50 protein-coding genes and 4 pseudogenes (2 of these 54 cut by a window edge) are annotated in these 56,533 nt (G+C 70.1%); 28 read left to right on the plus strand and 26 right to left on the minus strand.

All coding sequences use genetic code 11. The features are described 5' to 3' along the window. On the plus strand, positions 1-310 hold the end of the coding sequence (locus tag OO70_RS09710; protein ID WP_043667060.1) for a right-handed parallel beta-helix repeat-containing protein. It extends 2,195 nt beyond the left edge of the window; only the last 310 of its 2,505 coding nucleotides appear in the window; its start codon lies off the left edge, out of view; its stop codon occupies positions 308-310. Positions 311-376: 66 nt separating this feature from the next. Here the strand turns inward: OO70_RS09710 and OO70_RS09715 are convergent, their stop codons facing one another. Continuing rightward, positions 377-814, minus strand: a complete 438-nt coding sequence (locus OO70_RS09715) for a winged helix-turn-helix transcriptional regulator (RefSeq protein ID WP_234336804.1) — start codon at positions 812-814, stop codon at positions 377-379. A gap of 234 nt (positions 815-1,048) precedes the next feature. Between OO70_RS09715 and OO70_RS09720 the strand changes: the two genes are divergently transcribed. The 3 genes from OO70_RS09720 to OO70_RS09730 all read left to right on the plus strand — a co-directional run bounded on the left by OO70_RS09720 (position 1,049) and on the right by OO70_RS09730 (position 3,725). After that, a complete protein-coding gene (locus OO70_RS09720; protein WP_043667062.1) occupies positions 1,049-1,993 on the plus strand; it encodes an aldo/keto reductase in 945 nt (314 codons plus the stop codon). Between the two features lie 34 nt (positions 1,994-2,027). Beyond that, complete coding sequence (locus OO70_RS09725; protein ID WP_043667068.1) at positions 2,028-3,020, plus strand: aldo/keto reductase; 993 nt, start codon at positions 2,028-2,030, stop codon at positions 3,018-3,020. Positions 3,021-3,242: 222 nt separating this feature from the next. Further along, a complete protein-coding gene (locus OO70_RS09730; protein ID WP_234336805.1) occupies positions 3,243-3,725 on the plus strand; it encodes a VOC family protein in 483 nt (160 codons plus the stop codon). A 131-nt stretch (positions 3,726-3,856) separates the two neighbouring features. Here OO70_RS09730 and OO70_RS51155 read toward each other — a convergent pair whose 3' ends face one another. Continuing rightward, entirely contained in the window at positions 3,857-4,648 is a 792-nt protein-coding gene (locus tag OO70_RS51155) for a hypothetical protein (RefSeq protein ID WP_051741014.1), read from the minus strand. Between the two features lie 909 nt (positions 4,649-5,557). Here OO70_RS51155 and OO70_RS55895 point away from each other — a divergent pair. The 5 genes from OO70_RS55895 to OO70_RS54450 all read left to right on the plus strand — a co-directional run bounded on the left by OO70_RS55895 (position 5,558) and on the right by OO70_RS54450 (position 9,196). Beyond that, positions 5,558-5,731, plus strand: coding sequence for a hypothetical protein (locus OO70_RS55895; RefSeq protein ID WP_234336806.1), 174 nt, complete (start codon positions 5,558-5,560; stop codon positions 5,729-5,731). A 310-nt stretch (positions 5,732-6,041) separates the two neighbouring features. Continuing rightward, positions 6,042-6,512 (plus strand): hypothetical protein, encoded by a 471-nt coding sequence (locus OO70_RS09745; protein ID WP_043667069.1) that lies wholly within the window; start codon positions 6,042-6,044, stop codon positions 6,510-6,512. 658 nt (positions 6,513-7,170) lie between these two features. Further along, positions 7,171-7,407 carry a type II toxin-antitoxin system Phd/YefM family antitoxin gene (locus OO70_RS09750; protein ID WP_051741017.1) on the plus strand — a complete coding sequence of 79 codons (237 nt, stop codon included), beginning with the start codon at positions 7,171-7,173 and terminating at the stop codon, positions 7,405-7,407. Between the two features lie 2 nt (positions 7,408-7,409). Further along, entirely contained in the window at positions 7,410-7,655 is a 246-nt protein-coding gene (locus tag OO70_RS57010; RefSeq protein ID WP_158711430.1) for a type II toxin-antitoxin system RelE family toxin, read from the plus strand. 983 nt (positions 7,656-8,638) lie between these two features. After that, positions 8,639-9,196 carry a tetratricopeptide repeat protein gene (locus OO70_RS54450; protein WP_158711431.1) on the plus strand — a complete coding sequence of 186 codons (558 nt, stop codon included), beginning with the start codon at positions 8,639-8,641 and terminating at the stop codon, positions 9,194-9,196. 314 nt (positions 9,197-9,510) lie between these two features. Here OO70_RS54450 and OO70_RS09755 read toward each other — a convergent pair whose 3' ends face one another. The 3 genes from OO70_RS09755 to OO70_RS09765 form a co-directional block, all read right to left on the minus strand. Then, on the minus strand, positions 9,511-9,888 hold the full coding sequence (locus OO70_RS09755; RefSeq protein ID WP_043667071.1) for a nuclear transport factor 2 family protein: 378 nt from the start codon (positions 9,886-9,888) through the stop codon (positions 9,511-9,513). Positions 9,889-10,073: 185 nt separating this feature from the next. Next, complete coding sequence (locus OO70_RS09760) at positions 10,074-10,361, minus strand: hypothetical protein (RefSeq protein WP_324604843.1); 288 nt, start codon at positions 10,359-10,361, stop codon at positions 10,074-10,076. Continuing rightward, positions 10,355-10,738 (minus strand): ATP-binding protein, encoded by a 384-nt coding sequence (locus OO70_RS09765; RefSeq protein ID WP_051741101.1) that lies wholly within the window; start codon positions 10,736-10,738, stop codon positions 10,355-10,357. Before OO70_RS09765 ends, OO70_RS09760 begins: the two co-directional genes overlap by 7 nt. A gap of 84 nt (positions 10,739-10,822) precedes the next feature. Here OO70_RS09765 and OO70_RS09770 point away from each other — a divergent pair, with 84 nt between their 5' ends. Continuing rightward, the gene (locus OO70_RS09770; RefSeq protein WP_051741019.1) at positions 10,823-11,131 is read left to right on the plus strand and encodes a hypothetical protein; all 309 of its coding nucleotides are present in this window, start codon (positions 10,823-10,825) and stop codon (positions 11,129-11,131) included. A gap of 134 nt (positions 11,132-11,265) precedes the next feature. Here OO70_RS09770 and OO70_RS56825 read toward each other — a convergent pair whose 3' ends face one another. The 4 genes and pseudogenes from OO70_RS56825 to OO70_RS09785 all read right to left on the minus strand — a co-directional run bounded on the left by OO70_RS56825 (position 11,266) and on the right by OO70_RS09785 (position 14,245). Beyond that, positions 11,266-11,790 (minus strand): hypothetical protein, encoded by a 525-nt coding sequence (locus tag OO70_RS56825; RefSeq protein ID WP_324604850.1) that lies wholly within the window; start codon positions 11,788-11,790, stop codon positions 11,266-11,268. 26 nt (positions 11,791-11,816) lie between these two features. Beyond that, a pseudogene (locus OO70_RS56830) lies at positions 11,817-12,248 on the minus strand (NAD-dependent epimerase); the annotation flags it as partial. A 221-nt stretch (positions 12,249-12,469) separates the two neighbouring features. Further along, on the minus strand, positions 12,470-13,015 hold the full coding sequence (locus OO70_RS09780; RefSeq protein ID WP_043667073.1) for a hypothetical protein: 546 nt from the start codon (positions 13,013-13,015) through the stop codon (positions 12,470-12,472). A 381-nt stretch (positions 13,016-13,396) separates the two neighbouring features. Further along, on the minus strand, positions 13,397-14,245 hold the full coding sequence (locus tag OO70_RS09785; protein WP_051741022.1) for an alpha/beta fold hydrolase: 849 nt from the start codon (positions 14,243-14,245) through the stop codon (positions 13,397-13,399). Positions 14,246-14,447: 202 nt separating this feature from the next. Here OO70_RS09785 and OO70_RS09790 point away from each other — a divergent pair, with 202 nt between their 5' ends. Then, complete coding sequence (locus tag OO70_RS09790; protein WP_234336807.1) at positions 14,448-15,065, plus strand: RNA polymerase sigma factor; 618 nt, start codon at positions 14,448-14,450, stop codon at positions 15,063-15,065. Beyond that, entirely contained in the window at positions 15,062-16,033 is a 972-nt protein-coding gene (locus OO70_RS09795) for a hypothetical protein (protein ID WP_043667076.1), read from the plus strand. Before OO70_RS09790 ends, OO70_RS09795 begins: the two co-directional genes overlap by 4 nt. 41 nt (positions 16,034-16,074) lie before the next feature. Here OO70_RS09795 and OO70_RS09800 read toward each other — a convergent pair whose 3' ends face one another. The 3 genes from OO70_RS09800 to OO70_RS09810 form a co-directional block, all read right to left on the minus strand. Then, positions 16,075-16,911: a hypothetical protein gene (locus OO70_RS09800; protein ID WP_043667078.1), complete on the minus strand. Its 837-nt coding sequence runs from the start codon at positions 16,909-16,911 to the stop codon at positions 16,075-16,077. An 83-nt stretch (positions 16,912-16,994) separates the two neighbouring features. Continuing rightward, complete coding sequence (locus OO70_RS09805) at positions 16,995-18,731, minus strand: diflavin oxidoreductase (RefSeq protein ID WP_043667714.1); 1,737 nt, start codon at positions 18,729-18,731, stop codon at positions 16,995-16,997. 5 nt (positions 18,732-18,736) lie between these two features. Continuing rightward, positions 18,737-24,256, minus strand: coding sequence for a glutamate synthase-related protein (locus tag OO70_RS09810; protein ID WP_043667079.1), 5,520 nt, complete (start codon positions 24,254-24,256; stop codon positions 18,737-18,739). 312 nt (positions 24,257-24,568) lie between these two features. Between OO70_RS09810 and OO70_RS09815 the strand changes: the two genes are divergently transcribed. Next, positions 24,569-27,430, plus strand: a complete 2,862-nt coding sequence (locus OO70_RS09815) for a PKD domain-containing protein (RefSeq protein WP_043667080.1) — start codon at positions 24,569-24,571, stop codon at positions 27,428-27,430. A 32-nt stretch (positions 27,431-27,462) separates the two neighbouring features. Here OO70_RS09815 and OO70_RS09820 read toward each other — a convergent pair whose 3' ends face one another. After that, positions 27,463-27,888, minus strand: a complete 426-nt coding sequence (locus OO70_RS09820) for an organic hydroperoxide resistance protein (RefSeq protein WP_043667082.1) — start codon at positions 27,886-27,888, stop codon at positions 27,463-27,465. A gap of 121 nt (positions 27,889-28,009) precedes the next feature. Between OO70_RS09820 and OO70_RS09825 the strand changes: the two genes are divergently transcribed. Continuing rightward, positions 28,010-28,909, plus strand: coding sequence for a helix-turn-helix transcriptional regulator (locus OO70_RS09825; RefSeq protein WP_043667083.1), 900 nt, complete (start codon positions 28,010-28,012; stop codon positions 28,907-28,909). 8 nt (positions 28,910-28,917) lie between these two features. On the opposite strand, the gene OO70_RS09830 is transcribed toward OO70_RS09825, so the two are convergent. The 3 genes from OO70_RS09830 to OO70_RS09840 form a co-directional block, all read right to left on the minus strand. After that, complete coding sequence (locus OO70_RS09830; protein ID WP_078651327.1) at positions 28,918-30,081, minus strand: serine hydrolase domain-containing protein; 1,164 nt, start codon at positions 30,079-30,081, stop codon at positions 28,918-28,920. Between the two features lie 135 nt (positions 30,082-30,216). Then, on the minus strand, positions 30,217-30,876 hold the full coding sequence (locus tag OO70_RS09835; RefSeq protein ID WP_043667084.1) for a response regulator transcription factor: 660 nt from the start codon (positions 30,874-30,876) through the stop codon (positions 30,217-30,219). A 79-nt stretch (positions 30,877-30,955) separates the two neighbouring features. After that, entirely contained in the window at positions 30,956-32,230 is a 1,275-nt protein-coding gene (locus OO70_RS09840; protein WP_043667085.1) for a sensor histidine kinase, read from the minus strand. A gap of 195 nt (positions 32,231-32,425) precedes the next feature. Here OO70_RS09840 and OO70_RS09845 point away from each other — a divergent pair, with 195 nt between their 5' ends. The 3 genes from OO70_RS09845 to OO70_RS09855 are packed head-to-tail and all read left to right on the plus strand — an operon-like array spanning position 32,426 to position 35,907. Continuing rightward, positions 32,426-32,638 carry a hypothetical protein gene (locus OO70_RS09845; protein WP_043667086.1) on the plus strand — a complete coding sequence of 71 codons (213 nt, stop codon included), beginning with the start codon at positions 32,426-32,428 and terminating at the stop codon, positions 32,636-32,638. Next, complete coding sequence (locus OO70_RS09850) at positions 32,635-33,378, plus strand: ABC transporter ATP-binding protein (RefSeq protein ID WP_043667087.1); 744 nt, start codon at positions 32,635-32,637, stop codon at positions 33,376-33,378. Before OO70_RS09845 ends, OO70_RS09850 begins: the two co-directional genes overlap by 4 nt. A 3-nt stretch (positions 33,379-33,381) precedes the next feature. Then, positions 33,382-35,907, plus strand: coding sequence for an ABC transporter permease (locus OO70_RS09855; protein ID WP_043667088.1), 2,526 nt, complete (start codon positions 33,382-33,384; stop codon positions 35,905-35,907). Positions 35,908-35,981: 74 nt separating this feature from the next. Here the strand turns inward: OO70_RS09855 and OO70_RS09860 are convergent, their stop codons facing one another. After that, positions 35,982-39,212: an FG-GAP-like repeat-containing protein gene (locus OO70_RS09860; protein WP_234336808.1), complete on the minus strand. Its 3,231-nt coding sequence runs from the start codon at positions 39,210-39,212 to the stop codon at positions 35,982-35,984. 286 nt (positions 39,213-39,498) lie between these two features. Between OO70_RS09860 and OO70_RS09865 the strand changes: the two genes are divergently transcribed. Further along, on the plus strand, positions 39,499-40,722 hold the full coding sequence (locus OO70_RS09865; RefSeq protein ID WP_043667090.1) for a serine hydrolase domain-containing protein: 1,224 nt from the start codon (positions 39,499-39,501) through the stop codon (positions 40,720-40,722). On the opposite strand, the gene OO70_RS09870 is transcribed toward OO70_RS09865, so the two are convergent. Beyond that, positions 40,719-41,036 (minus strand): hypothetical protein, encoded by a 318-nt coding sequence (locus OO70_RS09870; protein WP_106971647.1) that lies wholly within the window; start codon positions 41,034-41,036, stop codon positions 40,719-40,721. The two genes, OO70_RS09865 and OO70_RS09870, sit on opposite strands and share 4 nt — an antisense overlap. Before the next feature lie 126 nt (positions 41,037-41,162). Here OO70_RS09870 and OO70_RS55310 point away from each other — a divergent pair, with 126 nt between their 5' ends. Both OO70_RS55310 and OO70_RS09875 read left to right on the plus strand, forming a co-directional pair. After that, complete coding sequence (locus OO70_RS55310) at positions 41,163-41,345, plus strand: hypothetical protein (protein ID WP_199827297.1); 183 nt, start codon at positions 41,163-41,165, stop codon at positions 41,343-41,345. Next, positions 41,330-42,001 carry a response regulator gene (locus OO70_RS09875; RefSeq protein ID WP_043667729.1) on the plus strand — a complete coding sequence of 224 codons (672 nt, stop codon included), beginning with the start codon at positions 41,330-41,332 and terminating at the stop codon, positions 41,999-42,001. Before OO70_RS55310 ends, OO70_RS09875 begins: the two co-directional genes overlap by 16 nt. Before the next feature lie 8 nt (positions 42,002-42,009). On the opposite strand, the gene OO70_RS09880 is transcribed toward OO70_RS09875, so the two are convergent. Beyond that, the gene (locus tag OO70_RS09880) at positions 42,010-42,927 is read right to left on the minus strand and encodes a peptidoglycan-binding protein (RefSeq protein ID WP_043667091.1); all 918 of its coding nucleotides are present in this window, start codon (positions 42,925-42,927) and stop codon (positions 42,010-42,012) included. Positions 42,928-43,074: 147 nt separating this feature from the next. Beyond that, positions 43,075-43,677 carry a TetR/AcrR family transcriptional regulator gene (locus OO70_RS09885; protein WP_234336809.1) on the minus strand — a complete coding sequence of 201 codons (603 nt, stop codon included), beginning with the start codon at positions 43,675-43,677 and terminating at the stop codon, positions 43,075-43,077. 145 nt (positions 43,678-43,822) lie between these two features. On the opposite strand from OO70_RS09885, the gene OO70_RS09890 reads away from it, so the two are divergent. Next, entirely contained in the window at positions 43,823-46,069 is a 2,247-nt protein-coding gene (locus OO70_RS09890; protein WP_043667094.1) for an MMPL family transporter, read from the plus strand. A gap of 77 nt (positions 46,070-46,146) precedes the next feature. Here OO70_RS09890 and OO70_RS09895 read toward each other — a convergent pair whose 3' ends face one another. Beyond that, positions 46,147-46,701, minus strand: coding sequence for a cupin domain-containing protein (locus OO70_RS09895; protein ID WP_043667096.1), 555 nt, complete (start codon positions 46,699-46,701; stop codon positions 46,147-46,149). A 61-nt stretch (positions 46,702-46,762) separates the two neighbouring features. Then, a complete protein-coding gene (locus tag OO70_RS09900) occupies positions 46,763-47,530 on the minus strand; it encodes an MBL fold metallo-hydrolase (protein WP_043667097.1) in 768 nt (255 codons plus the stop codon). Positions 47,531-47,596: 66 nt separating this feature from the next. Between OO70_RS09900 and OO70_RS09905 the strand changes: the two genes are divergently transcribed. Further along, positions 47,597-48,235 carry a TetR/AcrR family transcriptional regulator gene (locus tag OO70_RS09905; protein WP_043667099.1) on the plus strand — a complete coding sequence of 213 codons (639 nt, stop codon included), beginning with the start codon at positions 47,597-47,599 and terminating at the stop codon, positions 48,233-48,235. Positions 48,236-48,246: 11 nt separating this feature from the next. Here the strand turns inward: OO70_RS09905 and OO70_RS09910 are convergent, their stop codons facing one another. Continuing rightward, complete coding sequence (locus OO70_RS09910; RefSeq protein ID WP_043667102.1) at positions 48,247-49,101, minus strand: LysR family transcriptional regulator; 855 nt, start codon at positions 49,099-49,101, stop codon at positions 48,247-48,249. A 96-nt stretch (positions 49,102-49,197) separates the two neighbouring features. Here OO70_RS09910 and OO70_RS09915 point away from each other — a divergent pair, with 96 nt between their 5' ends. Beyond that, the gene (locus tag OO70_RS09915; protein ID WP_043667106.1) at positions 49,198-49,935 is read left to right on the plus strand and encodes an SDR family oxidoreductase; all 738 of its coding nucleotides are present in this window, start codon (positions 49,198-49,200) and stop codon (positions 49,933-49,935) included. Positions 49,936-49,953: 18 nt separating this feature from the next. Here the strand turns inward: OO70_RS09915 and OO70_RS09920 are convergent, their stop codons facing one another. Then, positions 49,954-50,649: an alpha/beta fold hydrolase gene (locus OO70_RS09920; RefSeq protein ID WP_043667108.1), complete on the minus strand. Its 696-nt coding sequence runs from the start codon at positions 50,647-50,649 to the stop codon at positions 49,954-49,956. Positions 50,650-50,730: 81 nt separating this feature from the next. Between OO70_RS09920 and OO70_RS09925 the strand changes: the two genes are divergently transcribed. The 3 genes and pseudogenes from OO70_RS09925 to OO70_RS09935 all read left to right on the plus strand — a co-directional run bounded on the left by OO70_RS09925 (position 50,731) and on the right by OO70_RS09935 (position 52,532). Beyond that, positions 50,731-51,303: a TetR/AcrR family transcriptional regulator gene (locus OO70_RS09925; protein ID WP_043667110.1), complete on the plus strand. Its 573-nt coding sequence runs from the start codon at positions 50,731-50,733 to the stop codon at positions 51,301-51,303. A 69-nt stretch (positions 51,304-51,372) separates the two neighbouring features. Further along, a pseudogene (locus OO70_RS09930) lies at positions 51,373-51,747 on the plus strand (DUF1295 domain-containing protein); the annotation flags it as partial. 119 nt (positions 51,748-51,866) lie between these two features. Then, positions 51,867-52,532, plus strand: coding sequence for an alpha/beta hydrolase (locus OO70_RS09935; protein WP_043667735.1), 666 nt, complete (start codon positions 51,867-51,869; stop codon positions 52,530-52,532). 91 nt (positions 52,533-52,623) lie between these two features. On the opposite strand, the pseudogene OO70_RS52220 reads toward OO70_RS09935, so the two are convergent. After that, positions 52,624-52,827, minus strand: a pseudogene (locus OO70_RS52220) (YhjD/YihY/BrkB family envelope integrity protein); the annotation flags it as partial. A gap of 582 nt (positions 52,828-53,409) precedes the next feature. On the opposite strand from OO70_RS52220, the gene OO70_RS09945 reads away from it, so the two are divergent. Further along, on the plus strand, positions 53,410-55,320 hold the full coding sequence (locus OO70_RS09945; RefSeq protein ID WP_043667116.1) for a serine/threonine protein kinase: 1,911 nt from the start codon (positions 53,410-53,412) through the stop codon (positions 55,318-55,320). An 87-nt stretch (positions 55,321-55,407) separates the two neighbouring features. After that, on the plus strand, positions 55,408-56,262 hold the full coding sequence (locus OO70_RS09950) for a helix-turn-helix domain-containing protein (RefSeq protein WP_043667119.1): 855 nt from the start codon (positions 55,408-55,410) through the stop codon (positions 56,260-56,262). Here the strand turns inward: OO70_RS09950 and OO70_RS57015 are convergent. After that, a pseudogene (locus tag OO70_RS57015) lies at positions 56,242-56,533 on the minus strand (hypothetical protein) (its annotated part continues 182 nt past the right edge of the window); the annotation flags it as partial. The gene OO70_RS09950 and the pseudogene OO70_RS57015 sit on opposite strands and share 21 nt — an antisense overlap.

Raw genomic sequence — 56,533 nt, forward strand, 5'->3', positions numbered from 1 at the left:
CACGTACGCGTTGCAGACGGGCGTGAGCGCGAGCGGTGCCATCCAGACGGTGAGCGGCCTTGCGTCCGGCGGCAGTTACCTGCTGGCGGCATGGGCGAAGGTGGCCACCGCCGGTGAGGAGGTGGCCGTAGGAGTGAAGAGCTTCGGCGGCACGGAGACGTACCTGCGGGGCTCGACGACGACGTACGCGCAGCAGCCGATCTTCTTCACGACGGGCGTCTCCAACACGGCGGCGTCGGTGTACTGCTACAAGAACTCCGGCTCGGCGGCGGGGTATTGCGACGACTACACGGTGGTGAAGCTGCCCTGATCGTCGCTTCGGACAGCTGACAACCCCCGGGTCCTCGGCCCGGGGGTTGCCTGCTTCGGGGCCGGCCTATCCGCGGGCGGTGTTCCTGTCGTACGCGTCCTGGTGGCGGCGGATCTCGGTGTGATGCTCGGCGCTCCAGCCGGCCAGGTGCTGGATGGCGGAGAGCAGGGAGGCGCCGAGGTCGGTGAGGGAGTACTCGACGCGGGGCGGCACCTCCGCGTAGGCGGCGCGGTCGACGAGGCCGTCGCGCTGAAGGCGCTTGAGGGTGAGGGTGAGCATGCGACGCGAGATGGCGGGGATCAAGGTGTCGAGGTCGGAGTAGCGGGCGTCTCCGGCGGCCAGGGCGCCGATGACCAGGATGCTCCACTTGTCGCCCACCAGGTCGAGGATCTCGCGGATGAAGTCCGCGTCCTGCTCGTCCCAGCGCTCGCAGGGGCCTGAGAGGCGCAGTACGTTCGCCCGCGCCCGACCTGCGGCGGGTGTCCGGCTCTCGTCGCTGTTCACGGATGACGCCCTTCCGATGTTCCCAGGGAACATAGACATACCTTTTGTAACGCTAAATCCGTTCCGGCACAGTGGTCTGTGTACCAGGCATCGACGTCCTGGTCGAAGCGGTCGTGCTGCGCACAGGGCGGCAACCGCCGGGCCCGTCGGGCGTATTCCCACCCCGTCGTCCCGGCCCTGTTCCCCCTGCCGTGCGGACACCGCACCCACCCACAGTGAAGGGACAACTCCGCCGTGGCCACGCTCCGCACACTCGGCACGTCCGACCTCGCCGTCTTCCCCCTCGCCCTCGGCGGCAACGTCTTCGGCTGGACGGCCGACGAGAAGCAGTCCTTCGCCGTCCTCGACGCCTACACCGAGGCCGGCGGCAACCACCTCGACACCGCCGACGTCTACGCGGCCTGGATAGACGGCCTCAAGGGCGGCGAGTCCGAGACCGTCCTCGGCAAGTGGCTGGCCGCACGCGGCAACCGCGACAAGGTCATCCTGTCCACCAAGGTCGGCATGCACCCGGACTACCAGGGCCTGTCCGCGTCCACCATCAAGGCGGCGGCCGAGCAGTCGCTGCGCCGCCTCGGCATCGACCACATCGACCTCTACTACTCCCACTACGACGACCCGTCCGTGCCCGTGGAGGAGATCGTCACCGCCCTGGACGACCTGGTGAAGGTCGGCAAGGTGCGGGCCGTGGCCGCCTCGAACCTCTCCGCGCAGCGGCTCCAGGCGTCCCTCGACTTCGCCGAGCGCGAGAACCTCGCCCGGTACGTGGCGATCCAGCCGGAGTACAACCTGGTCTCCCGCGACACCTACGAGGGCGCGCTCCAGGACACCGCCGAGCAGGCCGGCATCTCCGCACTGCCCTACTTCGCGCTCGCCGCCGGCTTCCTGACCGGCAAATACCGTCCCGGCGTCACCGTCGACAGCGCACGCGCCGATCTGGCGGCCGGGCACGCGTCGACGGCGCGAGGCGTCGCGGTACTCGAGGCGCTGGACACGGTCGCCGACGCGCACGGCGCCGAACTCGCCACCGTCGCCCTCGCATGGCTCCTCACCCGCCCCACCGTCGCCGCCCCGATCGCCAGCGCCCGCAACCTGGAACAGCTCCCGGCGCTCCTGGCGGTCCAGGACCTCGCGCTCACCGACGAGGACGTCCGCCTCCTCACGAAGGCCTCGGCCTGACACACCGCTCTCACCGTTCGAAAGGGGTATCCGCATGAAGAAGATCGCACTGGGAGGAGAGGGGCTCAAGGTCTCGCGGCTGGGCCTCGGCTGCATGGGCATGTCCGGGGGCTACACCGGCGCCGGCACCGACGACCCCGGGTCGATCGCCACGATCCACCGCGCCATGGAGCTGGGCGTCACCTACTTCGACACCGCCGAGATCTACGGTCCGTACACGAACGAGGAACTGCTGGCCAAGGCGTTCGCCGGCCACCGCGACGAGGTGGTCATCGCCACCAAGTTCGGTCAGATCGACCACCTCGTCCCCGAGCAGAACGGGCTGCCGGTCCTGGGACTGAACGGCACCCCCGAGAATGTGCGGCGCGCGGTCGAGGGCTCGCTGCGCCGCCTGAACACCGACTACATCGACCTCTACTACCAGCACCGGATAGACCCCGGGACGCCGATCGAGGACACGGTCGGGACGCTCTCCGAGCTGATCGACGAAGGCAAGATCCGCCACTACGGCCTGTCGGAGGCGGCGCCCGCCACCATCCGACGCGCACATGCCGTGCACCCGGTGACCGCCGTCCAGAGCGAGTACTCGCTCTGGACGCGCGACCCCGAGGCCGAGGTACTCCCCACCCTGCGCGAGCTCGGCATCGGCTTCGTGCCGTACTCGCCGCTCGGCCGTGGCTTCCTCACCGGCACGATCCGCTCGCTCGACCAGCTCGACGCCGACGACTGGCGCCGGTCCAACCCCCGCTTCGAGGGCGACAACCTGGAGGCGAACATCCGGATCGTGGAGCAGGTGGACGCCGTAGCCGAACAGCTCGGCGCGACGCCCGCTCAGGTCGCCCTCGCGTGGCTGCTCGCGCAGGGCGACGACATCGCGCCCATTCCCGGCACGCGCCGGGTCGCCAACCTCGAACAGAACGTGGCGGCGGACGAGTTGGTGCTCTCCGCCGGGCAACTGGAGCAGCTGTCCGAGGTGGCAGCGCCGATCGGCGACCGGTATGCCGACATGAGCCGCATCGACCAGTAGTCCACAGTCCACGGCCACACCCGTGCGGAGGGTCCCGGCGGGTTCCGGCTCGCGTGAGCGCATGGGCGGACAGTCCGCAGACGTCCGTACCGGGTAGCCGGCGGCGAGCCACCGATGAGTTCTGCCGGCCGGCCCGGTCTACCAGGACGTACGCACGCCATACGTCATCGAGATACGCCATCGAGATACGACGTCGAGCCACTGACTGACCGGAGACCCGCCATGACCACTTCCGCGACCACTCCCGCACACCCCGGCCGCATGCTGTTCGTGAACATCCCCGTCGCGGACCTCGAGCGCAGCAAGGCGTTCTTCGCGAAGCTCGGGTTCGGCTTCAACCCGAAGTTCACCGACGAGACCGCCGCCTGCATGCTGGTCGGCGAGCACGCCTTCGTCATGTTGCTCACCCGCGAGAAGTTCGCGGAGTTCGCGAAACTGCCGATGGCCGATCCCACCACGCACACGCTGGCGCTGTACTGCTTCAGCGTGTCCTCCCGCGAGGAGGTCGACGCGGTCAGCGCCACTGCACTCGCGGCGGGCGGCACCGAGGTGGACGGCGCCGAGGACTACGGCTTCATGTACTCACGCAGCTTCTACGACCTCGACGGCCACGGCTGGCAGGTCATGTGGATGGACCCGGCGGCGGCGGAGCAGGGCCCCGAGGCGTTCGCGGCCTCGGCGCAGGACGCCGACGCCCCGGCTTGACCCACCACGGTGGCGTTGGGTTGTGGGGCGCTGCTGGAGCCGTCAGTCCCCTGCTCGCCGCCGCCGGCGCGGGCAGGGGACGGGTCACGTCAACGGCCAACGGCCAACGGTCAACCGTCAACCGTCGGCGCTCACTTCACATCGACGAAGTCGGTCCAACCGGTGGTGGCCGTGGTGAGGCTCGTGGCCGCGAAGTCGTAGCGGTACGAGCCGTCCGCCGTGGCCTTCACGGTGGCCGTGGCCCAGCCGTTCCGGTCGGTCTTGAGCTTCTTCAGCGTGACGAAGGGGCCGCTCGTGCCCTTGCGGTACTGGAGCAGCACCTGGTGCCCGATGAGCGGCACGTTCTTGTTCTTCTCCCAACTGGCCACGGTCATCTGGGCCTTGACCGTGAGGTTCTTGCCCTTCTGCACCGTCTGCGGGGTGACGACGGTCTGGGACAGGTAGGTCTGGCGCTTGATGCGGGCGAAGTAGGGGCCTTCGGCGCGGGTGACGTTGCCGTCGCCGTCGACGGCAACGGGGGTCATGTACCAGAGACCGGCGAGGGCGTTGCTGCGGAGGTTGACCTTCGGGTCGGCGGTCAGGAGGGCCTCGCAGTAGGAGGTGAGATCGTTGATCCTGTGGCACTGGGCGGACCCGACCATGACCCCGTCGGCCGTCGCCCGGTCCTCTCCGTGCCACAGCTCGAACGACACACTCTTGACGCCGGACGGATCGCTGACCGTCGCGGAGACCGAGAACACTCTCTTCTGTGCGGCCGTGACGCCGACGGTGTAGTCGAGGTCGTGGTTGACGCCGATATTCACGAACTGCGTCGCCGAGTCGTCCTGTGCGGCCCCGGCGGCCGGAACGGCAAAAGCGGCGACGGCCAGGGCGGCGCTGAGAGCGGCGGCGGTCGCGGTGGCGACGGTGGTGCGTCTGCGCATGGTGTGGTTTCCCCCCACGTTTGATGCCCGAGTGATGCCCGAGTGGTGACTTCACCCGCATCAGACAGAGGGGGTGTGGGGGAGGTTGTGCATGATCGCCGACCCGGCCCACGATTTCACCCTGGCTTCGCCACGGGTTGGTGGAATCACCGACTGCCGGCCAACTTCGTTACGAGGCCGGCAGCGGACGCATCGCTCGCTGCATCCCCCACTTGCCTCAGCCATGCTGCCGGCACGTCGACCGGAGCAAGCCGCGGCGGCCTGCCCGTGACGAGGTGCCGGAGTTCTCAGCTTGGGAAGCTGCGGGTATTTGTGACTGGCTCCGAGGCTGACCTACGCGAACGGCTGAGGCGCGGCATCGTCGGACACGGCTGCATTCACCGTGATTCCCCGTTGTACTCCGCTTGATCTGGTGCGCTTGTTCTACAACCGATGTCCGGCGCGGTGCTGGGGGACGCCTGTGACTCAGTCGCCAGCCGGCCTCGGCGTTGGCGCCAGCGCTCCGACAGCTCCCCGGTCGCGATGGAGGCGGCGGCCATTCCGGCACACGTTGTCCAGCTCTTGAGGTCGCTGATGACCAGGCCGAAGAGACGGAACGCGACCGTTGCCAGACCCCACCAGACGGCAAACCAGGCTGCCGCGCCGATCCATCTGCCTCTGTCGTTCACGGGCCAAAGGTAGCTGGCATGTACTGGACCAATCGATGCGTGTCCGGGTTGGGCGCTGCCGGTTGGTGGGGTTGCTGTACTTCGTTGCTGTACAGCAGGATCGAACGATGTCCCGATCAGCAGGCGCGCACACTGCTGACCCGTGCCCTCGGTGCCGCGTTGAGGCTGTTCGCCCAGGCAACCCGATGACTGTTGGGGGATGCGATGTGGTCGGCTACCTCTGCGATCACTGTGCGCACGTGTGGACTCGGCCGTTGAGGAAGACCTGGACGTCTACGACACCGTCAAGGTGGACCTCTCTAACGCCACGCTCTACGGCACGGTCTGGCAGGTGGACGCCGATCGCGTCCAGGTGCGTGGTGCGGGCGGTGATTGGCTGCGGTGGGTCGAGCACTGGAGAGTGATCGTCTACTGAAGCCCCTTCCCGCGTGTGCTCAATGGGTCGCCGGGACGCGGGAATCACTGGGCTTGCCGACGCCGGCTGCGTACCGAATGGCTGGCGTACTCCGGGGGTACGTCGTGCACTCTTTCCAACTGTGGTGGTGGGATGGCGGGTTGGGTGCAGAGGCGTTCACCTGCGTTCAGGGGCGGTCCAGCCCTGGGGCAGGTTCGACGCGCGGTCTCACATGAACGGCCGTGAACCAGGCTGAATGAGACGGAAACTGAGACGGGCTGTGTTGTTCTGACCTGGCCCCTTCGGGCCAAGGAAGCTCTACGGTGCGTCCATGTTGACGACACTCGGGGCGACCCTCCTGGGAGCCTTCATAGCCACTGGCACTTCCCTGCTCGTCGAATCTCGCCGCGACAGGCGTACTGCTGTTGCCGAGTGGCGGCAAGCCCGCCGTGAACTGTACGGAGCGTTCCTCAGCGCCCTCACTAAAGCGCGAGGTGAGCTATGGACGATCAGCCGAGACGATCAACTGCCGAGCGAGGAACGTGCCACGGCTGCTCGGGCGATCTTTGCCGGATGCTACGAGCAGCGCTATCAACTTGAGGTCTTCGCGCCCAGTGGCGTCGTCACGCCGGCACTGGACTACTTTCGCAGCGTGCGGCGACTCCGTGACGCTGTCGGTCAAGGGCTCCGTTGGGACGATGCGGCACGCCCTGCGCATGACGATGACGTGGTCCAGGGCCTTCATGCGACTCGGGATGCGATGCGTGTGGACATGAGGACCGATGTGATGCGTACGGAGTGAGCTCCTACGCCCGCGACCCGCTGGCGGGTAGAGCGCGCGGCTTCCTGCCTGTCGGTTGACGAGTCCGGTTTCCGGAAGACCTGAGCTTGGGAAGCTGAGGTGATCTAGGGATCACTGTGGTGCTGGCCTGCGGCGGAGCGGTGTCAGGCACTTGGTTGGCACTTGACTGGTTCCCTGGAGTTCGCCGCGGTTCCCTGCACGATCTGGCATGAGCCTGGCACGCGTAGTTTGAGGCCCGAACTGCGAAAGGGACTGTCGCGGTACCGCTGGCTGCTGGGGTATCCAGGCAGCGTAGCCGCCTTGGAGGGGCCGTCTGAACCTCAGCCGACGAAAGCCAGCCACGATGGCGGGTTCGTCGAGGGGGCAGACGCGCGTGTGCCTCGATGCCGCCCCGCCGGTCTTAGCCACGTTGCCTGGTGACACATCCACCGGAGTAAGAGGCGGCGGGGGAGACATGGTACGAGGATGGAGGCCGCCACTCCATCGTCTCGAAGGGAGGGACTCACTCCATGCACCTCAGCACAACACCCTCCGAAGGACGCATTCGGAGGTCTAGGCGGAGCCCTGCATCTTTGAGTCGTTGCGCCTTGTGCAGCGACTCACTGGCAATCTGCCCGGAAGTCTGTACAGTGGTACTACGACCAAGGAGAGGACCAGCATGGAAGCTGCACCGCTGACAGATGCCCGTGACCGCCTGAGTGAGATCGTGGACAGCGTTGCCGCCACAGGGGAAGCTTTCATGATCACGAAGCATGGCAAGCCAAGCGCCGTGATGTTGGGTGCGGATGAATATGAATCGTTGATCGAGACGCTAAACATCCTTTCTGACGCTGAAACGATGGACGCCATTAATGAGGCGCGTCGTGAAGCTGATGAGCTGGCGGGGCAGGGATAGAAGTGTCAACGATCAGCCGACGTGCGCAAAAAGACCTTGATGGTCTTCCGGACCCTCTTCGCCAGAAGGCATTCAATATCATTAACAGGCTAGACTCTGAGCCCGGCCTGGGGAAGAAATTGTTGGGGCCTCTGGCGGGTATCAGGTCTGCACGACTCGGAAGGTCGCACCGCATTTTGTATCAGGTTCAAGATTCCGGGCTCGCCTTTGTTTTGACTGTCTCTCAGCGTCGGGACGCTTACCGGTGACAAAAGCAGAATTGCCGAATGAAGGGCCCGAGAGGGAAATATTTCTCCGGGCTCTTCGTCGTTTTAGTGATTCCTGTCAGCCGCCTAACCTCATCGCAGATTGCCCTTTCTCTATAGATGTACCAGAGGGGGGCAGGGGCTGCGGCGAAGAGTGCATTGACTTGCTTGAGGTGTATGGAAGTCCGCTGGCTGAAGACTCGGTCGAGTTTGGCGCTGGAATGTCTGTAGCTCCTATGAGGAGTCCGGGTGCCCACAGCGGGGAAGCGGTTGCTGGCGTCCGCCTATTTGATGCTGCGGAGATATATCTCCGGGATCGGGAGAACTCGAATATCGAGGAGTGGCACATCACCTCCTTGATTATGCAATTGCGTGAGCAGTTTATACCCAGCCCTGAGGCTACGCTGCTCGTGGAACGAGAAGATCGCTGCTTGGCGCTCTGCCGGGAAATTGCCAGGCGGGGGCTATCTCCTGAGGGGATTGTTAGGTACGGATTTAGGGATTCCTTCGTTTACAACATGGCGCTTGCGGTAACGATGCCTGCGATCATGTCTTTGGATGAGAGCCAGGAGGGAGAGCGGAGTCAACTCCCGGTGTCCCCTCCTGGCTGGGGCGATCTCGTGGATGCCTTGGCGGCAGACGCATCAACACTGGGTCTCAGCTATCCCTCGGATGAGAGCCCCCGCAGGCTGGCTCGATTCAGAATGAGTGTGGCCCTTACTAACGAATTCATTCAAAGGATGCAAGCTTGGTTGAATTCTGCAAGTTTGGTCTCGCTTCTTGGGTGGCATGCACCTTCGATCGGTGAATTCCTAGGAGCTGAAACCTCGCGAGCTGCCCCAGAAGACAGGGGGACGCGTGACGTGCAGCGATGGATAGTAGATCGTTACACTAACACCTATCTATCTGACTGGGGCCTCAAGTCTCTTCAGCTAGAATGGCTATACAAAAAGGGGCAACGAGAGGCGCCTTGCTCACGAAAGCAAATGGCGGAGCGTTACATTCGCGATCTGGATCTTGCCTATGCGCTTTCGGATGTTTCGTGCAAGCGTGATCCGGCAGATGAGACGTCGGTGGCGCTCAACTCCATGGCCACTGAGTTGGTGTTGGCTGGCCGGGTAGCGTCGGCTGCCGAGTTGCTGGAAATGGCAGTTCGCAAGGATCCTCATAATCCGAGTCTATTGAATTCCCTGGGATTCTGTCTCGTGCCGCAAGATCCAAAGAGAGCGCTGGTTGATTTGGAGCGCGCATATGAGCTGGGGTTCACTGCGACCATGAACCTCTGTAACCGGCTTTATGCTCTACTGCGACTAGGGAAATATGCGAGCGTATTGGAGTTGGCGGATAGGGCGGTCGCAGAGTGGGGTGAGCTTGACCAAGGAAGGCTCATACTTTGGGACTTTATGGCTTCATCTCCAGTTGTTAAACGTTCCGCCTGTCCGCGTTGCTATGTGAGGGATATAGCGCTCTACGTGGCGAATAACTACGGAGATGACGCCTCTCGTAGGCGCTGGCGTGACTTTGCCAAGGGTCACAAGGCCTGATCGGGGTCATTCGGATTTCTTGCTGCGCGGCACGGGCGCCGGCTGGGCTGGAGCGGGGGGAGACAGGAGCGCAGGCCCGGCCGGGGGCCGTGCCGCGCGCGGGGAGCGGAGCGAGCCGCCTTGAACCAGTAGAGAAAGTTGTAACTCAGTAGGTCGTATGGGGCCGTTGTGGTCGCCCGGAGTTGGCGCTGATGCGAGTCACCCAAGGCGTCCGGTACGAGAGCACTGGGGCACTCCCGTCTGCAGAGGCGGCGGGAGAGGACGAAACGAGTAGACAGTCGCCGGCGCCATTTGAAGTGGTCAGCGGCGCCTGGTCACACCCGTTGTACATATGCGGCTCGCCACTCCGGTGACGGGTCCGATCCCAGCTCTGTCCAGTACTCACGGCCATCAACGATCGTCCCGCCCCGAACCGTCCAGAACGACACCACGCGGTGGACCCCCATCGCATCGTGAGGGACTTCCACCTCGGAGACCACCACCTCGCCGTCCGCCACGATCCGCAGGACTTTGATGGCCCACCCTTCCGGATACTCCGCGTTGATCCTCACGAAGTTCCCGCGGCCCTTGATGCGCTCGCGGCTGACTGGCCACTCCACCACCAGGTCCTCGGCCAACAGCTCGCCAAGCCCCTTCCAGTCCCGGGCCTGCATGCGATCCCAAAATGCCTCAACAGTCTTCGACGGTTCCATAAATGCATCCTGGCAGGCCCCACTGACACGCTCCGCGCCGTGATGCCCGGTGGCGTATTGCCGGCCGAAGATCCGCCAGGCGAACCCCTTCAAGGAGTGGCGTGGGGTTTGAAGTCGTGCGCGCACGAGGGAAGTTCGGTGCCGTGGCGGTGTGCGAGCGGCAGGAAGGTCACGGGGCTTACGGTTCAGGTGATGAGTGTGCGGGCGTGGGTGACGGACACAGTCCAGGGCGCGCGGCGCAACAGGGCCCGTCGGGTGTTGACGCGGTGGTCGTAGAGCCGTTCCCATGCCTCCTGGGAGGCGTCGGAGTCGAGTTCCGGTGAGATGGTGCGCAGGATCTCGGAGACCCAGTTGTTCGCCTCGGTCTCTGTGCGCGCGTCGTAGGAGCCGAAGAGCGTTGGCGGCCGGCAGTCGTCCAAGTGCCGGGTCCAGCACTCGCACCAAAAGCCTGGGCCGATCGTCGTGCTCAGCACGGGTGCCCTCCTCGTCGTACGTCCGTGAAGAGCTCCGCGGTGACTGTGTGACCGCAGTCGCTGTCATGCACCACGACCCGGCGCGCGATCGCGCTGACCATCCCCAGCCCCCGACCGTGCTCCGCCTCCTGGTCCTGGTGCTCGACCTTCGGAGCCGTACCAGCACCCCCTCCATCCGTCGCCGACAACGCCACCACCTGCGACGACGCCGCAAGCGACAGATGGAAGCTGCCGGCCTCCCGCGCGCTCGCCGTGTGCAGGATCGCGTTCGCGCTCAGCTCGCTCACGATCAGCTCGGCGTCCTCGGCCAACGGCGACCCGCGCAGGATGTCGCACGTCGTCGTCTGGCGGCCATCGAGGCACGCGCGCACGGCCACCGAGGAGACGCTGCCTCGGCCCAGCAGGCGCTCAACGCCTCTCGCCAGGAAGGGCGTGGACACATCGACGACCTGCACGACGGCGTGGCGGGCGAGTTCGGCTTCCCCGCCGACCGACTGGCCATGTCCAACGCCTCGACCTGTCTACTGCTCGGCGACGGCGAACAGGCCGAGGCCGCTGCCCGCACTGCGCTCGACCTGGTGACCGGCAAGCCCGAAGCCCTACGCTCCGCACGCGTCGTGGGTGGGGCTGCCGCGGACCTGGCCGCGGCCCGGCTCCTGTGCGGTGACCTCGACGGCGCCGCCGACGCTCTCGAACGCGTCTGGATCGTGCCCGGCGAGCAGCGCGCCACCGGTCTGTTGACCCGCACCGCGCGCGTCGCCGCGCACTGACTGATGAGCGGTTCCGACAGGCGCCCCTCGCCGACGAAATGGGCGAGCGCCTGGAGCACTTCAGTCGCCTCGCCGCTCAGCACCAACTGGGTGTGGGGGCCGGCGCGGTGGCCGTTCTGGAGGGATGAGCCGACTCAGGATGTGGAGGCCAGTGCAGCGAGGATCTTGGCCTCCTTTGCAGCGGCGATTCCGTGCTCCGCCCAGCGAGGGTGATCCACCGGGCGCCCGTCGGCCTGCAGGCAGGCCCACGTGTCGGTGATCGTCTCGGTCAGCGGCCGGCACCGCAGCCCGGCCGCCACCGCCTTGCCGACGTCCACCGACCACACGCCGGCGTGGGTACGCCAGAGAGGCAGCTCGGTCCACTGCCGTACCTCGTGCTCGATGAGCACCTCGGGCTCCACCCACACCGGGTGACCGTCCGACTCGGTGACGGCAAGGCAGGCGAGCAGGAAGTCCCCGAACTCCATCCCCTCCGGATGGGCCAGGTTGTAGGCGCCGCCGGTGTCGGCAGCCGCCCGGTCGAGGGCGAAGGCCGAGACATCGCGACGTCGACCGGCTGGATGATCCAGTCGGCCGGAGCCGGAGCCGGAGCCGGAGCCGGAGCCGGAGCCGGAGCCGGAGCCAGCACCGGTCCGCCCCGGCTCGCCCGATTCAGCCACCACGGCAGCCTGCCCACGTACTCACCCGGCCCGAGGATCACCCCCGGCCGCAGGAACACCGCCCCATCGCCGAACACCTCGGCGACCGCCCGCTCCCCGCCGGCCTTCTGGAACCCGTACTTGGTGGGCGACCCGTCCGCGCCGGTGTAACCGAAGGACTCGTCCGCGTCCGACGGGCACTCCAGCACTTCGGACGCCTCGGTCAACCTGTGATGCGGCCACCCCGCGTACACCGACACTGTGGACACGTGCCCCCACCGCGCCACCGCGTCGCGCAGGGCCTGTGCGGCCAGCCGCACGTCGCGCGGTGGAAACTCGGAACTCGACGTATCGATCACCGCGTCCCAAGGGCCGTGGGCAGCAAGCCGGTTGAGATCCGCCGCCTCCGTACGATCACCGCGGACCGTACGCACCCCCGGCATATCCCGACCGGACCGGCCGCGACTGAACGTCGTCACATCCCAGCCACGGAGCGGCGCTGCTTCGACGACGCATTTCCCCAGGAATCAGGTGCCACCCAAGACCAGAATCCTCATACCCAAGATCCTGCCCTCCCGTAGGACAAGGGAGAAGACAAGGGAGAAGAGGGGAAGCGGACGGCGAAGGCCCCGGAGAACGAGTCCTCCGGGGCCTTCGACGAGGAGTGATTCGACGAGGAGTGCGAGGTGGGGACGGAAGGTCAGGAAACGGATGCGGTGCCGTTCAGTTCCCAGGTCTTGCCCGACTTCCCGTCACTCGCGATGTCGGGGTAGGCGTCGCCGTCCGCGGTCCAGGTCTTCTTCTTGGTCTTGACAAAGACCATGCCGTAGTCGTTCGTGAACGTCTTGGAACCCTTCTCCGAGCCGTTGATCTCGGAGCTGATGTCGCGGTCCTCGCAGATGTCGTAGCTGCAGTTCGTGACCTTGGTCGACCCGTGTTCAGCGCGCATGTGGATCGAGAAACTGTTGAAGCGCGTCCCACCGATGAAGCTGGACGTACCGTCCCAGGACGCCTTGCTGACCCAGGCGGTGTAGTGGCGGTAGCCGCTGCTGGTGCCGGTGTACTGGATGCAGATCTTGACGCTGACCTTCACGTCCGGCTTGCCGGGAAGGTCGAACGACTTGGTGCTGGTCTTGCACTGCGTGGTGGGCGCCGCCTGGGCGTTTCCAGCCGTGGCGACGGCTCCGCCGAAGAGCAGCGCACCGGTGGTCGCCGCGGTGGCCGCACGGCGTACGAGTGTGTTCATGAAGACGATCTCCCCCTGGTTTCGTCGATCAACGTTTCCGCCGAGCCTCATGGGGCTCTGAGAGGCGAACCGGGTGTTTGCACGGTTGCCTCTCGGCGATACAGCCACGGGACATCAAGAGTGGGTGACACGTGTTTGTCCCGTCCTGGCCCATGATCGTAACCGGGGCGCCGGCCTGTTGAGCCTGAGGCGGCCGATGGCGGGTGATCTTTTACTGATCTTCTACAACTCGGCCGATTCGCCAGGGGGGTGACGCCGAAGGCGGTGGATCGGCACCCGCATCAGAGAGGCCCAGGTCCCCGACCCGGGCCTCTCTGCGGAGCTTTCACGGGTAGAAGGACGGCGGCGTCACGGAACCCGCCTCCCTACGACCGCCCCCCCTCAACCCGCCGCCCCCGGCTTCACCACCGTGCTGACGAAGTCGGCGATCGCGCCGAGCGTCGCGCCCAGCTGCTCGATCTGGGGGAAGTGGGCCGCGTCGGAGATAGGGGCGAAGTGGCCGTTGGGGAAGGAGTCGGCGTAGCCGCGGCCGTACTTGAGGGGGGCTATGCCGTCCTCCTCGCCCCAGACGACCAGGACCGGCACGGTCACGCGGTGGAGGCGGGCGCGGAGCTTCGGGTCGTAGGTGAAGTGTTCGCCGCCGTAGACGGCGAGGGTCTGCTGGTTGGCGGCGCCCGCGGCGCGCTGCTCGTCGGTGAAGGAGGCGAAGTCGGGGCGGAACTCGGCCTTGGCGAAGGACAGTTGGCTGATGTCGGCCGGGGCCATGCCGCGCGGGTCGACGACGCGGTTCTCCACCATGTGGGCGTGGATGCCGACCGCGTTCAGCAGGGTCAGGGCGCCGATGCGGCCGTGGTTGTCGCGCAGGGCCATCTCGGCGGCGATCCAGCCGCCGATGGAGTTGCCGATCACCATGACGTCCTTGAGGTCCAGGGTGTCGAGCAGGTCCAGGTAGGCGATGGCCAGGTCGGCGACGGTGTCGAAGCGCTCGGGGCGGGGCGTGCCGTCGAAACCGGGGTGGATCGGCTTCACGACGTAGACGTGCTCGGACAGCGCGGCGGAGATCCCGGTCACCGTGCGCGGGCCGCCGCCGCCGTGCAGTACCAGGACGCCCGTGCCCTCGGTGTTCTCGCCGAACTCCTCGATGGTGAGGGAGAGTCCGCCGGGAAGGTCGACGGTGCGGGTGGCGGGGGTGGAGGCGGAGGAGGGGGAGGAAGAGGCGGGGGTGGTCATGGTGGGGTCCTTGTCGCTAGGTCTCGTTTGTCTCGCTTGCTGAGAGCTGACTCTCATGAAGGTAGGGGGTGAACTCTCTTTATGCAAGTCCACTCTCACGATGAGAGTTGTGCAGCAGTCTGAGCGGGTGCGCGAACGGTCTCGGGGTTCGATGACAAGTGCAGGGTGAGACCGTCGTCCGGCGGTCGGAAACGGAGATTCGGTGAAACCGAATGACCCGGAGGAACTGGGCAATCGGCGGCGTGGCGGCGAACACGGCGACAGCGACGCCCAGTTGACGCAGTCTGCGCGCGGTGACTCGGCCGCCTTCACTCCCCTTGTGAAGGCGCACTCGTCCGCCCTGTACGGCTACTTCGCCCGGCGTATGCCCACCGCGGCGGAGGATCTGCTCGCCGAGACCTGGTTGCAGGCGTTCGCCGCCCGGCGCACGTTCGACCCCGCTCGGGGTTCGGCCCGGGGCTGGCTGTTCGGGGTGGCCCACAATGTGCTCGCCCAGTACCTGCGGCGGGCGGGGCGGAAAGAGCCCGCGCCGGGGCCGGATGTCACCGACCCCTGGCAGTTGGTGGATCAGCGGCTCGACGCCGCCGCGCTGGCTCCCGCGCTGCGCCGGGCGCTGGCCGAACTGCCGCCGGAGGAGCGGGAGTTGCTGCTTCTGATCAGCTGGGAGCAGCTCACCCCGGCCGAGGCCGCCGTCGTCGTGGGCATCCCCGCGGGCACCGCGCGTTCGCGGCTGCACCGGGCCCGGGGCCGACTGCGCGACCGCCTCACGATGCCCCGCCCGGCGGGACGAAACCTGACCGCGACAGGAGACCTCGCATGACCACGTACGACAACTCGGAGGCGAACGGTATGGGTATGAACGAGCGAGGTGCGCTGCTGGACTTCCCCGGTGCCGATGAACTGGCCACGGCCGGGCTCGTCGAGCCGCTCTCGGAACGGGCGTTGGCCAGGGTGCTCGCGGAGGTCGAGGCGGCGGTGGCCACGGAGGGCACGGTGGCCACGGGAGGGGCGAGGGGCGCAGAGGGGGCGGCCGGAGCGAAAGCCGGCGTTGCCGCAGTGGTACCGCTCCGGCGGATCTCCGGGCGCCGCCGTGCCCTGATCGCGCTGCTGACCACAGCCGCGGTGGCGACCGGCGTGGTGACCTACGCGAACACCGGCGCGACCCCGGCGGGCACCGGCACGCACAGCGGGGCGCGCGCGAACACCGCGGCCGTCTTCCTGGACGACATCTCCACGGTGGCCGCCAGCCAGTCGGCTTCCTCGGGGAAGTACTGGAAGATGCGGACGACGGTCGGGGACGAGTACATCTCACAGTCCATGGACGAATACGTCGTCAACAGCGGGAAGGCCGCCAAGAAGGGGCAGCACCCCGACTGGCAGTTCGGGCCGAAGGACCTCGACTGGAAGGGCCTGGAGCAACTCACCACCGACCCGGCGCAGTTGCTCGCGCTGCTGCAGACTCCGCCGCGGCCCAAGAGCATCTCGCCCTTCGACCAGGCGGCCAGCCTGCTCACCGAGTCCCCGGCCGGCCCGAAACTGCGGGCCGGGCTCTTCAAGGCGATGGCCGGGCTCAAGGGCGTCAAGCTGGTCGGCCAGGTCAAGGACAGCACCGGGCGCGGCGGTACGGCCGTGGAGTTCGCGGAGGCCACGAGCGTCGGCCGGGTGATCGTCGACCCGAAGACCAGCGCGATCCTGGAGTACACCTTCACGTGGACCGCGGGCCCCAGCAAGGGCAAGGTCACCTATCACACGGTTCTGTCGGCGGGCTTCACGGACAAGATCGGCTGACCCACGGGATGGGCGGGGGCACTCCCCGCCCATCCGGACAATCAGGCGTCCGGCAGCGAAGCCGCCAGATCCTCCCACGCCTCATGCACATCCGCCCCGACCATCCCGAACTGCGTGATCACCGCGACGCATCGCCCGTCCTCGTCGTCGAGTTCGAGCGCCGAGGTCGGACCGTGCGCGGCCAGGGAACGGACGAGGTGACAGGCCCGGACGGCGGCGAGGTCGATCTCCACCGAGCTCTCCGCGACCGCCGCGAACACCCGCCCGCCGACCGTCCGATCGGTGACGTGCACCCGGCCGCCGCACGCTTGCATGACCGCCGGGGCGAACACCGCGACACCGATGGGCAGTCCGACGGAACAGACGTGGTCGAGCACCGACGCCACGACGTCGACCTCGATCGGCCGGTACGCACCGCCGTCGTAGCGGTGGAACGACGTGCGTCGGGCGATCCCGCCGTCCGCCAACACCGCGTCGAACTGGGCCAGTTGGTCGCCGTGCTCCCACGCCGGGACCTCCGGGGGCGCGGACGGTACGGCGGACCGGGCCGCCCCCGCGTGCACCGTGGGCGCGAGCCCGGCCAGCAGCCGGTCCCCCTCGGACAGCAACCGTCCCTGATGCACGGTCCGGCCCACGGTGTCGAGCAGGCGCAGGGCTACGGCGTCCTCGTCCCGCGCGACCACCGCCGTGTCGACCCCGGCGGCGTCGATCCGCAGCGCGATCGAACCCGCCCGGACGGCGAACGCCCCACCGCGCAGGCTCGGTTCCGCGTAGCTCCCGGCCTGGTCGATCCTCGCGACCGGGCCGCCGGTGACCGCCTGGACGTACTGGAACAGCGTCAGACACCGCGCCAACTCCGGCATCCGCGCGTCGATCAAACGCGTACTCCCGCCGCTGGCCCCAATGCCGCCTCGCCGCCCGCAGCATCCCTCGAACCCACAACCCTGCTGGTCGGTCATCCTCAATACACGTCCCGTACATAGCGCTTGGCCCGGCGCAGGTCCGCGAGGTACTCCGCCGCGTCGTCGTCCCCGCGTCCGCGCTGCTCCGCCACGACACCCAGCAGTGCCGCCTCGACGTCCTTCGCCATCCGCGAGGCGTCACCGCAGACGTAGACGTGCGCGCCGTCCTCCAGCCACCCGTACAACTCCCGCGATCGTTCCCGCATCCGCGTCTGCACGTACACCTTCTCGGCCTGGTCGCGCGAGAACGCGAGGTCGAGTTCGGTGAGCACGCCGCGCTCCCGCAGCTGCGTCAACTCGTCCTCGTAGACGAAGTCCGTCTCGCGGTGACGGTCGCCGAAGAACAGCCAGTTGCGGCCGGAGGCACCCCGCGCCGCCCGTTCGTGCAGGAAGCCGCGGAACGGTGCGATGCCCGTGCCGGGGCCGATCATGACCATCGGTGCGCTGTCGTCCGCCGGGACGCCGAAGGAGGCGTTGGGCTGGACATAGATGTCTACGGCCGTGTCGGCGCCGCCTGTTCGGTCCGCGAGGTAGGTCGACGCGACGCCCTCGTACCGGCGGTGATGCGCGTTGCCGTAGCGGACGGACGCGACCGTGAGGTGGATGCGGTCCGGGTGGGCGAGCGGGCTCGACGAGATCGAGTACTGGCGGGCCTGCAACGGCCTTAGCAGCGGCAGGAGTTCGGACAGGGACGGGGTGGCCGCGGGGCCTGCGTCGCGGAGCAGGTCGAGGATGTCCCGGCCCCAGAGCCAGGAGTCGAGGTCGGAGCGGTCGCCGTGTGCGACGACCGCGGCCAGTTCGCTCGACGGCGCGCGTTCGACCAGGTCGGCGATCAACTCCTTTGACGGGGTGCGGATTTCGCTGCCCGTGCGCAGCGCCTGTGCCGCCTCCTCGTCGCCGGTCGCGCCCAGGTGCTCCAGGAGCGCGCCTACGAGCCCGTCGTCGTTCAGTGGTACGACGGCCAGCGCGTCCCCCGCCTCGTAGGTGATGCCGCTGTCGCCGAGGTCGAACTCGTAGTGGCGGATCTCCTTCGCGCTGTGCGGGGAGGACAGGAGCCGGTTCACCGCGAGCCGGGAGCGGTACGGGGTGCGCTTGTTCCAGGTGGAGCGGGGTCGGGGAACAACAGCCTCTGTACTGCCGCCTGTTGAGCCTGTTGCGCCGGTCTCGGCCACCAGCCGGTCCAGGACCGTCGTCGTCCACTCCGCCGCCGGTTCCTCGAAGTCGACGTCGCAGTCGAGGCGTTCGTGGAGCCGGCCTGCCCCGAGTTGCTCCAGTCGGGTGTCGATGAGCTTCGCGGCCTGGCAGAAGTCGTCGTAGCCGCGGTCGCCGAGCCCGAGAACGGCGTACCGCAGTCCTTCGAGGCGGGGTGCGGTGTCGGACTGGAGCGCCTCCCAGAACAGCCCCGCGTTGTCGGGGAGTTCGCCCTCGCCGTAGGTCGAGGTGACGACCAACACATGGGACATCGCGGCTAGTTGGGCGGGTGTGACGGCGTCCAGTGGGGTCGCTGTGGAGCCGAGTCCACGTGACCGTGCCCCGGCTACGAGTTCGTCGGCGAGGAACTCTGCGTTGCCCGTCTGCGTGCCGAACAGGACGTCGACGGTGGCGGCGGGCGTGTCCGTCGCCCCGCCCTCCCGGCGTCCGGCGGCGGCGATGCCGGCGATGAACCCGGCCAGCCACGCCTCCTGTTGGGCGGAGAACGGTGCGTCGGCCGGGATGAGGGACCCGGTCGGGGGCATGAGCGTCACGTGGTCACCGTCTCGGTCGGGGCCTGCGGGGCGCGGCGCGTGGCGATGTCCTCGAGGGCGGCGGTCGCGAGCAACTCGTCGAAGCGGGCGGCGCGTACCCGGGCCGCGTTCTTCGTGTGCTGGTGGACGATCCAGCCGTAGGTGCCGGGGGCGTCCACGCTGAGGTTGTTGCGCTGCCGGAGCGCGCGCTTGTAGTCGTCGAGGCGCTTGCTCGCGATGAGCGTCGCCAACTCGTCGTCGTCGAACCGCTCCAGCGTGCCGCGCAGGTACTTCACCACCCGCTGCTTGACGAAGAAGTCCTCGGTGAGGACGAGGTTGCGGACGGCCTCGGCGACCCGGGGGTCGTCCGGGCCGGTCGCGCCCGGCACCCGTTGCAGCGCGAGGTCCTGTGCGACGGCGAGCACGGTGTACGACGACAGCAGCGAGAACATGTCGTCACTGCCCTGGTCGCCGAACGCCGGTGCTCGGCCGCCCAGTACGGTGCGCCGGTCGCGGTAGTCGACCTTGAAGGCCCGCAACTTGTCCGTCGCGATCGAGGTCGCCAGCTCGTCCAGCAGCTCTCCACGGGTGGCGGCCGCGAGGATCTCGCCGGCGTCCTGGTACAGGAGCAGCGCGCGGGGCATTCCGCAGTACACGTGCCGCCGCTGGGACTGCCAGTCGTGGAGCAGCCGTGCCGCCAACTCGGAGCCCGTGGCCTCCACATGCCATGCCAGCAGCAGTCGTACGGCCTCCTCGTGGAAGGCGCCGTGCCCGGTGTCGGTCACCGGGAACACGAGGAGAGAGTCGGCGCTCACGCGGTCGGCCAACTCGCCCGACGGGTCGTACTGGTAGAGGAATCCGCCGCTCATGCCGTTGCCGAGGCCCTTGCCGAAGCCGCCGAGGTTGAGGACCGTACCGCCCGTCATGTACTCGCAGCCGAAGTCGCCGAGCCCCTCGACGACCGCCGTCGCACCGGAGTTGCGCACGGCGAACCGGTCACCGGCCTCTCCCTGTACGAACGTCCGCCCGCCGGTCGCGCCGAACAGCGCGAAGTTCCCGACGAGGACGTTCCCGCCGCGCTCGGTGCTGCCGCCGCCCGGCGCGCGGACCATGATCCGGCCGCCGCTCTGGCTCTTGCCGACGCCGTCGTTCGCGGTGCCGGTGTGTTCGAGGGTGATGCCGTCGTTGCAGAAGACGCCGTACGACTGACCGGCCGAGCCGGTGGTGCGGATGCGGACCGCGTCGTCGACGAGGCGGCGACGGCCTCGGTCGTCCGTGGTGAACGCCGGTGCGTCAGCGGCCAGTTGGTGGTTGAGCAGCCGTTCCACGTCGATGGAGAGCTGGCCGCCGACCGACTTGTCGCTGTTGCGGAGGTGGATGCCGTCGACGAGCAGGGCCGGTTCGCGGCGCTCGACCAGTGCGGCCCGGACGCGTTCGATGAGGGCGTCGTCGGTGGTGAAGTCCTTTTCCAGGTACTCCGGTTCGGCCACGACCTTCTCGGGCACGCGCGCGAGCAGGCGCCGGACGTCGAGGCGGCCGACGCTCGCCGGGTGGTCGAGGAGCTGGAGCAGGTCCGTACGGCCCCGGGCCTCGCGCAGCGAGCGCAGGCCGAGGCGGGCGAGGATCTGGCGGACGTCGTGCGCGATGTTGAGCAGGTACTGGGCCAGTGCGCGCGGATCGCCCTCGAACGCCTCGGAGTTGGTGGTGAGACCGGCCGGGCACTTCACATTGCAGTTCTTCGCCATGACGCAGCCGAGCATCATGAGCGCGGTCGTACCGAACTCGAAGCTGTCGCCGCCGAGCAGCGCCGAGGTCACGACGTCACCGCCGGTCTGGTGCGCGCCGGAGCAGCGCAGGACCACCTTCTGCCGCAACCCGTTGGCCACGAGGGCCTGGTGGACCTCGGCGACACCGATCTCCGCCGAACGGCCCGCGTACTTGAGGCTGGTGACGGCCGCCGCACCCGTACCGCCGGTGTTCCCGGCGACGTTGATGACGTCCGCGCCGGCCTTGGCGACACCGACCGCGATGGTGCCGATGCCCTCGGACGACACCAGCTTCACCACCACCCGCACGCGGGCGGCCTTGCAGTCGTGGATGAGCTGGGCCAAGTCCTCGATGGAGTACGTGTCGTGGTGCGGGGGAGGGGAGATGAGTTCGATGCCGGGGGTGCCGCCGCGCGCCGCCGCGATGTCCACGGTGACCTTCGGCGCGGGCAACTGGCCGCCCTCGCCCGGCTTCGCGCCCTGCCCGATCTTGATCTCCAGCTCCTGGAGCATCGGGTCGGCGAGATACCCCGCCCAGATCCCGAACCGGCCCGACGCGAACTGCTTGATCCGCGAGCCCCGGATCGTGCCGTACCGGGACCGATGCTCGCCGCCCTCACCACTGTTGGACATCGCGCCCACCATGTTCGTGCCGTGCGCGACGGCCTCGTGCGCGGTCGCGACGAGCGCGCCGTGGCTCATCGCGCCGGAGGCGAGAGTGCGGGTGATCTCGTGCGCGGGCTGTACGTCGGTGAGTTGGACGCTGTCGGGGGCGGGGCGGAGGAGGGCGAGGAGGCGGGCGGCTGTGCCGGTGGCGGTGACCGTGACTCCGTCGGCGTCCGCGTGGAGCGTCTCGACCTCGCCGGGGTGCGCGAGGGCGAGGCCGTCGGCGAGGGCGGTGTGCAACTCGCTTCCGGGGGAGGAGAGTTGCAGACGGGCTGTCACCGTGTCCGCCGACTGCTCGGCGACGGTCGCGACGACGCCCCTGACCGTCACGCTCGCGTTGCCGCTCGTCGAGAACCGTCCCAGCTCGCGGGCGAAGTCCTCCGGCGTGCGCAACCCCGTGACGTCGGCGGGCAGCGCGAGCACGTCCCGCAGCGCGGCCGGCCGACGTGACCGTTCCTCGTGGGTGGTCCGCAGGAAGGCGCGGTACCCGGGGGTGATCCGGAACGCGTCGATCTCGGCGTCGCTGAGCGCGTCGTAACCCGTGTTGCGGTAGGCGGAGTCGGTGATGCCGAACGCGTCGTCGAGCTGGCCGAGGGTGAGGAGGCGCAGCGCCTCGGAGTCGTTCTCGCGCCCGAACTCCGGCCGCTCCTCGGCCATGTCACCGAACCCGCGCACGGCCGAGACCCCGAACGAGTGCCCGGCCCCGTCCGACCGTTCCTTGAACAGCCCCAGCAGCGGCACCTGTTGCTCGGTCTCCACGGCGCGGGCCCGCTCGTGCCACTCGGTCGCGGCCTGCGCGATCCGTGCGAAGCCGACTCCGCCGACCGGCGCCTCCATGTGCGGGAAGGCCCGCGCGAAGACGTCGTCGCGGGTGTCGAGGTAGTTGGGCTCGAAGAACGCGCCGCCGATGTAACTCTCGGCGGTGCACAGCCCCACCCGCCCCATGGTCTTGGCGAGGGCCTTCTCGGCCGCCTTGCGGAACCGCGCCAACGCCCGGTCGGTTTCCGTCACTTCACCGGCCGGCGCGGGTTCGCTCGGGTGCTTCTCTTCCGCCCGCAGCCGCGCACTGAGGCTGTAGACGGCGGAGGCGCCGAAGCCGAGCGCGGTCGCGACGTGGTGCGACGACGGCAACTGCCCGCTCTCCGCCACGATCGAGACCCGCAGCCGCAGCCCGGTCTCGATGAGCCGCTGGTTCACGGCGGCGACGGCGAGGATGACGGGCAGCGGCGCACGCGAGGACGAGATCGCCCGGTCGGTGAGGACGGCGATACCGCCCTCCCCTGCGGCGAACTGCTCGACCTCGTCGCAGAGTCGGTCCAGCGCGGCGCGCAACGAGTCGGCGTTGGCGGTCTCGTCGCCGACCACCGGGTCGTAGAGCATGTCGAACCGTTCCAGCGGGACGATCCGCTGGTCCCGCAGCCGGACCATGTCGAGATGGCCCAAGACGGGGGAGGAGACGACGAGTTGGCGTCCGCCGACAGTCCCCGTGCCGTCGGGCTTGGGGCCGAGGGCGACGCGCATGCTCATGCCGTCGGCCTCGCGGAGGCTGTCGAGCGGCGGGTTGGTGACCTGGGCGAAGCGCTGCGAGAAGTACTTCGCCATGCCGCCCTCGGTGTCGCTGAGCGCGTTGATGGCGTTGCCGTAGCCCATCGCCGAGATCCGCTCAGACCCGTTGGCGAGCATCGGGTCGAGCATGAACCGGAAGCTCTCCTGGTTCAGCGAGTACGCCACGTACCGTCCGGCGAGGGCGAGATCACCGTCGTAGCCGAGGGTGGTGGTGCCGCGGTAGTAGTCGGGCGCGGGCAGGTCGTCGAGGTTCACCCGTGCCGCGTCGAGGAGTTGGGAGTACGGCCGTCGGGAGGCGAGGGTGTCGAGCACCTCGCGCGTGCGCATCCGGCGTCCGGTGCGGTGGTCGACGACGAGCATGCCGCCGGCCTCGATCCGCCCCCGGTGCACAACTTCCGCGTCCGGGAAGGCGACTTGCCCGGCCTCCGACGCCACCATCAGGTACTCGGCGGTCTCGACGGTACGCAGCGGACGCAGCCCGAGCCGGTCGAGACGCGCGCCGATGACGTCCCCGTCGCTGAAGATGACGGCGGCGGGCCCGTCGTTCTTCTCCTCGTAGAGGGAGAAGTACTCGAGCATGTCCCGTACGGCGACCGGCAGAGTGCGGTCGTTCTCCCAGGCGGGCGGCATGAGCGACACGACGGCCTCGACGAGGTCCAGGCCGTCGTCGAACACCCGGCTCTGCAGGGTCTGGTCGAGGCGGCTGGAGTCGGACTGACCGGGCGGACGGACGATGCGACGGGTACGGGCGCGCGCCAGGGCCTCGTCACTGAGCCGGTTCTTGCGGTCGGTGTTGAGTTCTCCGTTGTGCGCCATGAGGCGGAACGGCTGCGCCATCGTCGGGTGCGGCTCGGTGTTCGTGGAGAACCGGGTGTGGAAGTACAGCGAGCGGACGGAGTGCCGCGGGTCGCTGAGATCGCGGAAGTACCCGATGACTTCTGCGGAGTTGAGCCGTCCCTTGAGCACCTGGGTGCGCGCGCTGAGCGACAGCGGGTACAACCCGGCGTAGGTGTCGTCGGCGTAGGCGACGGCCTCGATCGCGAGCAGGGCGCGATGCGCGGCGGCATCGACCTCGGCGCGTGTCCACTGCTCGGGCGCCCGGAACACCCATTGCACGATGGGTAGTTGATGCGGCTCGGCGGCGGGCCTGGCGACGCTGTGATCCACGGGTACGTCCCGCACGAGCAGCACGTCGAAGCCCTGCTCGGCGATGCTGCGGCCGACCAGGTGCAGGGCGGCCTCGCGGCGGTCCGAAGTGCCGGTCGGTACGAAGCAGTTGGCGACGCCGAAGTGCCCGGCGCGCAGTTCCTCGCCGGTGACGGCGCCGAAGAACTCCACCGACAGGTCGACGCTCACGCCCGCGCCGTCACCGACGCCCTCGGCGGAGGTGCCGCCCCGGTGCGGGATGGCGCGGAGCGCCTCGTCGCCCTTGCGGATGACGTCATGGCCGGCCATCCCGTCGAGACGGGTGAGGAAGCCGACGCCGCAGTCGCTGTGGTCGCGGGCAGGGTCGTACAGCCCGAAGGTGCGCTGATTCAAGTGCGGGTCCTGTGAGCGGGTTCCGGCTGGGGTACCTCCCAGGCCCATGAGGGACGGGGGAGGACGGCCAGGCTGCGTCGGTGGAGCGCTCGCCGCGGGTCGGCCGGGGTGACGGCCGTGGCCCAAAGTGGTGCGAAGACGAATAGTAAGGCTTACCTAACTTCCAGGGCAAGCGTGTGCCCTGCATTTATCTGTTCCCGGCCTGGGGGTGAGGTAATCGGATGATCAAAAGTCGGCAGTGAAGTCGCATCCTGACGGCCCGCCTCCGCCGAGCTGCCGTATCGTTCCGCCAACTCCAGGGGGAACATGTCCATGCGCCGCAGACGACTGCTCGTGAGATCCATCGCCGTCCTCTCCGTGCTGATCGGCGGTCCCGTCACCGGAGTCGCCCACGCCGACACCGCCGCAGGCACGGCCCTGTACGTCGACGACGACGCCGTCGGCTGCAGCGACACCGGACCCGGTTCGCAGGCGGAGCCCTTCTGCCAGATCCAGCCGGCCGCGGACGCGGCAACGGCCGGGGACACCGTCCATGTGGCGCGGAACAAGACGCAGTACGCCCCGGTGACCATCGCGTCGGCCGGCACCGCGGACGCGGCCGTCACCTTCGTCACGGCTCCCGGCGACAGTCCGACCGCCACCGGCACCGCCTTCCTGCGCGGGACCTCGACACCGGCGGTGACCTTCTCCGGTGCCCAGTACGTCGACGTGACCGGTTTCAACCTGTCGTCGGGCGGGACGAACACCCTGGTGGTCTCCGGGTCCCGGCACATCACCTACGACACGGGCCGGATCACTACGGCGGATTCGGCCCCCGGCACCGCCGAGACGATCGCCGTCGACGGATCGTCCTCCGGCATCTCGCTCACCCGGCTGTTCATCTCGCCCGAGTCCGGCGGCCCGGCCTTCGCGAGCGCGGCCGGAGCGTCGGACATCACGCTGGCCGACGACGCCATCCGGCTCGGCGGAGGCGTCACGGCCGTCGGCACCACGGGCCTCCACCTGGCGGGCGACACCATCGAGACGTCCTGCGGCAACGCCGTCAGCCTGACCGGCGGCAGCTCCGGGTCCGTCGAGAACACCGTCGCGCTCCCCGACATATCGGCATCCTGCGCGGACACCGGCACCCCCGCCGAGATCACGGTGGACGCCTCCTCCGCACCGCGGGTCACCGCGGACTACAACGCGGTCAACTCCCGGTCGACCGGCACCGACTACGACTGGGCCGGCACCGCGTACGGCACCCGGCAGGCGTTCCTGACCGGCACCGGCCAGGGAGCCCACGACCTGGACAAGACGGACGTGAGGCTCACCACCACGTCAGGCCTGCCCACGGAGCACTCGCCGCTGATCGACTCGGCCGACGCCGACGCGCCGGGCGAACTCCCCACCGACCTGCACGGCGCACAGCGGGTCGACGACCCGCTCGTCGCCGACACCGGCACGGGCGCCGGCGACTACGACCGGGGCGTGACCGAGGTCCAGGACCCGCTGAACGTGACGACACCCGGCCTTTCGTCCACGGACGTGTACGTCGGTGTGCCGGTGACCTTCAAGGCCAACTTCACCAACCCGTGGTCGGACTCCCTCGATGGCTACAGCTACACCTTCGACTTCGGGGACGGCACGACGGCCACGTCCACCACCGGTTCGGCCACCCACACGTACACGCAGCCCACCACAGGCACCGACATCTACGCCACGGTCACGACGTACCGGCCGGACGGCACCGAGCTGGGCACCGAGAACAGCGGCTACTTCCCGGTCCACCCGCTGCCCGCGCTGACGGGGACCGTCAGCTGCGACACCGCCCCCGCCCTCCCGGACACCACCAGCTGCAACTTCGCCGCCTCCGGCTTCAGCGGCTACCCGATCACCAGCGACCGGATCACCTACGGCGACGGCTCGGCGGCAGTCTCCGTGACCGGCTCCAAGGGCTTCGTCCAGCACACGTACACCGCCGCAGGCACCTACACCGTCACCCAGCAGCTCACCGACTCCGGCGGGCGCACCGCCACCGCGACCACCCGGACCACGGTCGGCCCGGCCTACGTCGCCACCAGCCCGAAGCGTGTCCTGGACACCCGCTCCGGCACCGGCGCGGCCAAGCGGCGGGTGGGTCCCGGGGGCGTGGTCCGCCTCAAGGTCCTCGGGGTGGGCGGCATCCCGACCTCCGGGGTGACCGCGGTCACCATGAACGTCACCGACACCAATGCCACCGCGAGCGGCTACGTCACGGTGTACCCGGACGGCACGAGCCGCCCGACCGCGTCCGACCTCGACTTCACCGCCGGGCGGACCAACCCGAACCTGGTCACGGTCAAGGTGGGCGCGGACGGTTACGTCGACCTGTACAACGCCCACGGCGACGTGGACCTCGTCGCCGACACCCAGGGCTACTTCACGACCAAGGCCGACACGAGCGACGGCATGAGCGACCTCGCACCGGTCACCCCGACCCGGGTCCTGGACACCCGCAACGGCACCGGCGCCGCCAAGGGCGAGGTAGCGCCGGGCAGCACGACGACGGTCACCCTTCCCAAGGAGGGACAGGGCCTGGGCACCGTCGGCGCCGTCCTCAACGTCACCGTGACCGGAGGCACCGGCAGCGGAGTGGTCACCGTCTACTGCGGCGGCCGCCCGAGCACGTCGAACCTCAACTACCGCGCCGGGCAGACCGTTTCCAACCTGGTCGTGACGAAGGTGTGCAGCGGCGGCAAGATCGAGATCTACAACAGCGGCGGACACGTCCACCTGATCGCCGACCTCCAGGGCCTCTACGTCAACTCCAGAGACGGCACCTCCCCCATCGGCAGCCCCTTCGTTCCGGCCAACCCCACCCGCTTCCTCGACACCCGCAACGGCACGGGCGCCCCGGCCCACTCGCTGGGCGCGAACGGCACCCTCACCGTGAAGGTCGCCGGTGTCGCCGGCGTCCCGGCCGACGCGACCGCCGTGCTGGTCAACCTCACCGCTGTCGGCCCGACCACCGGCACCCACCTGACGGCCTACGGCGCCGGCGATCTGCCGAACGTGTCCAACGACAACCTGACCGCCGGCGAGACCCGACCGATCCTGGCCGTGGTCCCCGTGGACGGCAACGGCGACATCCACATCCACAACTCGAACGGATCGGTCGGCGTCGTCGCCGACCTGGAGGGCTACATCGGCTGACCGCGAACCCGCGCGCTGTGCCCTTACTTCACCTACTTCACCGTGGCCTTGAGGATCACCTCGATGTTGCCCCGGGTGGCGTTGGAGTACGGGCACACCTCGTGCGTGGCCTTGACCAACTGGTCGGCGGTGGACTGCTCCAGGCCGGGCAGGTGGGCGGTCAGGGACACGGCGAGGGTGAAGCCGCCCGACTCCAGGGCGAGGAGGCTGACCTTCGACTGGACGGTGGAGGCGCCCAGTTGGACACCCTGCCCGCTCGCGATGAGGCGGAGGCCGTTGTGGAAGCAGGCGGCGTAACCGGCGGCGAAGAGCTGCTCCGGGTTGGTCCTGTCGCCGCCGGGGCCGCCCATCTCCTTCGGGACGGCGAGGAGTTCGTCCAACACGCCGTCGACGGAACGGACTTCTCCGTTGCGGCCGTCGCCGGTCGACAGGGCCTCGGTGGTGTACAGCGCAGACATGGCGGTTCCCTCTTCGTCGGTACTACGGGTGGTGGGCTCCGAGTCTGGAACGGGCGACCGCCCGCAGCCTGCCCATGCCAGGGGCAGGCTGGCCCGCAACCATGTGCCCGATACTCGGCTCATGGACAAGAAGCCCCGCCTGGGCGAGTTCCTCAAGATGCGCCGCTCGCAGTTGCGGCCGGCGGATGTGGGCATCCCCGATTTCGGCGAGCGCCGTCGCGTGCCCGGTCTGCGCCGGGACGAGTTGGCGCGGCTCGCCGGGGTGGGGCTGTCCTACTACACGCGACTTGAGCAGGGGCAGTCGCTCAACGCGTCCCCCGAAGTGCTGGACGCCCTCGCCCGCGCCCTGAGCCTCGACGAAGTCGAACGCGCCCACCTGCACGACCTCGCCCGCGCCGCACGCCGCAGCGCTGTCCAGCGCAGGCCCGCGCCGGAACGCGCCGCCGACACCACCCGGCAACTCCTCGCCGCGTTCGGCGACGCCCCCGCGCTCGTCCTCGGCCGCCGTAGCGACGTACTGGCCTGGAACCGCACCGCGCACGCCCTGTTCGCCGGGCATCTGGACCCGGAGATCCCCGACCGGCCCGACCAACGGCCCAACACCGCACGGCTGGTGTTCCTCGACGCGCACACCCGGGACCTGTACGACGTGGACTGGCCGAAGAAGGCCCGGGACGTGGTGGGGAAGCTGCGGCTCGCCGCCGGGCAGCATCCGGACGATCCCCGGCTGGCCGCGCTCATCGGCGAACTCACCATGAAGAGCGAGGAGTTCGCGTCGATGTGGTCCGAGCACCGGGTGCGGAAGTGGGACCTCGCCACCTACCGCATGCACCATCCCCTCGTCGGCCGCATGCGGCTCAACCTGCAGACCCTCAACGTTCCGCAGGAGGAGGGCCAGCGCATCGTCGTCGCGACCGCCGACTCCGGTACGGCGTCGGAGACTTCACTGCGCCTGCTCGCTCAGGTGGCAGTCGGCTCGACCGCACAGCCGACAGATCTCGCCGAGGCCGCCGCAGGCTGAAGCCTCCGCTACTTCCTTGCTGTGGCGCAGAGTTCCGTGTCGATCAGGGCGTTCTGGGCCACCTCCGTGGACAGGTCGGACGACGCTCCGTCGCCCGTCGCCTCCAGGACCACGGTCCGGCGGCCGTCCGCGCTGACGCCGTCCCGGGTGGTGTAGCCCATCAGGTCGCCGGCGTGGCTGTAGTAGACGCCGCCGCAGGTCAGAGGGATCTCCATCAGACCGAGGCCGTAGCGCGCGCCGGGCCAGACCGGGTCCAGGGACGCGGCCCGTACGGTCGTCTTCATCTCGGCGAGCTGGGCCGGGTGCAGCAGCCTGCCGCCCAGGAGCGCCGAGAAGAAGCGGGTCAGGTCACCGGTCGTGCTGATCATCGCGCCTGCCGAACCGGCGGCCGTCGGATTGAAGTCGGTGACGTCGATGGTCGGGCCGCTGCCGCCGAAGTCCGAGTAGCCGTGCAGGTGTTGGCCGGGGATGCGGGACGAGGTGTCGGGGGCGGAGGTGTCGCGCAGGCCCAGCGGGCGGATCACGCGCCGGGTCACCTCCTGCTGCCAGGTGTGGCCGGTCGCCTTCTGGATGATCATTCCGGCGAGGATGTAGTTGGTGTTGGAGTACTCCCACTGCGTACCGGGCGCGAAGTCCGGCGCGTGCCGCATCGCGATCCCCACGAGCTGCCGCGGGCTCCACGTGGTGTACCGGTCGGCCTCGAAACCGGCCACCGTGGCGATCGCGGGGAAGTCGGCGGTGTAGTTGAACAGCCCGCTGGTGTGGTTCAGCAACTGCCGTACGGTGATGGCGTTTCCGTCGTTGCCGTTGCCGGACACCACGCCGGGCAGCCAGTGTTCGACGCTGTCGTCCAGCGACACCCGTCCCTCACCGACCAGTTGCAGCATCACCGTGGCGACGAAGGCCTTCGTGCTGCTGGCGATCCGGAACCGGTCGGTGACGCGCGCCGCCCGCCCCGTCGCCGTGTCGGCAAGCCCGGTGGTGGCGTACCGCCGCCCGTCCGGACCCGTCGACTGGGCTACGACGGCTACGGTTCCCGTCCTCTCGATGGCGTCCACGCTCGCCTGGAGCGTGCTCTTGTGTGACTCCTTGGCGCTCGCGGCGGGCGTTGCCAGGCCCAGTCCCAGTGCGGCCAGTGCGGCTACGGCGGTGAGGTGACGGATCGTCATCATGGGCTGTCCCCTTGGGAGTTGGTGGTTCGGCACACCGGACTCTCGGTGTGCTCACCAACTTAGGAAGACGGCGCACGGTGATCGATCCAGCGCGCGGGCCGGTCCGCCGTACAGCCTGCTGTACCCGTCACCGCCTCAGGCGAGCCGTCGTAGATCCTCCAGATAGCGCAGGACCGCCGCGACCCTTCGGTCCACCTGGTCCGTCGGGGACAGGTCGAGCTTGGCGAAGATGCTGCGGATGTGTTTGTGGACGGCGCCGTCGGTGACGACGAGTTTCTCGGCGATGGCGGAGTTGCCCAACCCCTCGGCCATCAGGGCGAGTACGTCCCGTTCGCGGGGGCTGAGCCGTTCCAGGCGGGTGTCCTGGCGTGAGCGGGTGAAGAGTTGGGCGACGACCTCCGGGTCGATGGCGGTGCCGCCCGCCGCCACCCGCCGTAGCGCGTCGAGGAACTCCTCGACCCGGCCCACCCGTTCCTTCAGCAGATAGCCGAGACCGCTCACCCCGCCGCCGAGCAGTTCGGTGGCGAAGCTCTGCTCGACGTACGCGGACAGCACGAGCACCGCCAGGTCGGGGCGTCGGCGCCGGGCCTCGACCGCGGCGACGATCCCCTCGTCGGTGTGGGTCGGTGGCATCCGTACGTCGAGGATGGCGACATCCGGCTTGTGCGCGTCGATGGCGTCCAGCGCCTCGTCGGCGGTGCCCGCGGTGGCCACCACGTCGAGCCCCTCGGCGCGCAGCAGCAGGGCGAGCCCCTCGCGCAGCAACGGGTCGTCCTCGGCGATCACGATCCGCATGTCAGTCACGCTCCACAGCTCGCACTCCACAGCTCGAGTTCCGCATCGCAGGCTCCCTTTGCTCGTCACGATCCCCATCTCACCGGCCACAGGGGAGATCCACGGTGAGGACGGTCGGTCCGCCCGGTGGGCTGGTCAGGGTGAGGCCGCCGTCATGCGCGGCGATACGGCGGCGGATGCCGGTGAGCCCAGAGCCGCCGTCCGCGTCGGCCCCGCCCCGCCCGTCGTCCTCGACGCGCAGCACCAGCCGGCCGCCGCTGCCGCGTGCCGTGACGGTGGCGTGTCCGGCGCCGCTGTGCTTGGCGATGTTGGTCAGGGCCTCGGCGACGACGAAGTAGGCGGTGGCCTCCACGGAGGCGGCGCAGCGTTCGGGTACGTCCACGTCGACCCGGCAGGGCACCGCGCAGTCCGCGGCGAGACCGGAGAGCGCGCCCGCGAGCCCCCGGTCGGCCAGCACCGGCGGCAGGATGCCGCGCGCGACCGTACGCAGCTCGGCCAGCGCCTGTTCGGCGGCGGACTGGGCGCGTTCGAGCAACTCGTCGGCGCCCGCCGGGTCGCGGGCCACCATGCGGCGGGACGCGCCGATCAACACGGCGACGGAGACGAGGCGGTTCTGCGCGCCGTCGTGCAACGAGCGCTCGATACGGCGTAGTTCGGTGGCGTGGGCGTCGAGCGCGGCGGCGCGGGTGGCGGTCAACTCCGCGACGCGCAGGGAGAGATCGGCGTCGGGCCCGGCCGACAGGAGTCGTCGCCCGGGGCTTGCCTGGAGCCGTGCCATACCGGGCCCCAGCCCCAGGATGATGGCGATCCAGCTCACGCCGAGCAGCGCCACGGCGAGGGCGTCCGGCCAGGTGTGCGCGTGGCCGATGCCCAGGGACGTGGCGGTCGTGTTCGCGGGCATGAACGTCCAGTACAGCGGGAACGCCGTGTCCCGCACGGCGGTGATCGGCAGCAGGATGCCGAGCAGCCCGAGCAGCAGCCCCAGGGTGGCGTGCCGGACCAGCCAGCGCAGCTCGCGCCGGGTGGTGGGATCGACGAGGGCGGGCCGCAGCCGGGTGGGCGGGGGCTCCGGGGCGGCGATCGCGGGACCCCGGCGGGCGAGCCGGTCGCGCTCCCGGCCGGCCAGGGCGTGCAGGGCGCGCAGCAGCGCGGGCGCCATGAGCAGCCCGACCCCGACGACGCTCGTCACGGCGGTGACGGCTAGCCACAGCAGCAACAGCCCTGCGAGCACAGCCGTGTTGAGCCCCGAGGCGAGCTGGGCGATCGCCTGGCCGGCGGCGCTCAGGGTACGCAGGGCGATGTCCTTGAAGCGCTCCGGTCGGTCAACGGTCGCCACATCCTGCTGGATTGCCATTGCGCCTCTTTCCCGTGACCCGAACGACCCTATGTCGTCTGCCAGTTCGCCGTCATCCGAGCAGCAGGGAAGTACAGCCTGCTGTACCCCGAACCCGGCGGACTGCGGGATCGGCCGCGAGGGGTGCCGATCCATAGCGTCGATGACGACAGCAGGAACGGCACCAGACCCCACCGGACCACGGGAGAAGCCCCCATGCCCAGCACGACGACACCCACCGAACCCGACCGCCTCACCCGCGGCGAGATCGCCCGCACACTCCTCTGGACCATCGTCGTGGCCAGCGCCCTCACCAACATGGCGGTCTCCTTCGGCGGCGCCGACACCTGGGTGCACCTGGTGTGCGGCGCGGTCACCGTCCTGTGCGCCGGCACCCTCGTTGTACGCAATGTGCGAGGCCGTCGATGAACACCGCAGCCGCCGTCACCACTACTGCCGCCATCGCCCTGGAGGGCGTCAGCAAGGCCTACCCCGGAGGCGTACGCGCCCTGGACGACGTGTCGTTGACCGTGGAACGCGGCACGTTCCTCGCCGTGATGGGGCCCTCGGGCTCCGGCAAGAGCACGCTGATGCACTGTGCCGCAGGGCTCGACTCCCCGACCTCGGGCAGCGTCCGCATCGACGGTCACGAGATCGCCGGGCTGAACGAGACTCGCCGTACCGAACTGCGCCGGGAGCGCGTCGGGTTCGTGTTCCAGGCGTACAACCTCATCCCCTCCCTCTCCGTCGAGGACAACATCACGCTGCCGCTGCGGCTGGCGGGACGCATCCCGGACCGCGACTGGCTGCGCACGCTGGTGCAGCGGGTGGGGCTGGCCGACCGGCTGGCCCACCGCCCGGCCGAGCTGTCCGGCGGCCAGCAGCAACGGGCCGCCGTCGTACGGGCGTTGGTGGCCCGCCCCGCCGTCGTGTTCGCCGACGAACCGACCGGCGCGCTCGACCTGCGCAGCGCCCACGAGGTCCTCGACCTGCTGCGCGACCTCGTGAACGACCTGCGCCAGACCGTCGTGATGGTCACCCACGACCCGGCCGCCGCCGCCCGCGCGCACCACGTGCTGGTGATGGCGGACGGCCGGGTCGTCAAGGCTCTCAAGGCGCCGACTGCCCCCGAACTGGCAAGCCGCATGGTCGCGTTGGGAGAGGTCTGAGTCATGTTCCGTCTCGCGATACAGATGGTCGGGCACCGCGTCACCGCGCTGATCGCCGTGGCCTGCGCGGTCCTCGGCGGTGCGGCGCTGATCACCGCCACCGGCGTCCTGGCCGAGTCCGGCCTCCGCTCCCACCTCCCCGCCGGCCGCCTCGCCGGCGCGTCCGTCGTCGTCGCGGCCGACCAGGAGTTCCACCCGACCGGCGACCTGCCGCTCGCGCTCCCGGAACGTCGTAGGGTCCCGGCCCAACTGGTCGGTGAACTGGGCAAGTTGCCCGGCGTCACTGCGGCCGTCGGTGACATCGGCTTCCCGGCCGCCCTCGTCGACGCCCACGGGCAGGTCGTGCCGGTCAAAGATCCCCAGGTGTCCGGGCACGGCTGGTCCTCGACGAAGCTGCTGGCGGACGCGCACGTCACCGGCAGCGCGCCGACCGGTTCCGGCGAGGTCGCCGTGGACAGCGCCACCGCCGCGGCTGCGGGTATCAAGGCGGGCGACGAGGTGCAGGTCGTCGTCAACTCCCGCCCTGCCAGCGGCTATCGCGTCTCGGCCGTGGTCGACGCGCCGGGCGACGGCGTCTACTTCGCGGACAGGACGGCCGTAGGACTGGCGGGTCACTCGACCCGCGTCGATCTCGTCGGCCTGCGCACCGCGCCCGGTGCCGAGCAGCGGGTTGCCGCCGAGGTCCGTACGAAGCTGAAGGGCACCGGGCTGCTGACCGTCACCGGTGCCGAGCGGGGCGACACGGCCGCACCCGGTGCCGGGGCGTCACGGTCGCTGCTGGTGCTGCTGGCCGGTTCGCTGTCCGGGATCGTCCTGCTGATCACCGGGTTCGTGATGGCGAGCGCGCTGGCCGTGGCGATCGGCGGGCAGCGTCGCGACCTGGCGCTGATGCGGGCCGTCGGCGCGACCCCGAAGCAGATCCGCCGGCTGGCGGCCGCGCAGTCCACGCTCGTCGCGGCCGTGGCCGTGGCACCCGGCGTGGGCCTCGGCTATCTGCTGGCCGGGCAGTTCCGCGGGCTGCTTGCGGACAAGGGAGTCATCCCGGCCGAACTCCCGCTCACCTTCAGCCCGTTGCCCGCCCTCGCGGCGATCGTCCTCATGCTCCTCGCCGTGCAGGTGTCGGCCCGCTGCTCGGCCTGGCGCACCTCGCGGATGCCGGCCACCGAGGCGGTCGCCGAGTCGCGCAGTGAACCGCGCAATCCGTCGCGGGCCCGGACCCGTATCGGCGTGGCCGTCATCGTCGTAGCGACCGTCATGTCGGCCCTGCCGCTCTTCTCCCGCACGGTCATCGGCGCTACGGCCACCTCGCTCGCCGGCATCATCGGGGCGATCGGGCTGGCCCTGGCGGGACCGGCGCTGGTGCGGGGCATCGGCGGTGCGGCGGCCCGGGCGACGCGGTCCGGCAGCTCGGCGCCGACCTGGCTGGCGATGGCCAACCTCCGCGCCTACGCCCTGCGCAACGCGGGGATCGTCTCCACCCTCGCCATGGCGGTCGTGTTCGTGCTGACGTACACCTTCACCCAGACGACCGTGCTGGCCGCCACCGCCCAGGACACCAGCACCGGCACACTGGCCCAACTGCGCCTGAGCGCACCCGGGTTGGGCGGACTGCCCGCCGACACACTCGCCGCCGTACGGAACACGAAGGGCGTACGGTCCGCCGCCCCCGTCGGCACGACCACCGTGGTGTGGCAGTTCCAGGAGTTCGGCGATCCGGCGACCGAGTCGGACTCCGCGTCGATCCTCACCCCGGACGCGGCGGGCGTCCTCGACCTCGACGTACGGGACGGCGGGCTGGACCGCCTCACCGGCGCGACCGTCGCCGTCAGCAGCGATGTCGCCCGCACGCGCTCCGCGACGGTGGGCCGCACGGTGAGCCTGGTCCTCGGCGACGGCACGCACGTCGACGCCAAGGTGGTCGCGGTGTACGGCCGGGGCCTCGGTTTCGGCACGGTGGTGCTGTCCCACGACCTGGCCGCAGGACACACCACGACGGCACTCGACCAGTCCCTCCTGATCCGTACGGACGGCACGGCGAAGGCGGAGCAGAACCTCACGACGCTCGCGGCCTCCCGCCCCGGCCTGACCCTCGCGCCCGCCAACTCCCCCTCCACCGGCGGCCTGAAGGACGCTCCGCCCGAGGTGTGGATCAACCTCGCGACCATCGTCGTGCTGCTCGTCTACCTCCTCCTGAGCATCGCCAACAAGCTGGTCGCGGCCACCGCGCAGCGCCGGGTCGAACTGGGCGCCCTCCGCCTCAACGGCACCACCCCCCGGCAGATCCGCGCGATGATGCGCCGCGAGGCCGCGATGACGGCGGCCACCGCGCTCACCACGGCCCTCCTGCTCTCCGCGATCCCCCTCGCCCTCCTGGGCCAGGGTTTCCTCGGCAGGCCCTGGCCGGCGGGCCCGGTCTGGCTCCTGCCCGCCCTCGCCCTCACGGTCACGTTCACGGCCTTCCTCACCATCGAACTCCCCACCCGGCAGGCCCTGCGGACACCGCCGGCGGACGCGATCCGTGCGCACTGAGCCGACGGAGAGCGCGAGAGGCCCGGGTCGATGACCCGGGCCTCTCGCCACAAAGCGAGTGGGAGCAAGGTGGCTCAGGTGACCGACTTGTACCCCTGCCAGCCCGACGCGATCTTCGTGCGCCCGCCGAAAGACCCCTTGCCGTCACCGTTGTTGCGCCACACGTTCCCGCTGGTGTCACGGGACACCAGGTCGGTCTTCCCGTCCCCGGTGATGTCGCCGACCCCGACGACCGCGTTGTACGAGCCGCCCCACGCGCTGAACACCTTGACCCGCGCCCCGAACGTGCCGTGGCCGGTGCCGTAGTAGCGGTACAGGTTGTTCGCCTTGTCCTGTGCCAGCAGATCCCCGATGCCGTCACCGTTCAGGTCGCCGGCGCCGACGACCTTCTTGTACGTCCTCCAGTCGGCGTACAGCTTCACGCGGGCCGCCAACTTCCCGCCGCCGGCGCCCTTGTAGAGGTAGACGGCGCCGGTCGCGGCATTGCGGGCGAGCAGGTCCGGGCGGCCGTCCTTGGTCACGTCACCCGGCGAGGTGAGGATGTCGTACTGGTTCCAGCCGGAGGTGCCGAGCGAGGTGTACGGCGTCGTCGGCGTCGGTGCCTTGCCGCAGGCGGGGTGGTAGGCGCGCAGCGCGCCGCTGCTCAGCTTCACCAGGATGTCGTTGCAGCGGTCGCCGTCGAGATCGCCGTACGGCACGGCCTTGGCGCTCGTCGGCCAGCCGGTGCCGGACACCTTGGTGCCCAACGTGCCCTTGGCGGTGCCGCGTTGGACGGTGAGGGTGCCGGTGGAGCCGAGGGTGAGGAGGTCGCCGACGCCGTCGTTGCCCGCGTAGTCGCGCGGTGCCGCAGTGCCCGCCGTCACCGTGAGGCTGCCGGAGCGGGTGAGGGCGGCGCCCTGGCCGTCGGCGGGCCTGGCGGTGAGCGTCCAGGTGTAGGTGCCGTTGGCGACGAGCCGGCCGGCGGTGTCCTTGCCGTCCCAGGTGGCCGTCAGCAGCCCGCGGGCGTCCGCGCCGGACAGGGTTCGCACGGTGGTCCCGGCCGTGTTGCGGACCGTCACCTGCCAGGTGGCGGCGGGCTTCGACAGCCACCAAGTGCCGGAGAAACCGGCTGAGTTGGTGGTCGCCGTGGAGTCGATCGCGGTGAGTGCGGACGCCGGGAAGCCGGCCGGTACGACATGGACGCGCTGGGCGGTGTCGGCGTACGCGATGCCGCCGCCGAAGCGGTCCACGGTCCAGTCGGTGCCGACCTTGCCCTGGTACTGACCGATGTCGGTCCAGTCGGCGATCTTGTGGTGCGGCAGATCGGTGGAGGTGCCGCTCGACGGCAGTCCGCCGTGCAGGTCGAAGAGCGTGAGCCCGCTGGTCGACCCGGTGCCGGAGAGGTGCTGGACGAAGTAGCCGTCGCCGAGCAGGACCCCGCTCTGGGGAGCGGTCGCCGTCTTCTTGGTCGTACGGTCGTAGACGCCCGCGCCCTGCGGCAGGCCGCCGTAGTCCACGCAGGTCCAGTACACCCAGTGGCCCACGGCCTGGAGGTCGGCCGGGGTGCAGCCGTTGCGGGTGGTGAAGGACTCCACGGCGGTGCCGGACGGGAGGCGGGTGGCGGAGATGGTGCCGCCGGTGGCCGCCCCGCTCCACAGGGTGTCGCCCCATACGGCGGCGGCGACCCGGCCGCGCTTCTGGAGGACCTTCGGTGCCGTCCCGTCCACGGGGAACTCGGCGATGTACTGCTGACCGGAGGACGCCCCGTCGACAATCGCGTACCGCCCGGAGAGGTCCTTCAGCTGCGGGGTGTCGTCGCCGGTGTCGAGGGTGGGGCCCCAGCCGGTGGCGCCGTTGGCGTACAGCATGGTCAGGCCGGACTCGGTGGAGTTCACGCGGCCGTGGCGACCGGTGCCGTCGGCCAACAGCACGTCTCCGTCACGGCCGTTGACCAGGGCGTCCACACTGGACCTGGCCACGCCGGGAGTGCCGCCGGTGGTGAGCCATGTGCTGCGGTACGCGCCCTCGACCGTGGCCGGCTCGTACAGCGTGCTGTTGCCGGCCGTGGTCAGGACGCCGCTGCCGAGCGCGAGTCCGCTCACCGTCGCGGGCATGGGCGCTACGGCGGTCATCCGGCTGCGGGTGACCGAGCCGTCGGCGCCCGGCGCGATCCGGTAGACGCCCCAGTCGAGGTCGCCCCGCTCGACGTAGGCCGCGGCGCCCGCCACGAGGACGGAGCCGTCCGGCGCCTGGACGAGCTGGTGGGCGGCCGGGTCCATGACCTTGGTCATGGACGTGTCCGTGCCGTCGGAGCCGAGGGCCCACAGGGGCTGGCCTCGGTACAGGTTGTCGCCGGGCGCCACCGGTTCCACGCCGAGCAGCTTGTCGCCGACGACCCCGTAAGTGGCCTGGTAGCTGAGGGAGCCGGTGTCGAACGAGCGCGGTGCGGCCGACAGGTCGGCGCGGTCGTACACCTCGGCCTTGCTGCGTCCGGTGCGCAGCCGCACGATCGAGTCGGCGCCCAGCCGGAAGCCGCTCACCTCCCAGCCGTTGTTCGCGTCGACCCGGTCGGGCAGCGCGCTGAGGGCGCCGGTGGTGAGGTCGACGATGCCCCAGTGGCTGTAGCCGTCCCCGCCGGCGATGTCGTAGCGGAGGATGACGGACCGCGCGTCGCCGTCCTCGACCTGGATGTTGCCGGCACCGTCCGGCAGTCCGGTGACGGGCGTCCCGGTGGCCTCGCCCCCGTCCTGGACGCGCCACAACTCGTAGGCGCCCGGGTTCCCGTCGGCGGCGTCGGTGCTGGTGAGGACCGTGTCGCCGAAGGTGCCCTGGTAGGTGGCGCCCTCGGGTACCGGCACCACGCCGGTGGTGCCCGTGCTGCCCGCGCCCTTGAGGAGGGTGACCCGGCTGTCCGTCTGCGAGTAGAGGGCGACGGTGTCCGAACCGTCCCCGTAATAGCCGGTCTTGAAGGAGGCGGCGTGGGTGAAGTAGCCGGTGTCGATGTCGTAGGCGAGCGGGGCGTCCAGCCGCTGCTCCAGCGCGGTCGTGATGCCCGAGGCGTAGTCCGTCCACAGGAGGCGGTCGTCGCCCTCCTGGGCCCAGAGGAAGCCGCTGCTCCCCGCGTCGAGGATCTGCGTGGCCCGCGGAACGGCGCGGGGCGCGGCGTTCACCACGACCTCTCCGGCCGTGGTGGCGAAGGCCGGGGACGGCAGGGCGGCCAGGGGGAGACCGAGGGTCAGCGCGGCCGCCAGCACGGCCGCGACACGCGTCGGGCCCGCCGTGCGGGACGGTCTCTGTCTGTGCGGATGCCGGGCGGGTCGAGCCACGATTCCTCCAGAAGCCGAGAAGAAGGCATGGCGGACGTACGGCAACGCCCTGGCAGTTTCCCCCGGCCCCCGACCGCTCCCCCATGCGTGTAAGGCAAGCGAGCCTAACAGCATGAGCATGACGAACCGGCCCGGGTTTTCATGGGTCCGTCCTCTGGCCCTCCTCTGTCTGTCGTCGGGCCGATCGAGTGGACTCGCACGGACGTGTACCGCAGGAGGAACTCCCACCGGGCTCCGGATGGTGGCGTGGCAGCCTCACCCCCGAACCGGAAGAAGCGGCCCCGACATGCGACGTACTCCCTCCAAACGCCTGCTCGCAGCTGTGCTGCTGGCCGCCTCCGCACTGGCCCCGATGACGGCGACCGCCGCCACGGCCGCCCCCGCGGCCCACCTCGCGAACGCCGGCCGGCACGACCACGACCACGACGCGTGCCCGGCGGACGGCCTCGGCCGCGGCGTCACCGCCCGGCTGGACAAGGCCGTCGCGGATGTCCGCGAGGAGGCGGGCATCCCCGGCGTCGCCGTCGGACTGTGGATGCCGGGCAAGGGCTGCTACGTCCGCGCGACCGGCGTCGCCGACAAGGTCACGGGGCAGCCGATGAGCACCGACTTCTTCTCGAGGATCGGCAGCGAGACCAAGACCTTCACAGTCACCGCGCTGCTCAAACTCGTCGACGACGGGCGGATCCGCCTCGACGACCCGATCGCCCGCTACGTCCACGGGGTGCCGAACGGCCGGCACATCACCCTGCGCCACCTGGCCGAGATGCGCAGCGGCCTGTTCCCGTACAGCTCCGACCCCGACTTCGCGCACGACCTGCTGAGCGACCCCACCCGCTCGTTCACCCCGGACGAGCTGCTCGCGTACGGCTTCAAGCACCGCAACACCTCCGCACCGGACAAGGTGTTCGTCTACAACAACAGCAACCTGGTCCTGCTCGGCCTGGTGATCGAGAAGGTCACCGGCCACCACATCGCCGACGTCATCGACCGGCGGGTGCTCCGCCCGGCCCACCTCGACCACACGCTGTTCCCCGACGGCCCCAACGTCCGCGAGTTCCCCGAGCCGCACGCCCGCGGATACACCAACCAGACGCTGAGCGGCGAGGTCGCCGACTCCACGGACTGGAACCCGAGTTGGGCCTGGTCGGCCGGCGCGATGATCTCGACCATGGACGACCTGCGCAGCTGGGCGAAGACGGTCGCCACCGGGACGCTGCTCAGCCCGGAGACCCAGAAGCAGCGCCTGAAGACGCTGCCGACCGGATTCCCCGGCCTCAGCTACGGCCTCGGCATCTTCGAGACCGGCGGCTGGATCGGGCACAACGGTTCCATCCCGGGCTACGAGTCCGTGACCGTCTACCTCCCCGCCCACAAGGCGACCCTGGTCGTGCTGCTCAACACCGACATCACGACCGGGGGCCAGGAGCCGTCCACGCTGCTCGCCCGCGCGGTCACCCAGATCGCCACCCCCGACCACGTCTACGACGGCACGGCCCCCACACGCTAGGAACTCCGCACGGCCGTGGGCCCGTCGGCGGTCTGTTCGTCGTCGGTGCCCACGCGCCTCTCCCGGCCGACGAAGAAGCTCAGCACCGCTGTGAGTGTGGAGGTCAGGGCGAGCCGTACGGCCCACGTGCCGAGGAGGTCGTCGCCGATGACGGAGGTGAAGTCGGGTCCGTCGAGGAGGGCCCTGCTCAGGAGCAGCGCGCCCGCGCCGCTCAACAGGTAGACCCACAGCGGCGGTTCGTTGGAGACGATGAGGACCGAGGCCGCGACGACCACGATCACACTGAGTACGACGGTGAGCGAAGTGATGTCCATGGCCTTCAGCATTCCGCCGGCCGGCCTGCGACGCGTCGCCGCAGCGGACGAACGGAGCCTCTACCCAAGGGTATAGACGCCGACCCGTGACGTCGGCTACGCGCCCGCTCTACGCTCGTGCCCGACATGGACACGGAGACCGCACGAAACTGGGCGCTTCCCGGGCTGCTCGCCCGGGCCCGCATCACCTTCGAACAGGCCGGTACGGTAAGGGTGTTGCTGCCGTTGCCGGCCGGACCCGGTCAAGTACCGCCCCCGGCAAAGGAGTTCTCGGAGATCCCGGAGGTGTCCCCATCGCCACCCGCGTGATGGTCGTCGACGACCAGGCGGTGGTCCGCGCCGGATTCGCCGCCATCGTCGACGCCGAACCCGACATGACCGTGGTCGGCGAGGCCGGGGACGGCGCCAGTGCCGTGGAACTCGCCACGCGCGAGGCACCCGACCTGGTCCTGATGGACATCCGGATGCCGGGCATGGACGGTCTCACCGCGACGCGTTTCATCACCGCGCTCGAGACCGCGCCCCGCGTCCTGGTCCTCAGCACCTTCGACCTCGACGCCTATGTGTACGAGGCGTTGCGGGCCGGCGCCTCGGGCTTTCTGCTCAAGGACGCCCAGCCCGAGGAACTCCTCACCGCCCTGCGCGTGGTCGCCTCCGGCGAGGGCATCCTCGCCCCGGCCGTCACCCGCCGCCTGATCGACACCTTCGCCCAGGGCGCGCCCCCGCCGCCCGCCGTCACCGGTGCGCTCGCCCAACTCACCCCGCGCGAACGGGAAGTACTTCTCCACATCGCCTCGGGCCTGGCCAACGCGGAGATCGCGGACGCCCTGGGTGTCACCACCGGAACCGTGAAGACCCACGTCAACGCCCTGCTCACCAAACTGGGTCTGCGCGACCGGGTGCAGGCGACGATCCTGGCGTACGAGAGCGGCCTGATCCGCCCCGGCGGCGCACCCGTCGCCTGATTCCGGTCTCAGGAGAACAGCAGCCGCCAGGTCAACGGCCCGGGCGTGCCGTCGGCGTCTCCGCGCAACTCCTTCCGCGACATCTGGAAGTCCCGCACGTTCAGCCGGTCCGCCTCTCCCCAGGTCCGGCTCGGGCCGACCTTGTAGTGGTCGCCGAAGCCACGCTTCACCAACTGCTTGCCGAGCTGCAGGACATACGCGTTCGACGCCCCGGCCACGAAGTACTTGCGCCCAGGGAACGCGGGCACCTTCGGCTTGGCGGGGGTGGTCGGCGCCGGGGTGTCGTCGCCCAGGTCCAGGTCGGCCTTCGCCTCCTTGACGAGCCGGGCGAAGTCGATCGCGCCGGGGTCGCCATGGACGTTCTCGGGCACGTGCATGTGCCCGCAGACCCCCTTGAAGTCGGTCCACTGCGCCCCGGTCATCCGCTGACCGCCGGCCTTCGCGTACGACGACGGGTACGCGGGCCACGCCTTCGGACCCGCCAGCGGCACCCCGTGCTCCTCGTGCATCCAGGCCAGGAACCGGGCCACCCCCTGCAACGCCCAGTCGGGCGCGTCCGGCCAGTACACGTGCGCCTGCCCCGACGCCTGCCACTTCGCATGCGTCTTCGGGTCACAGGTACCGACCAGCTCGACCTGACACACGTTCAGGGTGTTCGTCTCGACACCGCCCCGCAGATTGACCAGCGCTCTGGAGGACGTCTCTATGTCGAAGTGCTGGTACCACTTCAGCTTCCTGGCGGCGAGGTCGGGCACGGCGGTCAGGTTCGGCGCGGAGGAACCGCCGCCGTATCCCGGCAGGGTGGGCCCCTCGGTGGTGTGCAGCACGACCACGTCGACCTGCATCGGGTCACCGCCGAAGTCGTCCTGGTACCAGTTCGCCCGACTGGCGGAGGGGTAGCGCTGGGGTCCTGTCCTGGTGCTCATCACAGACTCCTGGGGTGACGGGGGAACTTCTTCGGAACACGGTTGAATTCTCGAAGAAGGCCCGTCACGGAACATCGGCCCAGAACCTGATCTCGGGGGTGCCGGTCTGTATCCGGAGATAGAGACGGGTCTACGACCGGGGACGGATCAGTCCCGCACGACCGCCGTCATCGCCTCGATGCCCCCGGCGAGGAAGGCCATGGCCGCGGTGATGGCCTGGTCGCGGTCGGTTCCCTCGGGGTGCTCGAAGACCTCGGTGGCCACCGCGGCGGCGGCGACGGCCACGAGGCGGGGGCCGATCCCCTCCGGGGCCTGACCGGTCTCCTCGGCGAAGATGCGGGCGCCCTCCTCGATGACCGCCGCCATCCGCGCGCTGCGTACCGCCCGCAGTTCCGGGTTGGCCTCGAACATGCGCATTTCGAGCTCGTCGGTCTCGTCCTGGCAGGCCATCTCCTCGCGCAGCCAGCCCTCCAGGGCGTGCAGGGCGCTCTCCCCGGGGGCGCGGCCACGCAGTACCTCGGTCAGGCTCAGCGCCGCGGCGTCGAAGACCGAGAAGGCGATGTCCTGCTTGGAGCGGAAGTACAGCGTCACCGTGCGGGGGGACACCTCGGCCGCCGCGGCGATCTCCGCGATCGTCGTGGCGTCGTAGCCCTGCGTGGCGAAGAGCTCGAAGGCCGCGTGAGTGATCGCGGCCCGTCGTCTGGCCTTGCCGCGTGCGCGCAGGCCGTCACCCGCCGTAGCCCTGTCCATGGCGCTCAGCATAGCCGGGCAGCTGCAATTTTACATCCGACGGTAAATTTGCATTAGGCTGTAAAAATCCCGCTGTTCCTACGGGACCGTGGACCGTTCCGACCGGGTCGACAGCTGCCGAACCCCGAAACGAAAGAGACCTGCCGTGGCGAAACGCTTGTACGCGCTGGGACGTTGGGCGGCGCGCCGCCGGGGCCGGGTGCTCGCGGTGTGGGTGCTGCTCCTCGCGGTGGCCGCCGGTCTGGGCACCACCCTCGGCGGAAAGGTGACGACGGAGTTCTCGGTGCCCGGCATCGAGTCGCAGCAGGCCCAGGATCTGCTGAAGGAGAAGTTCCCGCAGGCCGCGGGCGGCACGGCACGGGTCGTGTTCGCCGCGCACGAGGGCACGAAACTCTCCGGAGAGAAGGAGCGGCGGGCCATCGCCGCGACCCTCAAGGACGTCGCCGCCGTGCCCGGGGTGATCACCGTCTCCGACCCCGCGAAGACCGGCGCCGTCTCGAAGGACGGCACCATCGGTTACGCCGACGCGGTGTTCGGCAAGCCCGCCGACAATGTGCCCCAGTCCGCCAAGGACCGGCTCGACGACGCCCTGGACCCGGCCAGGAAGGCGGGCCTGGAGGTCGAGTTGGGCGGCACCGTGTCCACCCCGGCGCCCGAGGTCGGCGGCCCCGCCGAGGTGGTCGGCGTGGTCGTGGCCTTCGTGGTCCTCGCGCTCGCGCTCAGCTCACTCGTGGCGGCCGGGCTGCCGCTGGTGACCGCCCTCGTCGGCGTCGGGATCGGCGTGATGACGGTCCAGTTCCTGTCCCGGTTCGTCGAGATGACGAACACCGCGACCGTGCTCGCGCTGATGATCGGCCTGGCGGTCGGTATCGACTACGCCCTGTTCATCGTCTCCCGGCATCGAGAACAGCTCGCCGATCCCGAACAGGACGTGCCCGACTCGATCGCCCGCGCCACCGCCACGGCGGGCAGCGCCGTGACCTTCGCGGGCGTGACGGTCATCATCGCGCTCGCCGCGCTCTCCACGGCCGGTATCCCGTTCCTCACCGTGATGGGCCTGGCCGCCGCCGGCACCGTACTCGTCGCGGTCCTGGTCGCGCTCACCCTCGTACCGGCCCTGCTGGGCTTCCTCGGCGAACGCCTGCGCCCGAAGAGCGGTCCCAAGAGCGGACGGAGTGCTGGGAAGAAGGTGGCCGGCCGCGAGCGCAAGCCTGGTGCCTGGGGTCTCGCCTGGGGCCGCCTCATGACGCGCTTCCCCATCCCCGTCCTGGTCGTGAGTGTCCTCGGCCTGCTCGCCCTCGCCCTGCCCGCCACCGGACTGCGGCTCGGGCTGCCGAGCAACGAGACCCAGCCCGCCGCGAGCACCCAGCACAAGAGCTACGAACTGCTCACCGAGGGCTTCGGCCCGGGCTTCAACGCGACCCTGGTCGTCGTCGTGGACGGCACCCGCGTACCGGCCGCGCAGCGCGAGACGGTCGTGAAGCAGGTCGCCGGGGCCGTCGGCAAGGACCCGGACATCGCGACCGTGGCGCCGCCCACGGCCACCGAGGACGGGGCGATCACCGTGATCGGTGTCGTACCGAAGACCGGCCCCGACGACCGGAAGACCACCGACCTGGTGCACCGGCTGCGCGACCACGCGGTGACCCCGGTGACGGACGCGGGCGGCACGGCCTACGTCGCCGGCGCCACCGCCGCCGGGATCGACGTGTCGGCGAAGCTGTCCTCGGCACTGCCGCTGTTCGTCACGATCATCGTCGTCCTCGCGCTGCTCCTGCTGATGCTTGCCTTCCGCTCGCTCCTGGTGCCGCTCAAGGCCGTACTCGGCTTCCTGCTGTCCATCGCGGCGAGCCTCGGCGCGATCGTGTGGGTCTTCCAGGACGGCAACCTCTCCGGACTGTTCCAGGTCGCGGCGGCTGCCCCGATCGCGAGCTTCGTGCCGGTGCTGCTGATCGGCGTCCTGTTCGGGCTCGCGATGGACTACGAAGTGTTCCTGGTCAGCCGGATGCGGGAGCACTTCCACCACCACGGGGACGCGCGGGCGGCGGTCGAGCACGGCGTGGAGCGCAGCGGCCGGGTCGTCACGGCGGCGGCTCTCATCATGGCGGCCGTCTTCGGCGGCTTCATCTTCAACCACGACCCGACCGTCAAGTCGATCGGCTTCGCGCTGACCGTCGGCGTCCTCATCGACGCCTTCGTGGTCCGCCTCACGATCGTCCCCGCGCTGCTGAGCCTGCTCGGCCGCCACGCGTGGGCCCTGCCCAAGTGGCTGGACCGCGCCGTGCCCAACGTGGACATCGAGGGCGACTCACTGCCGCCGCGCGGTGCGGACACCGGCCGGACGGAAACAGCTCCTGTCGCCGCCGAACCGGTACCCGCCGACAAGAGCTGATCAGGCACAGCGATACGTGAACGCCGGTGCGGGCGGCCCAGCGAGAGCCGCCCGCACCTTTGCCGTACCGGCCCCGCTCAGCCCTGGTCGGCAGGCCTGCCGAAGTCCGCTTCCTCCGGCAGGATCTCCATGTCTATGTCCGCGCGCCCGAGGAGCGGGCCCAGCGCCATGCCGCGCTCCGGCGGCCAGAACTCGGGCCTCTTGCCGGGCACGGGGTCGTCCCCGCCGTCCAGCCACAGCCCCTCGCCGCCGCCGGGGGTGAAGAAGGCCACCATGTGCGCCTGTTCGTCGGTGAGGTTCCGGAACCGGTGCCGGGTGCCCCTGGGCACGAAGACGAAGTCACCCGTGTTCGCCACGAAGGTCTGGTCGCCGTTCAGGAATTCCAGCGAACCCGAGATGACGTAGAAGGACTCGTCGGCACTCTTGTGCACATGCGCCACGGGTCCACCGCCCGGCGGCACCCAGCAGACGGTGAAGCCCACCGCGCCGCCGGTGGAATCGGCCGTGGCCAGGGTCTCGTAGACGTCACCGGACATCCACTTGACCACGCCCTTCTCGGTGGGGACGTGCAGGACGCGAGGACGGTAGTAATCGGGCGTCTCCGCGCCGCTGTTCTGCACTGCAGAGCTCATGTCGTTTCCTCGAAGGCATGGGGAGAAAAGATGGGGAAGGGGAACCGGAAGGTGACGGAAGTCAGTGGACGCCGAACTCCCGTGCCTGCCGGGTGGCGGCGCGGACGCCGTCGGTGAAGGGCTCGCCGTGTCCGGGCAGCAGCAGGTCCGCCGTCAGTTCGTCGAGGCGGTCCAGGGCGAGGAGCGCGGCCCGGCTGTCGTGGGTGAAGCAGCGGCTCACGAGCGTGGGCCCGGTACGGTCGGCGAAACCGTCGGCGGTGACCAGCGCGTCGCCGGTGAAGAGCAGCCCGCGGTCGGGGAAGAGGTACGCGGCGCTGCCGGGCGTGTGTCCGGGCAGTACGACGGCCTGCGGGGCGCCGGGAACGTCCTTCAGCACCTGGTCGCCGTAGAAGATCCGCGCACCCTGCACCGGGGGAGCGGTGAAGGCTCCGGAGCGGGCCAGTCGGAGGGGGAGGGCGAGTGCGGAGGGCCTGCGCAGCAGGTACGGGAGCAGTGAACGCTCGGGCTTGGCGTGGCGCATCGAGCTGCGCGGGCCGTCCCGCAGGATGACGTCGTCGCGCTCGTGGATCCAGAGGTCGGCGCCGGCTTCCTGGAGGGGGCGGGCCAGTCCCGTGTGGTCGGCGTGGCCGTGGGTCAGGAGTACGGCACGGATGTCGGCCGGCGAGTGGCCGAGGCCGGCCAGCAGTGTGTCCAGCTGCTGGAGATGGGCGGGCGTTCCCGCGTCGACCAGGACGAGACCGTCGGGGTCCTCGATCAGGTAGAAGTTGACGCCGTGATCGCCGAGGCGGTGGACGCCAGGTGCGACCGGCGTGGGCGCAGGACGGGACATGAGAGCCTCCGGCAACGGAGCCATATTCGATACAGTCGACTGTAACAGAATTGGAGGGGTGTGCCGATGGCAGACGGGACGCCACGTCGGTCCTACAACTCCGAGGGGCGGCGGGAGGCCGCGCGCCGCAACCGTGCCGCGGTGCTGGAGGCCTGCCGCGAGCTGCTCTTCCGGGAGGGCTACCACGCCACGACCGTGCGCGCCGTGGCCGAACGGGCGGGTGTCTCCGCCGAGACGGTCTACAAGTCGTTCGGCGGCAAACCGGGCATGGTCAAGGCCCTGTGGGACATCACCCTGGCCGGAGACGACGAACCGGTTCCGATGGGGGACCGCCCCCAGGTCCAAGAGGTCCTGGCGACAAGGGAGTTGGGCACCAAATTCCGGCTCTACGCCGCGTATGTGCGCGGCATCCATGAGCGGATCACCCCCCTCTTCGCCCTGCTGACCCAGGCGGGCCCCGACGTCGGCGAGGTCCTGGAGCTGGGTGAACAGGAGCGTCTGACCGGCGTCACCGCCTTCGTCACGCACCTGGCCGAGACCGGTGCGCTGGCCCCGCGAGCGGACCCCGCCCTTGTGGCGGACGCCGTCTGGGCGCTGGCCGGACCTCAGCTGTACACGCAGCTCACGGCGGGGCGGGGGTGGTCGGCGGACACGTACGAGGAGTGGCTGGCGGACACGCTGACCGCGACGCTCGCGCCGGGCTGATCAGGAGCGGGTCACAGCCGCGCCGCCGTGCGGACCAGCCCCGCGAGGGCGAGGGACCTGCTGTGGGCCGGCCAGGCGATGTGGGTGACGACGGGGGGCGCGTCGGTCAGCGGGACGGCGGTGTGGCCGGCCCACAGCCAGGAGCGGGCGGAGTCGGGGAAGATCGCCACGGTGCGGCCGAGGGCGATCAGCTGGGCGAGCTGTGTCTGGTTGTGGATCTCGGGGCCCGGGCCCGGCGGGTAGACGCCATGGTTGGGCCAGCGGGCGAGCGGCAGGTCGGGGATGTCGGTGACGTCGGCCAGGGACAGGGCCGGGTGCGCGGCGAGGGGGTGGCCGGCGGGCAGGACGGCGATCTGTCCCTCGGTCGTCAGCTCCTCGCTGTCGAACCCGGCGAGGGAGTTGAACGGGGCGTGCATGAGCGCCACATCCGCGCGGCCGTCGCGCAGCAGCTCCGGCTGCTCGCACATGCCGCACGGCAGCACCTCGATCTCGGCGGCGTCGGGCTCGGCGGCATAGGCGTCGAGGAGCTTCCGCAGCAGCTCGTGCGAGGCGGCGGCCTTGACCGCCAGGACCAGCCGGTTGCGCGGGCCGCCGGTGCCCCCGGCGCGACGGGTGCGGCGGGCGGCGGCGCTGGTCGCGTCGAGGGCGGCGCGGCCCTCGTGCAGCAGTACCTCTCCGGCGCCGGTCAGCCGGACGCCCCGGCGGTTGCGCTCCAACAGGCTTACGCCGAGGCGCCGTTCGAGCTGCTGGATGGCCCGGGACAGCGGCGGCTGGGCCATGCCGAGACGTTCGGCGGCACGGCCGAAGTGCAGTTCCTCGGCCACGGCGACGAAGTACCTCAACTCGCGGGTCTCCAAGGTGTCCACGGCCCCAGCATAGTTCCCCGGTGATACCCGCCGGGTATGACAGGGCACCGCATCGGTGTTGGCCGCGCCGCTCGTCCCCGGGCGACCATCAACGGCATGAGCGAAACGAAGATCGCGCTGGTCACCGGCGCGAACAAGGGAATCGGCTACGAGATCGCGGCCGGGCTGGGTGCCCTCGGCCACCGGGTCGGTGTGGGAGCCCGCGACAAGGCCCGGCGCGAGAGTGCCGTGGAGAAGCTGCGCGCCGCCGGGGTGGACGCGTTCGCGGTACCGCTGGACGTGACCGACGGACAGAGCGTCACCGACGCGGCCGAACTGATCGAACGGCAGGCCGGGCGCCTGGACGTCCTGGTCAACAACGCCGGCATCTCGGGAGACATGGACCCGGGATGGGTGCAGGACCCGACCACCCTCGACCTCGACCTGGTCCGCACGGTCGTGGAGACCAACGTCCTCGGTGTCGTCCGGGTGACCAACGCGATGCTGCCGCTGCTCCGGCGCTCCCCGTCGCCCCGCATCGTCAACGTCTCCAGCGCCGTCGCCTCCCTGACCCGGCAGGCGGACCCGGACATCGAGATCGGCCCGGTCATGGCGGCCTACGCGCCGTCCAAGACGTTCCTCAACGCCCTCACCGTGCAGTACGCACGCCAGTTCGCCGACACGAACATCCTCATCAACGCCGCCTGCCCGGGCCTGGTCGCCACCGACTTCACCGGCTTCCACGGCCCCCGCACCCCCGAACAGGGCGCGGCCACGGCGATCCGGCTCGCCACCCTGCCCGACGACGGCCCGACCGGCTCGTTCTTCGAGGACGACGGCGTCGTCCCCTGGTGACCCCGTCCACAGCCGCCGTCACAGGCTCAGCAGCAGATCCCGTACGGCGGCGGGCCGGGACAGGAACGGGTGGTGGCCGGCGTCGAGTTCGACGACCTTGCCCGCCCGCCGGGCGAACTCGCGCTGCAGCCGCGCCGGGGTACCCCGGTCCTGAGCACAGACGAGGTACGTCGAGGGAACCTGCTGCCATGCGGCCGCCCCGACCGGCTCACCGGTGACCCGCACGCTCTGCCGGGCGAGATGGTCGGCCGCCTCCACCTGGTCCTCGGGGTCGCAGTCCTGGAGGAACGTGTCCACGAGCAGCTCCGGGCGGACCCCGAACGTACCGGCACCGGGGTCGATGTCGAGGAACGGGGCGGGGGTGCCGTCCCCGAACTCCGAGAGGCTCTGCCCGACTTCGGGCAGGTAACTGGAGATCAGCAGCAGGTGCCGTACCGCCTCGATGCCGGCGGCGGCTTCCGCGGTGACGATGCCGCCGTAGCTGTGGGCGACCACGACGGTCGGCTCGTCACTGTCCCGGAGCACCTGCCGTACGGCGGCGACATCCTCGGCCAGTCCCGGACCGCCGACACCGCCGGGCGGCCCCGTCTCACCGCAGCTCGGCAGCGCCGGGGCCACGCTCGGCACCCCGCGCTCCTGCAACAGCCCGGCGGTGCGGTGCCACCACCACGACCCGTCACGGACGCACGCCCCATGCACGAACACGACCCTCATCGCTGCCTCCATCACGTCCGGCCCTGCCTGACTCTGCCGTCGACGTTAGACGTAGTGGTTGTTACGTGAAAAAGTGAGGCCATGGGCAGACGGCCGCAACCGCACATCAAGGAGAAGCTGCTCGACGCCTGCGCCGATCACGCCCTGGCACACGGCCTCCCCGACCGCCTCGAACCGCTGGCCGGCGCCACCGGCACCTCGGCCCGCATGCTGATCTACCACTTCGGCACCCGCGACGCCTTGTTGCGGGCCGTCCTGGGACGCGCCCGGCAACGCCAGCTCGACACCTTCGGCGACCTCCTGCGAGTACGGCCCGACGAGCCGTACCCGGTCACGCTGAACCGCGCGTGGACGGCCATCACCGGCCCGGACGGGCAGCCGTATCTGCGGATGTTCGGGCGGCTGCGCGAGAGCGCGGAGCAGCGGTTGTGGCCCGACTTCCGGCGCGCCGCGACGACCGACTGGCTCGGGCCGCTGGAGGACGGCCTGCGCAGCATCGGCCGGCCGGAACTCGCGACGCTCGTTCTCGCCGTCATCCGCGGCCTCCTCATGGACCTCGACGCGACCGGCGACACCGCCCGCACCGACCGGGCCTTCCACGACTTCCTCGACACGCTCGAGCACCTGCCCGACGGCCCCGGCCCCGGCGCGTAGCTTCCCCGCCGATCCGTCCCCGCCGATCCGCCGCCAGGTCAATCCGAAGCCCCGCCTGTTCCGGATTCGTCCGCCCTCGCCTGGGCCGGTACGGCGCTGTGGGCGGTCGGGATCGGCTTCGAGGCGGTCGGGGACGCCCAGTTGGCCCGCTTCCGGGGCGATCCCGCCAACCGGGGCTTGATCATGGACCGGGGCCTGTGGGCATGGACCCGGCACCCCGACTACTTCGGCGACTTCTGCGTGTGGTGGGGCCTGTTCCTGCCCGCCTGCGACTCCCCGGCGGCAGCAGCCGTGTCCGTGGTCTCGCCGGTGGTGATGAGCCTGCTGCTGGAACGGCACATGGCCGACCGACCCGGATACGCCGAGTACAAGGCCCGTACGAGCGGCTTCTTCCTACGACCGTCGCGCCCAAAAGCGCAGAGCGAACAGAGGGCACCGGCATGACGGACGCCCGGTTGTCGGGAGAGGATCGCCTCCGTGACCCGCGCGAAGCGGAACGCGCGGGCCGGAACAGGGGGCGCACCGGAGTGCAGTGGGACAAGACCGAGTCGCCCGAAAGCCCGCTGCTCCTTCAACACCGCCCGACCCGCCCCCGCGCGGCCGTTCTCGTCCTGCACGGCGGCCAGGCGACGAGCCACCGCCCCGCCCGGCCCTGGCAGCTCGCCGCGCTCCGGATGAACCCCGTCGCGCGGGCGGTGTCCGCCGCGCTGCCGCCCGAGGACGTCCTGATCGCCCGGGTCCGCTACCGCGTCCGCGGCTGGAACGACGACCGCGCCGATCCGGCACGGGACACCCTCCGGGCACTGGACGACCTCGCCGAACTGACCGGCCCCCTGCCCACCGTGCTGCTCGGCCACTCCATGGGCGGCCGGGCCGCTCTCCGCGCCGCCGGTCACCCACAGGTCCACGGAGTGGTCGCCCTCGCGCCCTGGTGGCCACCGGGCGAACCGGTCGACCAGACCGCCGGCCGGCACATCGTCGCCCTGCACGGCGACCACGACCACGTCACCTCGCCCACCGAGACGGCCGACTGCGTACGCCGGGCACGGGGGACTGCGGCGCAGGCCGGGATGGCCGTCATCGGGGGCGGCAACCACGCGATGCTGCGCCGCCACGCCTTCTGGCACCGCACGGCCGCGGCCCTGGTCGCCCATCTGCTCGACCCCGGCGGCACACCGGACCCCCTGCCCGAGGAGTGTTACGGGACAGGGGACTTCCCCGTGCTCTGAGGGGTCGGCGGCCCACCGGATCGATCCCCTGCCCGAGGAGCCCTACGGCACGGTCGGCTCCGCCGCACTCCGCCGCACTCCGCACACGGAGGCCCGCGTCCTTGGACACCTCCGCCGCGAACTGCGCCCCCGTCAGCAGCGCCAGGTTCGACAGCCACAGCCGGACCGGGAAGGCGACGATGCCGGAGAGCGAGCCGTACAGCCTGCTGCAGGCGCCGAGGGTCGAGGCGTACGACGAGAAGCCCGCGGAGACGGCCGGCGAGAGCGCGGCGGCCAGTGCGCCGCCGGGCAGGGTCGTAGACACCGCCGAACGCGTCCTCGTCCCCGAGAGCCACCCGCCCCACCAACTCCTCCAGGCCGGGCCCCGCCGGTTCGTTCCTGCCGATATGTACTGCTTCTTTCACCAAGGGTCTCCACGGTCGGGACATGTCCTGACGTAATCCGTTCCCGTGGGGACCTTGGACTGGATACGGCGGCCACGACCCGGGTGGTAAAGCTGTTACCACCCGGGGTCCTGGCGGCTGACGCGCTCCTCGGAGGAAGATCAGGCACGCGAAGGAACCGGCGGGTTCGTCGACCACGGTCGTCGGGCCTTCATGACGTGGGGCTACGGCGCCGCCCTGCGCACGGCACCCGGGCCGAGGGCGCCGATCTCGGCGCCGGACGGGGCACCGCATCCGCCGTGCTCCGTGCTCCCGGCATCCCCCCGGCCACAGCACGACCGCCCCCCGTCGACCGACAGTGCGCTCCTCAACTGCCCGTGCACGAGGGGTCGTTGGACGTGCGGCCAGCCAGAGATGCCCCATGGCGCCGCCGTCAGGACCGGTCGGCCTTGAAGCAGAGAAGTCGGTCCTGAAGCAGAGAAAAGGAACCCACGGTGTCCGACGAAGGACGGCTGATCGCCGACCGCTACCGCATCCTCGACCGGATCGGCCGAGGCGGCATGGCCACCGTGTGGCGCGCCCGCGACGAACTCCTCGGCCGCCAGGTCGCCGTCAAGAAGCTCCATCCCCAGCCGCATCTCGACACCGACGCACTCGACACCCTCTTCGAACGTGCCCGCCGCGAGGCCCGCAGCGCCGCCCGGATCAGCCACCCCAATGTCGTCGTCGTCCACGACGTCGTGGACGACGAGGGCCTGCCCGTCATCGTCATGGAGTACGTGCCGTCCACCACCCTCGCCGACCTGGTCAAGGAGCACGGCCCGGTCCCGCCCGAGGAGGCCGCCAGGATCGGCCGTCGCATGCTCGCCGCGTTACGGGCGGCGCACCGGGCCGGAATCCTGCACCGGGACGTGAAGCCGGCGAACGTGCTGCTCGCCGAGGACGGCCGAGTCGTCCTCACCGACTTCGGCATCGCCCAGGCCGCCGAGACCTCGGCGCTCACCCGCACCGGCCAGTTGGTGGGGTCGGTCGACTTCATGGCCCCCGAGCGTCTCGTCGGCGCCAAGCCGGGCCCGGAGGCCGACCTGTGGGCACTGGGCGCCACGCTGTTCCAGGCGGTGGACGGGCGCTCACCGTTCCTCCGGGACACCGTGACGGAGACGATGTACGCCATCGCCATGGAACCGGCCCCCGAGGTCCGGGGCGCCGGCCCGCTGACCCCGCTGATCCAGGGTCTGCTCGCCCCCAGACCGGCCGACCGCATATCGGCCGAGGACGCGGAACGCCTCTTGCGGACGGTGGGCGCCGACCCGCGACGGACACACCGAGCGGGCTACCCCCCGACTCCGCCTGCCGCGACCGCTCCGCCTGCCGGCACCATTCCGCCTGCCGCGACCACTCCGCCCGCCGCCACCGTTCCGCCTGTCGCCACAACGGCGCCCGCCGACACTCCGGCTACGGCGGCGAAGCCGGCCCTGAGTCCGGTTCCGGCCCCGAGTTCAGAGCCGGCCCAGAGCCCGGACCCGGACCCGGACCCGGACCCGGACCCAGAGCCGGACCCGGGGCCGGACCCGGGGCCCAGAACACCCGAGGCATCCGCTGCCGACCTGGCGGCGGAACCCCCGAAGCCGGCCACGACAGCCCCGCAGGCGCGTCGGCCCTCCGGCCGAACGGGCCGCGCGAAGAAGCCGGCCGTGCTGGCCGCCGTGGCCGCCGTGGTCGCCACGGCGGCACTGCTCACGACCTCGTCGCTGATCGACAGGACGGGGGAGAAGAACACCGGCAACACCCGAGCGTCGGCCGGCTCGCTGCCCGCCGGCGGTACCACGCCGCCGCCGTCCGCGGACACGCCGACAGCCTCTCCCGTCTCCTCCTCAACCTCACCGTCGAGTTCTACGAGCGCCGACACCACGTCGGCGACGACGCGCAAGCCCTCACAGGAGTCGACGCCCAAGGCCGGACAGGAGGATTCCGGCACGCAACCCGGAGCCGAGAGCCCGTCCACGGGCAGCGGATCCGGATCGTCGGCCGCCCCGACCGGCCATGCCCTGGTCGTACCCGCCACGGAGAAGTGCCTGAGCGGCGGCGCCGGGACCGAGGGGACACAGCTGGTCCAGGCCACATGCGACGACTCCGCGACGCAGCGATGGCTCATCGGATCGGACGGGACCTTCCGGTCGGCGGGGAAGTGCATGACCGTGGCCGGAGGGGCGTCCGCCGACCGGACCGAGATCCAACTGACCGGGTGCGACGGCGATGCCGCCCAGCGATTCCACTTCTCCGGTACGGAACTGCTGGCCGATCAGTCACAGAAATGCGTCACCATTTTCGGCGGCACGAGCGGAACGGTCGTAGTCCTTTGGGAGTGCGACAACTGGGACAACCAGACCTGGATGATCCGATGACCCACGTCCCCGTCCCCTGTAACGAATGCGTCGTGCGGCCGCGGAAAGCTTCGTGTCGTCCGCGGCCTCGGGACGACGATTGCCCGCATGGCGACGACGAATCACTTCGGCATGGCACTGCGCGGCTGGCGTGAGCGCATGCCGCCCCAGGACAGCGGGCCGGAGGCCGGCGGGGAGCGGCGCATTCCCGGACTGCGCCGCGAGGAACTGGCCCGCTCGGCGGGCATATCGGTCGACTACGTGGTGCTGCTGGAGCAGGGCCGCGCTCGCAACCCCTCGGCCCAAGTGGTCGCGGCCCTGGCCAGAGCACTCCGTCTCGACCCGACCGAGCGTGACCACCTGTTCCGCTGCGCCCAACTCGCACCGCCCTCCGCCGGGAACGTCGCCAGGCACATACCCGTGAATGTGCGGCGACTGGTCCACCAGCAGCTGGGCGGGATTCCCGCCGGGGTCTTCGCCGCCGACTGGACCATTGTCGGCTGGAACAGGATGTGGACGGCCGCGATCGGCGATCCCCGCGCGTACGGCTGGGACGGGCGCAATCTCGTCGCCGGGATGTTCCAGTCGGGCGACGGACGGGACCGGGACCCGGTCGCGGCATGGCCCGTCTGGTCGTGGAAGGGCGACGAGGCGCAGGAGGAGGATCTGGTCGCCGACCTGCGGGTGACAGCGGCCGCCCATCCCCATGACGAACGTCTTGCCTCACTCGTCGAGGGCCTGCTGCGAAGCAACCGACGCTTCGCCCGTCTGTGGTGCAACGGCACCGCCGGCCCCTACGTCGGCGACCGCAAGACCATCGAACATCCCCTGGTGGGTGACGTCGCCCTCGACGTCGAGGTCCTGATGCCCGCCGGCACCGACCTCAGGGTCGTCACGTATGTGACGTCGGCCGAGGCCACCGACGTAGAGAAGCTGGCTGCTCTACACGCGACCGTCCTGTGATGCCTGTGATGCCTGTGATGCCTGTGATGCCTGCCATGACTGTGCTGCCTGTGACGGGGTGACCGTGACGAGTTGGTGCTTCATCAGGGGCTGATCGCTCTGCCTGCTGTAGTCGTCGAGCCCGCACAGGATGTTGAGTTCGGGCGTGGCTCGTGATGTCGATCAGGTCGAATGCGGCCAGGCCCCGCCCGTCCGGTGGTGTTCCACTGGTCGTGCGAACGCATGGTGGAGAGTACGAGCATGCCCTCGGGCGGGCTGGGTGATGCGGAAG

The organism is Streptomyces xylophagus (genome assembly GCF_000716435.1).
Taxonomy (GTDB): domain Bacteria; phylum Actinomycetota; class Actinomycetes; order Streptomycetales; family Streptomycetaceae; genus Streptomyces; species Streptomyces xylophagus.

Excerpts from the sequence above, each read along its gene's own strand:
- OO70_RS09725 (WP_043667068.1), top strand. The coding sequence starts at position 2,028 with ATGAAGAAGATCGCACTGGGAGGAGAGGGGCTCAAGGTCTCGCGGCTG.
- OO70_RS09730 (WP_234336805.1), top strand. The coding sequence starts at position 3,243 with ATGACCACTTCCGCGACCACTCCCGCACACCCCGGCCGCATGCTGTTC.
- OO70_RS51155 (WP_051741014.1), bottom strand. The coding sequence starts at position 4,648 with ATGCGCAGACGCACCACCGTCGCCACCGCGACCGCCGCCGCTCTCAGC.
- OO70_RS09745 (WP_043667069.1), top strand. The coding sequence starts at position 6,042 with ATGTTGACGACACTCGGGGCGACCCTCCTGGGAGCCTTCATAGCCACT.
- OO70_RS09750 (WP_051741017.1), top strand. The coding sequence starts at position 7,171 with ATGGAAGCTGCACCGCTGACAGATGCCCGTGACCGCCTGAGTGAGATC.
- OO70_RS54450 (WP_158711431.1), top strand. The coding sequence starts at position 8,639 with ATGGCGGAGCGTTACATTCGCGATCTGGATCTTGCCTATGCGCTTTCG.
- OO70_RS09755 (WP_043667071.1), bottom strand. The coding sequence starts at position 9,888 with ATGGAACCGTCGAAGACTGTTGAGGCATTTTGGGATCGCATGCAGGCC.
- OO70_RS09780 (WP_043667073.1), bottom strand. The coding sequence starts at position 13,015 with ATGAACACACTCGTACGCCGTGCGGCCACCGCGGCGACCACCGGTGCG.
- OO70_RS09785 (WP_051741022.1), bottom strand. The coding sequence starts at position 14,245 with ATGACCACCCCCGCCTCTTCCTCCCCCTCCTCCGCCTCCACCCCCGCC.
- OO70_RS09795 (WP_043667076.1), top strand. The coding sequence starts at position 15,062 with ATGACCACGTACGACAACTCGGAGGCGAACGGTATGGGTATGAACGAG.
- OO70_RS09805 (WP_043667714.1), bottom strand. The coding sequence starts at position 18,731 with ATGCCCCCGACCGGGTCCCTCATCCCGGCCGACGCACCGTTCTCCGCC.
- OO70_RS09815 (WP_043667080.1), top strand. The coding sequence starts at position 24,569 with ATGCGCCGCAGACGACTGCTCGTGAGATCCATCGCCGTCCTCTCCGTG.
- OO70_RS09820 (WP_043667082.1), bottom strand. The coding sequence starts at position 27,888 with ATGTCTGCGCTGTACACCACCGAGGCCCTGTCGACCGGCGACGGCCGC.
- OO70_RS09825 (WP_043667083.1), top strand. The coding sequence starts at position 28,010 with ATGGACAAGAAGCCCCGCCTGGGCGAGTTCCTCAAGATGCGCCGCTCG.
- OO70_RS09830 (WP_078651327.1), bottom strand. The coding sequence starts at position 30,081 with ATGATGACGATCCGTCACCTCACCGCCGTAGCCGCACTGGCCGCACTG.
- OO70_RS09835 (WP_043667084.1), bottom strand. The coding sequence starts at position 30,876 with ATGCGGATCGTGATCGCCGAGGACGACCCGTTGCTGCGCGAGGGGCTC.
- OO70_RS09840 (WP_043667085.1), bottom strand. The coding sequence starts at position 32,230 with ATGGCAATCCAGCAGGATGTGGCGACCGTTGACCGACCGGAGCGCTTC.
- OO70_RS09845 (WP_043667086.1), top strand. The coding sequence starts at position 32,426 with ATGCCCAGCACGACGACACCCACCGAACCCGACCGCCTCACCCGCGGC.
- OO70_RS09850 (WP_043667087.1), top strand. The coding sequence starts at position 32,635 with ATGAACACCGCAGCCGCCGTCACCACTACTGCCGCCATCGCCCTGGAG.
- OO70_RS09855 (WP_043667088.1), top strand. The coding sequence starts at position 33,382 with ATGTTCCGTCTCGCGATACAGATGGTCGGGCACCGCGTCACCGCGCTG.
- OO70_RS09865 (WP_043667090.1), top strand. The coding sequence starts at position 39,499 with ATGCGACGTACTCCCTCCAAACGCCTGCTCGCAGCTGTGCTGCTGGCC.
- OO70_RS09870 (WP_106971647.1), bottom strand. The coding sequence starts at position 41,036 with ATGGACATCACTTCGCTCACCGTCGTACTCAGTGTGATCGTGGTCGTC.
- OO70_RS55310 (WP_199827297.1), top strand. The coding sequence starts at position 41,163 with ATGGACACGGAGACCGCACGAAACTGGGCGCTTCCCGGGCTGCTCGCC.
- OO70_RS09880 (WP_043667091.1), bottom strand. The coding sequence starts at position 42,927 with ATGAGCACCAGGACAGGACCCCAGCGCTACCCCTCCGCCAGTCGGGCG.
- OO70_RS09885 (WP_234336809.1), bottom strand. The coding sequence starts at position 43,677 with ATGGACAGGGCTACGGCGGGTGACGGCCTGCGCGCACGCGGCAAGGCC.
- OO70_RS09895 (WP_043667096.1), bottom strand. The coding sequence starts at position 46,701 with ATGAGCTCTGCAGTGCAGAACAGCGGCGCGGAGACGCCCGATTACTAC.
- OO70_RS09900 (WP_043667097.1), bottom strand. The coding sequence starts at position 47,530 with ATGTCCCGTCCTGCGCCCACGCCGGTCGCACCTGGCGTCCACCGCCTC.
- OO70_RS09905 (WP_043667099.1), top strand. The coding sequence starts at position 47,597 with ATGGCAGACGGGACGCCACGTCGGTCCTACAACTCCGAGGGGCGGCGG.
- OO70_RS09915 (WP_043667106.1), top strand. The coding sequence starts at position 49,198 with ATGAGCGAAACGAAGATCGCGCTGGTCACCGGCGCGAACAAGGGAATC.
- OO70_RS09920 (WP_043667108.1), bottom strand. The coding sequence starts at position 50,649 with ATGAGGGTCGTGTTCGTGCATGGGGCGTGCGTCCGTGACGGGTCGTGG.
- OO70_RS09925 (WP_043667110.1), top strand. The coding sequence starts at position 50,731 with ATGGGCAGACGGCCGCAACCGCACATCAAGGAGAAGCTGCTCGACGCC.
- OO70_RS09950 (WP_043667119.1), top strand. The coding sequence starts at position 55,408 with ATGGCGACGACGAATCACTTCGGCATGGCACTGCGCGGCTGGCGTGAG.